Here is a 57671-nt window from a genome sequence, read left to right on the forward strand (position 1 = left end):
GAGGAGCCATTGCAACTTCGAAGGGAAAAAAGGACGCTCTTCCCTTTTTGAACAATCTCGAAGCAATGTGCGGAGCCATTGGCCTCTTTTGGACACACTCATAAATAAGAAGGACCGTTTATTTGGACAAGTTGTAATAGTGAATAGAGAAAGCGAAAGATTCTTCACGATACAATCTAAATTGTTCTGTTTTAGCTCTACATGTTATGCTATTATCAACATATTAAAAGTACAAGAAGGAGTTTGAATAATGAATCGAAGAGTAGCAAGACTAAGAGCAGCACAAGCGCTCTATCAAATAGATTTAACAACAGAAAGTGACAGTGAGGTTGCCATTCAAAGTGTTCTGGATGAAGGAGAAACTCCAAGTTCATTTATGCTTGACCTTGTTCGTGGAACACTCGATCGTAAAAGTACAATCGATCCTGTCATTTCATCTAGCCTTCAAGGGTGGACACTTGACCGTATGGGGCTTGTGGACAGAGCGATTGTTCGTATGACACTTTACGAGATGAAGTACATTGATGACATTCCTGTAAATGTCACTTTCAATGAAGGAATAGAGTTAGCAAAGGCTTTTGGTGGAGAAGAGTCAGGGAAATTTGTGAACGGTGTATTATCGAAAGCGATAGAAAAGTTACAAAACTAAACGAAATTAAAAGGAGTGGACAAGTTCATGACAGCTTTATTATTAAATGGAAAAGAATTAGCAGCTAAAAAAAGAGAACAATTGAAAAAAGACGTAGAGGTATTAGCCTCACAGAATATTGTGCCTGGCTTAGCCGTTATCCTTGTAGGGGAAGATCCGGCTTCGCAATCGTATGTTAAAGCAAAGCAAAAAGCATGTGAGCAAGCAGGCATTCATTCAGTATTAATCAAAAAGCCAAATACAATATCAGAAGAGGAATTACTATCTGAAATTGATCGTCTTAATCATGATGAAACAATTGATGGGATTTTAGTTCAATTGCCAATCCCAGATCATATTTCTGAACAGGCTGTAATTGAACGAATTGCTCCTAACAAAGATGTAGATGGGTTTCACCCAATTAATATTGGGAAAATGATGACGGGAGAAGAAACGTTTTTACCGTGTACTCCTTTTGGTGTTGTTGAGATGCTAAAAGAGGCAGAAATTGATCTTGTTGGAAAACACGTGGTAGTTGTTGGTAGAAGCAACATTGTCGGAAAGCCAGTTGGACAGCTCCTGTTAAATGAACATGCAACTGTTACATATACTCATTCTCGAACGAAGAATTTACGTGAAATGACCAATCTTGCTGATATTTTAATTGTTGCAATTGGAAAGCCAAAATTCATTGAGGCAGAGGATGTTAAAGAGGGTGCAGTTGTTGTTGATGTAGGTATTAATCGAGTTGATGGAAGACTTTGTGGTGATGTTGATTTTGATAGTGTCAAAGAAAAAGCGTCATACTTAACGCCTGTTCCTGGTGGGGTAGGTCCGATGACAATTACGATGCTCCTTGAAAATACAGTTCTGTCAGCAAGAAAGCGTTCGTAGAGGTTCATAATGGCTGCTAAGAGTGTATTAACGATTTCTGAAGTGACTCGTTATATAAAATCTCTAATGGAAGAAGATGTGTTGCTTCAAAGTGTTTGGATAAGAGGTGAGCTTTCAAACGTCAAGATGCATAGTCGTGGTCATTTGTATTTTACGGTAAAAGACGATAAATCAAGAATGCAAGCCGTTATGTTTGCGGGACATAATAGATATTTAGCGTTTAAGCCGGAGAATGGTATGAAAGTATTGCTTCGTGGAGAAGTCAATGTGTATGAACCGTATGGACAGTATCAATTTTATGCAAAAGAAATGCAACCAGACGGAGTTGGCAGTCTGTATCTTGCCTATGAAAAGCTCAAAGCACAACTTGAACGAGAAGGGTTGTTTGCACCTGAAAGAAAAAAGGCGCTTCCGCAATTTCCTTCTCGTATTGCGGTGATTACATCTCCAACGGGTGCTGCGATTCGTGATATTGTGACAACATTAAAGCGACGCTACCCGATTGCTCAGATTACGTTACTTCCTGTTCTTGTGCAAGGAGAGTTGGCGCCTGGTTCCATTATGCGTGCAATTGAACAAGCAGATCTTGCTAATTGTTTTGATTGTTTGATCGTGGGGCGTGGAGGCGGTTCAATTGAAGAATTATGGGCTTTTAACGATGAGGGTGTTGCAAGAGCAATTGCAACAGCGCATGTGCCTATTATTTCTGCGGTTGGACACGAGACAGATTTTACGATAAGCGATTTTGTTGCTGATTTACGTGCACCGACTCCTACGGGGGCAGCTGAGTTGGCTGTTCCTGACTATAAGGAAATTCATCGATCTTTATCTATGATGCGAAAGAGACTTCAGAAAGTCATGACTGATAAAATTACTACTGAAACTTCTAAGTTAGAAAGATTGAAGCGATCCTATGCATTCAGGTATCCAGAACAATTAATTCGTCAAAAGGAACAGCAACTTGATGGCTATATGGATCGGCTAAAGCGAGCCATTGTATCAACGGTGACACAGTCATCTACTCAATTAAAGCATCTAGATAAATCCTTAACTAGGCTTCATCCGCATGTGAGAGTAGGGCAAGCAAAGGATCATAAGAAGCAATTACAGCATTCACTTATCAAAGCGATGCAAGAACAACTTAAGTCAAAGCGATTGCCTTTTGAAAAAGCCATTGGTGAATTGAACCTTCTTAGTCCTCTGAGGTTGATGGATCGTGGTTACAGTTTAGCCTATGATCATGAAGAGAAATCACTAATTAAATCAACGAAACAGGTTAAGGTTGGTACGAAGGTAGATATACGTCTAAAAGACGGGACACTTCTATGTCTTGTTGAGGACACTGATCCATTGGAATAGGAGGAGAAAAAGATGACAGAGAAAAAGGAACTGAATTTTGAGGAAGCAATGCAGGAGCTTGAGCAGGTAGTTGAACGTCTTGAACAAGGTGATGTTCCACTAGAAAAAGCCATTTCAATGTTTCAAGAAGGAATGAGTCTATCGAAACAATGTCATGAAAAGCTTGAACAAGTTGAAAAACAAATGGATCAAATCCTTCATGAAGATGGAGAGTTGGAACTGTTACATTTTCAGGAGGATGAGTGATTGTGACTGAAGAACTTACTTCCTTTCTAAAGGAAATAAAAAATGGCGTTGAAGAACGATTACATAAACACCTAGAACAGTTAACAGCACCTAATACATTAAAAGACGCCATGATTTATTCATTAAATGCTGGTGGAAAAAGAATTAGACCGGCCCTTCTACTTGCAACAATAAAAAGTTTTGAAAAGCCGATAAGCAAAGGCTTGGACATGGCTTGTGCAATTGAGATGATTCACACGTATTCACTCATTCATGATGATTTACCTGCAATGGATGATGATGATTTACGACGAGGGAAACCTACGAATCATAAAGTTTTTGGTGAAGCGATGGCAATATTAGCTGGCGATGCACTGCTTACATATAGCTTTGAGCTCGTTGCAACGATGAATGAAAAGGAAATAACGGCGGTGCAAAAATTACAATTGATCCAAGAGTTGGCGAAAGCTGCTGGGCCAGAAGGAATGGTTGGTGGTCAAGTTGCTGATATTGAAGGAGAAAATCAAGATTTGACTTTAGAAGAACTTGTATACATTCATGAGCATAAGACAGGTGATCTTCTGACTTTGTCGATCGTGGCAGGGGCAATTATTGCTGGTGCTACATCAGATGACATAAAGAATTTAAGGTTGTTTGCCAAGGAACTAGGTCTCATGTTTCAAATCAAAGATGATATCCTTGATGTAGAAGGAGATACGGAGATAATTGGAAAACCAAGCGGTAGTGATGATGGAAATAATAAGAGTACATACCCTAACCTTTTAGGATTAAATGGGGCAAAAAAGAAACTTGATGAGCATATGTTACGTGCAAAAGAATATTTATATAATGTAAATATGAATCATAAGCTCCTTTTGACATTAACAACCTATGTAGCAGAGCGCGACCATTAATTCAAAGCATTTCCATTGAGGTTGTAAATGGCTCATGCTATAATAGCGAGACATGAGTGGTGCAGTATTCTAGTCAGTCCTCCGTTCTTGAAGGCGGGGCTAAAAATCCGCCAAAGGGCACATCGATGAAGCTCCTTGTCTTGGCTTGAGGCGCCCAGCCTTGGGTCTTGATTGGGAGAAAAGGTAGTAGGGCGATCCACAAAGGCATGTGGGCGTTGACCCTCCTACCGTGGAGGCCTTTTGCTCGGGCCATACACGAGTATGGTTTAAGGGCAAAGGGTATGAACCTGCAAAGGCAAGCTAGGGAGCTTGTCAGCAGCGTAGCCTGCCTTGAGTGGAGGGAGAGGGGATTATGGAAATGAGGTCATCTCTGTCGGCCAACAGATTTTGACTTTAACCCATATGAAATCTACTCTGCAAAAGAGGATAAAAGATCGGCAAGGGACTGCTGAGGAAATCTCCTAGACTGTTCAATAGACATTTAAAGAGGATTGCAGTGTAGACTAAGTGGTAATCCAGTCTGACGATTGGTGACAACGTCAAGTTTAGTATAAAGGGAAACCGCCTCTGCGGCGACGCGGAGGAGCTGAACTGGGAAATCCTACTGGACCTAAGCTACAGAGTTTACTCTTTAAATGACCACTCCCAATATATACATAGTACTTTTTAAAAAAAGGTGATCGATAGACTATTATGAAACCTCTTCAGAAATCAATACATTGGAGTTTGGGAATCGCCGTTATCACACTTGTGTTAGCGGCTATTTTTTCAGTTATTTCCACGTTTATTTTAAGTGGCGTTACTTGGGCAATCGGCATGATGATTGTCTTTGTTATTGTCTTTTTAGGTGTATTCTTTGATACAATAGGTGTAGCCGCAACCGCAGCGGATGAGAAACCATTCCATGCAATGGCATCTGAACGCTTACATGGAGCGAAACATGCAGTGTTAATAACTAGAAATGCTGATAAATTTGCTAACTTTTGTAATGATGTAATTGGTGATATTTCTGGTATTATTAGTGGAACCGCATCTGCATACGTCGTTTTGAAACTGTCTATTCAGTTAGGCTATGGAGATACATCGTTCCAGCAATTTGCAATTTCCATTCTTTTTACGAGCGTTGTCGCTGCTTTAACGGTAGGAGGCAAAGCCGTTGGGAAAACAATAGCGATTCATTACTCGACTCCAATCATCTATCAAGTCGGTAGATTATTATATTTTTTAGAGGTTAGATTAAAAATAAAAGTATTTTCAACAAATGGGAAAGCAAAGAAAAAAGACAAATTGTCTCGAAAGTGAGGGTTCCTTTATGAAACTAGAGGAATTTAAAGACCCAAGCGACCTTAAGAATTATTCAAAAGCACAACTCGAGGAGCTCGCTGAAGATATCAGGTATTTTCTAATTGAAAAATTATCCGTAACAGGAGGACATCTTGGACCGAACTTAGGAGTTGTTGAACTTACTCTCGCTTTACATCATTTATTTGAGAGTCCGAAGGATAAGTTTATTTGGGATGTAGGTCATCAAGCATATGTTCATAAGATTCTTACAGGCCGGGCGGATCAATTTGATAAACTACGTCAATACAAGGGACTATGTGGCTTTCCAAAGCGTAATGAAAGCGAGCATGATGTATGGGAAACCGGTCATAGCTCGACTTCTCTTTCAGCTGCAATGGGGATGGCTACGGCAAGAGATATTAAAGGTACAGATGATAATGTCGTAGCAATAATTGGTGATGGGGCTCTTACAGGAGGAATGGCTCTTGAGGCATTAAATCATATTGGGCATGAGCAAAAAGATTTGATTGTGATCTTAAATGATAATGAAATGTCGATTGCTCCGAATGTGGGTGCTTTGCATAATGTATTAGGGCGTTTGCGTACGGCAGGTAAATACCATAAGGCAAAAGAAGAGCTAGAACAATTAATTAAAAAGATCCCAGCATTTGGCGGGAAGCTAGCATCTACAGCTGAACGAGTAAAGGATAGCTTAAAATATTTACTTGTATCAGGGATCTTCTTTGAAGAATTAGGTTTCACTTATTTAGGTCCTGTTGATGGACATGACCTTGATGACTTAACAGAAAACTTGAAATATGCTAAGAAGACGAAAGGCCCAGTGCTTGTTCATGTTTTGACGAAAAAAGGAAAAGGGTATGAGCCTGCAGAAAACGATGCAAAAGGAACATGGCATGGTCTTGGACCGTACAAGATTGAGTCTGGTGAAGTTGTGAAAAAGCCAGGACCTCCTAGTTACAGTGGCGTTTTTGCTGAAACATTAAAGAAAATCGCACGCGAGGATAAGCGGATTGTTGCGTTAACCGCTGCGATGCCAGGCGGAACGAAGCTCGATGTATTTGCAAAAGAGTTCCCTAAGAGAATGTTTGATGTAGGGATAGCGGAACAACACGCTACGACGATGGCTGGTGGTTTAGCGACACAAGGGATGAAGCCAGTTTTTGCGGTCTATTCAACTTTCTTACAACGCGGATATGATCAAGTCGTTCATGATATTTGTAGACAAAATTTAAATGTTGTGTTTGCGATTGACCGAGCAGGACTTGTAGGAGCAGATGGTGAAACACACCAAGGTGTATTTGATATTGCCTACCTTCGTCATCTTCCGAATATGAAAATTTTAATGCCGAAAGATGAAAATGAATTACAGCATATGATCTTTACAGCGTGTCAATATGACGGCGGTCCGATAGCTGTTCGTTATCCTCGAGGAAACGGGTATGGTATAAAAATGGATGAACAGTTACAGCAACTTCCGATTGGGAAATGGGAAACGTTAACAGACGGAACAGATGCCTGTATTTTAACGTTTGGAACAATGATTCCTGTTGCAGAAGAGGTAGTAAGTCAGTTAACGAAACAAGGTATTTCTGTTAAATTAGTAAATGCAAATTCTGTCAAACCATTAGATGAGCAACTTTTGCTTGATTTAGCTAAATTAGAAATACCACTACTGACTCTAGAGGAAGCAGCTCTTCAAGGTGGCTTTGGCAGTGCTGTATTGGAATTTTTCCATGATCACGATTACCACAACGTCGAAGTGAAACGAATGGGGATTCCGGATAAATTTATCGAGCACGGTAGTGTATCTGAATTGCTTGAAGAAATTGGACTGACTTCAGCAAATGTTCTCGATCAACTTGTGACCATGCTACCGAAAAAAAGACAAAGGGCGTAACGAACATTGACTAAGAAGGAACGTATTGATGTTTTGCTAGTAGAACGTGGTCTTATTGAAACGAGAGAAAAGGCGAAACGTTCAATTATGGCTGGTCTTGTTTTTTCTGGAACAGAAAGAATAGATAAGCCAGGTATTAAGATTGATCGTGAAACCCCACTTGAGATTAAAGGAAATCCTCTTCCATATGTCAGCCGTGGAGGGTTGAAATTAGAAAAGGCAATTTCTCTTTTTAACCTTTCATTAGAGGATAAAATTGTGATTGATATAGGCGCATCAACGGGTGGATTTACCGATTGCTCATTGCAAAATGGGGCAAAAGCTGTTTATGCACTGGATGTAGGCTATAATCAACTAGCGTGGAAGTTAAGGCAGGACGTGCGTGTAACGGTGATGGAACGAACCAATTTTCGTTACGTAAAGCCAGAAGATTTAGTGGAAGGCTTACCTCAATTTGCAACGATTGACGTTTCCTTTATCTCTTTAAAGCTTATCCTACCTGTTCTTAAAACGGTTCTTGTTTCAAATAGTGATGTTATCGCACTAGTGAAACCCCAATTTGAAGCGGGACGAGAGCAAGTTGGGAAAAAAGGAATTGTTCGAGACAAACACGTTCATGAAGATGTGTTAAAACGAATGACGGAATTTGCAATTGCTGAAGGCTATGATGTAGTAGGCCTTAGTTTTTCTCCGATTAAAGGAGGAGAAGGCAATATTGAATTTTTGATGCATTTGCATTATGAGGCAACAAAAGAAATGGGTAAGATTGATGATGCGATTTCTGTAAAAGATGTCGTTGATGAGGCACACGAATCATTAAAAGCGAAACAAGTTGAAGCAAATAACTAATCACTAAGCCTTAGTTCAGCAATGGACTGAGGCTTTTTGAATAATTATGAAAATGGAAGTAAGGAATGTCTAAAAGAGTTTTTGTTGACTTCTAGCTTATATAACAACTGAACCCTCGACCTTCTTGGTTGTAAATAGGAGAAATAAAGAGAATTTCTTGTTTTTTTGCAATTTATGTCGTCTCTAATGTTGTATTGTAACAAAAATACGTGGATAATGAAGGTATGAGATAGCATAGAAATAGGTGGGAAAAGATGAATAAGGGACAAAGACATATAAAAATTCGAGACATTATCGCAAATAATGAGGTTGAAACACAAGATGATTTGGTAGCACAATTAAGACAAGCAGGGTTTAACGTTACTCAGGCAACGGTTTCAAGGGACATAAAGGAGTTGCACCTTGTTAAGGTGCCGATGCTAGATGGCCGTTATAAGTATAGCTTACCTGCTGATCAACGATTTAATCCGCTGCAGAAACTAAAGCGCGCGTTAATGGATAGTTTTGTCAGTATCGATCTTTCTGAAAATTTAATTGTGATGAAGACACTGCCGGGTAACGCCAACTCAATTGGGGCGTTAATTGATAACCTTGATTGGACCGAGATTATGGGCACGATTTGTGGTGACGATACGATTTTAATTATTTGTAAAAATAAAGAAGAATGCCCGGAGGTTTCCGGGCGGTTTTTAGATATGCTATAAGGGTGTGTGACGTACATGTTAATTGAATTATCAATTAGACATTTTGCGATTATTGAAGAATTAACAGTTCAATTCGATAAAGGATTAACTGTTTTGACAGGGGAAACGGGAGCAGGTAAATCGATTATTATTGATGCGATTGGATTGCTTCTTGGTGGAAGAGGTTCAGCAGAATATGTTCGGTACGGAGAAAAACGTGCAGAAATTGAGGGGTTGTTCATCGTAGAAGATAACCATCCTATCATACAGAAAGCGATGGAAGTTGGGATTGATGTTCAAGATTCCATGTTTATACTTAGAAGAAATATTAGCTCTCAAGGAAAAAGCATTTGCCGAGTAAATGGAAAGTTGGTTACTCTTGCTATTTTACGGGAAATTGGACAAGCTCTTGTCGATATTCATGGTCAACATGAACACCAAACGTTAATGCAACCGGAAGAGCATATTGTAATGTTGGATGGATTTATTCAAAAAAAACTTGCTCCAACCCTTGACGAGTATCAAAGTCTATATAAGCGGGCACTTCATCTCAAAAAACAAGTTTCGAGTTTAAGTAAAAATGAGCAGGAGATGGCGCAAAAGCTAGACTTACTTCAGTATCAACTAGACGAGATTGAACAAGCGAAATTGATACCGAATGAAGACGTTCAATTAATGGATGAACGACACAAGCTCGCTCATAGCGAAAAATTATTTTCCCTTCTCCAAGACAGTTACAGAAGTTTATATGGAGAAGGGAGAGGTCTGGATTTCCTAACTACTGTTTTGACACATCTTGAGGAGGCGGGGACGATTGATCAGGATCTTAAACCGTTAGTGGAGTCGGTGAGCAACAGTTTTTACTTGTTAGAAGAAGCTGCTTTTACATTAAGGGATCGTGTTGAACAAATTGAATTTGACCCAAACCGTCTTGAATTTATTGAAAGTCGTCTTCACGATATTCAACGATTGAAACGAAAATACGGAGAATCAGTCGATGATATTTTAGAATATGCATCTAGAGTAGAGGAAGAGCTTGATTCCATCATTCATAAAGATGACCGAATTATCAAATTGAAGGAAGAGTTAGATATCTTGTGGAGAGACCTTCTTGTTGAATCAAGAGCATTAACAACGATTAGAAAGCAAGGAGCAAAGGAGCTAACCGAAGCCATTCACAAGCAACTTCGCTCTTTATATATGGAAAAAACGATCTTTGATGTTCGTGTTTTTGAAAAGGCTCGAGGAAAACACTCGCCAGTTATTGATGATCAAACAGTTCCATTCAGTCATAATGGAATCGATGCAGTTGAATTTTATTTGTCAACGAATCCTGGAGAACCGATGAAGCCTCTTTCTAAAGTAGCTTCTGGTGGTGAAATTTCAAGAATTATGCTCGCCATTAAATCAATTTTTTCTAATCAACAAGGTGTAACGTCTGTTATCTTCGATGAAGTTGATACGGGAGTTAGTGGTCGTGTTGCTCAAGCAATAGCAGAAAAGATACATGCGATCTCAATTGGTTCACAAGTGTTGTGTATTACCCATTTGCCGCAAGTAGCTGCGATGGCTGATTCACATCTTTATATTCACAAGCAAGAAGAGAATGAACGGGTAACAACATCAGTGAAATTGCTTTCGACAGAAGAGAAAATAAATGAACTTGCTCGTATGATTTCTGGAGTAGAAATGACAGACTTAACGAAACAACATGCGAAGGAATTATTGGAGCTCGCTGAACTGCATAAACAACCTGCATGAAAAGCTAACCAAAAAAGGTTAGCTTTTTTCTTTTTGTTCCAGTTATAAATGTTCACATCGAAGGCAACATTAATAGTACAGCCAGTAACGGAGGTGTGGGCAAGGAGCTAGGAGAGTGAAGTGAGTGAGAGGCGATGTAATACGAAAAACAGTAGGTATCCTTGTTTTGTTATTTGTTGTAAGTCTAGGCTTTTCTGATGCAGTGCGTGAATGGGTTCAAATTCCTACAGCGATGACGGTTTTTGAGGGAGAGTTGTCTCCAGTAGAGGATGCAACGAAATCATTTAAAGCTGTAGCAGCAGCAACAGCACCATCAGCACTTACATTTCAAATGAATGGAGCAAGTGAATCAGAACAAACAGAAAACGTATCATTAGAAGTTGCAGGATTTCCTGTGAAAAGCATTGATGTTAATGTTCTTCCAAAAACAGAAGTTATACCGGGTGGACAATCGATTGGAGTTAAGTTAAATACTGAAGGAGTGCTCGTAGTTGGTCACCATCTAGTGGAAAGTGATGATGGGAATGCTTCGCCTGGAGAAGAAGCAGGAATAGAAGTGGGCGATATGATTACGAAGATTGATGACTATGAGATTCAGCGAATGAGTCAAGTTGGTGAGTATGTACAAACTGCAGGTGAAGATGGGCGTAGTCTAAAACTTGAAATAAAACGAGATAAACAAACGATTGAGAAAAAATTAACACCTTTAAAAGCCAAAGGAGAACATTCATACCGAATGGGTCTTTATATACGAGATTCAGCCGCAGGTGTAGGAACGTTAACCTTTTATGATCCAATTTCAAAAAAATACGGGGCATTGGGTCATGTAATATCTGATGTGGATACACAAAAACCAATTGTTGTCCATGATGGTCAAATTATTCGCTCGTCGGTCACATCAATTGAAAAAGGAAGCAATGGTGACCCAGGTGAGAAACTTGCAAGTTTATCAACACAACGAGATGTATTGGGTACAATTGAAAAAAATAGTTCATTTGGCATATTTGGAACGTTAAAAGAAGCAAATTTAAAAAATAAAGTCTATGACAAAAAAATGCCTATTTCGCTTTCAACCCATGTAAAAGAAGGACCGGCTAAGATTTTAACCGTTGTAGAAGGGGAAGATGTTGAAGAATATGACATCGAAATTGTGAGCTCAGTCCCACAAAAACAACCAGCCACTAAAGGAATGGTTATTAAAGTAACGGACCCTAAATTACTGGAAGCTACAGGCGGAATTGTACAAGGAATGAGTGGAAGTCCGATTATTCAAGATGGAAAACTGATTGGTGCAGTTACGCATGTCTTTGTAAACGATCCAACGAGTGGATACGGATGTCATATAAGTTGGATGCTAGAAGAAGCAGGAGTAACTGATCATTTTGCAAATAAACATGGAGCCAAAGCGAGTTAAATCGTTTTGGCTTCTTTTCAATTTAATAATTTGTGGTATGATAAAGGTACGCAAAGAAAATTCGACAAATAGATATCGGCGATTTTCAAAATGCGAATTAGGTCGAATGAGGGAGTATACTGGAGAAAAACTGAGGAAACCACAAGAAACTTAAATAAAATTAAAAAATAAAAGGATTTGAATGGTCACTGTCGAAAACCTATGTTAAGACAGAAAAACAGGAAACAGAGGAGGCTATTTTGTGCAAAAAATAAAAGTATGTATTGCAGATGATAACCGTGAGTTAGTCAACTTACTAAATGAATACATATCAACTCAAAATGACTTGCAAGTTGTCGGGACAGCATATAACGGTCAGGAATGTTTGAGTTTAATTGAGGAACAAGAACCAGATGTTCTTATTTTGGATATTATTATGCCTCATTTAGATGGTTTGGCTGTTCTTGAGCGAATTAATAAACTGAATTTGAAGAAAAAACCTAATATTATTATGCTAACAGCGTTCGGACAAGAGGATGTAACGAAAAAAGCAGTTGACCTAGGAGCGGCCTATTATGTATTAAAGCCTTTTGACATGGAAGTGTTAATTACTAATATCCGTGAAGTTAGTGGGCAAACAAGATCGTTTATCCAACAATCCTCAACGCATTCATATATTTCAAATCACCAAAAGGATCGTAGCTTTAACTTAGATGCGAGCATTACAAGTATTATACATGAAATTGGTGTGCCAGCTCATATAAAAGGATACATGTACTTACGTGAAGCTATTACGATGGTGTACAATGATATTGAACTTTTAGGATCAATTACAAAGGTTCTTTATCCGGATATTGCTAAGAAGTTTAATACAACTTCAAGTCGTGTAGAACGCGCGATTCGTCACGCGATTGAAGTTGCTTGGAGTCGTGGCAATATTGATTCTATTTCTAGTTTATTTGGTTATACAGTTAGTCATTCAAAGGCAAAGCCAACGAATTCTGAATTTATCGCAATGGTTGCAGATAAATTGCGAATTGAACATAAGGTTTCTTGAAAGAATCCAAAAGCAAATGAATCAGATCGAGAGGATTGATTCGTTAAACACTTCTATAACGAAATAGAAGTGTTTTTTTATGTCTGAGTCAGAAAAATGAAAAGGGTTTCAACTACCTATATAGTATTTAATGTAGAGAGGGGAGTGTTTTTTTGTTCAATGATAGTAGAGCGAATATTATCTTTGTTATTGGAGTAGCCATTATAATGAAATTTACAGTAGCATGTAGCCTATTATTGGTCTGGCGTCAGATAAAGAAAAAGAGAAAATAATAAGCATTGCCATGGGAAGTGCTTATTATTTACCTGGAAAATGGCTATGAAAATTGAATGGAAATGAAACAATCTATTTGTTACTTTCAAAACAAATAGAAGATCATGAGTGATTGATAAATAAATTTAAGAAAACTGCTCATATTATGACCAAACGGTGCAAAGAGGGTTTTCATATGAATAAGTTAATTAAAGGACCTATCTATGAACATAAGCAGACAAAGAAACTGCTCCATTATTTACCAAAACGTTCTATTGTGTTTTTATGGCATGAAGATTTAGACGGTGTGGCAGTAGATGGACTGATTGAAGCAAAGGTTAAGGCAGTAATAAATGGTAAGACTTCAATGAGTGGTCGTTATCCTCAACATCATGTAGAACATCTGCTACAAGCTGGGGTGCCTGTATTTGATGTGGTGTATTCTTCTAAACAAGAGGGGTGCTATCAAGGAGAAGAAGCCATCATTTTTCAAAATGAATTATATGTTGAACAAAAGAATGAACCAGTTTATGTAGCTAGTTTGCTCTCCTATACAGGAGACCTAATCGAGGAGAAAGTAAAATTAGCAAAGAATAATTATTCAAATCAATTTCAACATTTTGTTCAAAATACATTACAATATGCTGAACGTGAATATGACTGGTTTACACAAAATCCAGAGTTGCCAGCTTCTCTTTCTAAGTTAAAAGAGACAGAAGTTTTTGTTGTAGCAAGGAATACGAATTACGAAAAGGATATAAAAGCTGTTCGTCACGCTTTAGTAAAGTCGAAAACGCTGATTGTAGCAGTAGATGGAGCAGCTGATGGGCTATTAAAACACAAAGTCGTTCCTGATTTCATTATTGGCGATATGGATTCTATTAGTGAAAAAGCCATTCATTGTGGGGCGGTGCTTATTTGCCATGAGCATCCGAATGGACATTCCCCCGGAAAAGAACGCTTACAAGAGCTAGGATTAGATGTTGACACGATCCGATTTGTAGGAACAAGTGAAGATGTTGCGATTACAGCTTCCTATTGGGCAGGAGCAGACCGGTTGTTTTTAATCGGCTGTCGAACAGGAATGACAGAATTTCTTGAAAAAGGACGAGCTGGTATGGGATCAACTTGGCTGTGCCGAATTCAAGCAGGTGAGAAAATTACCGATTTAAAAGGAATTCATACGTTGGAGGGCAACAATAGTCTCGTGTTCAAATGGCAATGGAAAGATCACAAGAAACCATCGTTTGTTGAAGCGATTCAAACCCTTGTAAACGATCGTATCGTAGCATGGAAGAAAAAGGAGGTTCTTCGTCATGATTGACATCTCATTTATTATCCCAGCCTATAATGAAGAAAAGAGAATTGGGACAACGTTAGCAGCTATTAGGAAACATTTCCCTTCAGCTGAGGTAATTGTAATAGATGATGGCAGTCGTGATAAGACAAGAGAAATTGCTGAAATGTATGCGGACAAGGTTATTTCAAGTTCAATCAACAAAGGCAAGGGCTACGCAATGCAACAGGGGTGGCGTTTAGCAACGAGAACCTATATTGCTTGTTTAGATGCGGACTTAGAGGAATCGGCAAAAGACGTCTCCTCACTTATACAGCCACTTCAACAGGGAAGGGCAGATGTCACCATTTCAATAATTAAACCTGGAAAAAAAGCTGGAATGGGGTTTGTCAAACGAAGAGTTCAATCTATCGTTCTCAGGGAAACTGGTGTGAAATTACAAGCTCCACTATCAGGTCAACGAGTTTTTCATCGAAAGTGGTTACCTGTTTTACTAAGAAGGTCTTATCATGGTTTCGGAATTGAAACACAAATGACAATTGATTTATTGCAAGCGGGAGCAAAGTGTTTAGAAATCCCGACAACCATGCAACATAGAGAAATGGGGAGAGACATTAAAGGGTTTGTTCATCGCATGAAACAATGGGCAGACATCGAAAGGCAGCTTAGAGGAGTAAGACCATGATCGCATTTTTTATTTCAATGCCGGTTGTTGCCTACTTAAGTATGATCACGTTTCAAACGATGAATTTAGGTGTTCTAAATTATGAGAATAAGCAAGTTCCTTATAGCTTAGGTGTTGTTATTATTTATAGTTTTGCTTTTACTTACGCTTTTCCCCCTCAAATAAATGAAACGTTGTCCTTCTCTGCTTTTTTATATGTGTTTAGTATTTGGTTTCTTGGCCTGATTGATGACATATATGGAAAGCCTTATCCAAAAGGACTAAAAGGTCATATTATGCATGCAATTGGAAAAGGTATTTTCACAACAGGTTTAGTTAAAGCCGTAGGAACTGTTGCATTTGCAATTTTATTTCTGTGGATGAATCAACCTGACTCTATTGTTGCTTCGTTTGTTGCCTTATGTTTGTTAATCGGATTTCCCCATGTTATGAACTTATTTGATACACGCCCATTGAGAGTTTGGAAGGTGACGGTATGTATTGTTATATTTGTACTTATTACCAATCCGCTGCCGTCTTTTGTTTTCATCATGATTCTGCTTTCAGTCTTTTATGTTCTTTATGTGTTAGAAGGATATAAAAAAGCAATGCTGGGGGATAACGGAGCTACTGTTATAGGTGCTATTTTGGCCGTGGTTATTTTGAATCATCTAAGTTTACTACTTCAAATGTTGCTTCTGTTCATCGTGGTTTTGTTCATTGCACTAGCAGAGAAATATTCTTTTTCAAAAGTAATTGAGAGGTCATCATTATTAAGAAGGATCGATCAGCTTGGTGTAATGAGAAAATGAAAAGAGGGACTTAAAGGTTGCTTTTTACCTTTTGAGTCCCTCTCTGAAACGGCGTATTTGTCATTTGGGTTTTTGAAACCTAGGGGCAATTTTGCCATTCTTTCGATCGCGATAAAAGATAAAACCCCCAATAAAGCTTAACCCAGCTATAAAGGCTATCAAACCTACTAGGAATTGTAGCGATAAATTTGGATAAGGGAAATTGTGAAGCTGAAAAAAAGTATCCCTCATTAATTTTATTCCATAGCCAGCAAATAACCCTGGTATGATTAATATCATTAGCGCAAGAAAACGTCCCATCTAACATTCCTCTTTCTTTGTAAACTTTATGTTCGTGTTCAAACAGCGACTTCAATGGCTTTGCATGCTCTCCCTTATAGGCTGTGGTTGCAAGAACCAACACGAACGACTATAAGCATGATTCTAATTGCTTCAAGGATGATTATTGTATCAATTTCATCTAACTCTATTTTATCTAAAATTCTTTACTGTGTACATCTTAGTAGTTGCATTTTTGTGTCATTTGCGTAATAGTAAAAGGAGGAAAATTGATAGTAGAAGTTAAGACCAAGTCATAAAAAGGGGGATGTAGATGAAGCGAGCCATTATTATTGGTGCTGGTCAAGGTGGGACAGCCCTGTTACAGATGCTCATGAATATTGAACACATTCAAGTCGTAGCCATGTTTGATATTCAAACGTCAGCCCCGGGTATAGTAGAGGCGAAAAAACATCACATTCAGACGGGTACCGATTGGAAACTGATCTGCCACACTCAGATTGATTATGTTTTTGAGGTAACGGGAATACCGAGTGTTTTAATCGAACTACGAACAACGCTCGATCCGAAGACGATGATTGTTTCGTCTCAACTTGCCAGACTTTTCTACTCGTTAATGAAAGAAAAAGATCAGCTTATTCAACGTTTAAATGAACAAATGTCGATACAGGAAACGATTTTAAATTCTACACATGATGGCATGATTGCTATTGATACGAACGAGCATGTGTTGATTTTTAATAAAGCTGCTGAACGGATTTCGGGAACGACTGCTGTTTCTGCAATTGGACGTCTAATAAAAGATGTCTTTCGATCGAGTGGGTTGCCTCGAGTTATGAGAACTCAAGAGGCAGAGCACCATCGTAAACAGCAATTAGAAAACGGAACAAATGTTATTACAACAAGAGTACCGATGTTTGAAGAAGGTCGTTGTATTGGTGCTCTAGCTGTTTTTAAAGATATAACAGACATTGTTGAGATGTCGGATCAAGTAATAAACCTGAAAAACATTCAGACAATGCTCGAGGCGATCATTCATTCTTCAAATGATGCGATCTCTGTGGTAGATGAAAAGGGTATTGGCTTGATGATAAATCCTGCTTATACGAGGCTAACGGGTTTGCAGCCAGAGAACGTAATCGGTCATCCTGCCACAGCTGACATTTCAGAAGGAGAAAGCATGCATTTACAAGTTCTCGATACAGGTAAGGCGGTTCGAGGTGTTACGTTAAAGGTCGGGCCCAATAATAGAGATGTGATTGTAAACGTCGCACCGATTATTGTAGAAGGTGCAAAGCGTGGAAGTGTAGGGGTTATCCATGATGTATCAGAATTAAAAACATTACATACCCAACTCGAAAAAGCGAAGAAGAGAATCCAAACGCTTGAAGCGAAATATTCGTTTAACGAAATTGTTGGGACCTCAGATGAGATGAAAGTAGCGATTGACCAAGCAAAATTAGCAGCTTCCACTCCGGCAACGATTTTGTTAAGAGGCGAATCAGGGACAGGAAAAGAGCTATTTGCACATGCTATACATAACGAAAGTAAGAGGAGTCATCATTCATTTGTTCGAGTAAATTGTGCAGCGTTATCAGAACAACTACTTGAAAGTGAATTGTTTGGATACGAAGAAGGTGCTTTTTCTGGGGCGAAACGTGGAGGAAAGCGCGGGCTGTTTGAAGAAGCAGATAATGGGAGTATTTTTCTTGATGAAATAGGTGAAATATCCAGTGCGATGCAAGCGAAGCTACTCAGAGTTTTACAGGAACAAGAAATTGTAAGAGTTGGAGGAACGAAGCCAATCTCAATTGATGTTCGGATTATTGCAGCGACAAATGTAAATTTAGAAAAGGCAATTGCCGAGAATCGTTTTCGTGAAGACCTTTATTATCGTCTAGACAAGTTCCCTATCTACATCCCTCCTTTACGTGAGAGAATGAATGATCTCAGTCAGCTGGCTGGACATCTTTTAATGAAATTAAACAGAGATTATGGAAGATATGTTCAATCGATTTCCAAAGAGGCGATAAATAACTTAACGTCTTATCATTGGCCGGGAAATGTCCGAGAGCTAGAAAATGTTCTAGCTCGGACAATGATTTACATGGAGCCGTCTAGTCAAAGTGTTGAGCGACATCACTTACCAACTCTTCATCCTGTGACTGTCGCACCAGGTTTACTTGTTCAAAGTAATCAGAGCATAGAGGTAGAAGGTGACCTCCAAAAGGTAGTAAATGAATATGAAAAGAACGTTATTGTACAAACGTTAGACAAATGCCAAGGAAGTCGTACGAAGGCAGCAAAAGCGCTCGGAATTTCTATTCGTTCACTTTATTATAAATTGGAAAAATACAATATTGCATAATCTAGCATGCAGATGTTTGCATGATAATGAAAAAAGTTGCACGTTTAATTTTGGAATGTAATCGTTTTGTGAAGACTAGTAAAGATTCTTTCTAAGTTTCTTTCTAACTTTTTAAAAAACCTTTTCCTACCCGATTCATAGCTATGTAACAACAAAAAAGCGTTGACCTTCAGTTATGTCAGATGAAAGCGGGTTATGATAGCATGCAAGAGAAACTAAGTCTTCTGCCAGAACGCTGTCTCTAATAAAAAATGAGTAAGAGGATAAGTTGAATTTCTCTTGAAAAAGTTCTGTAGCAATCTGAGTCTTTCAAATGGCATGGAACTTGCAGTAAGAAGGCAAGGGGCTCATCTCAAAACGAGATGACATATTCAAGGAGGCAACAAAATGGAATTATTTTCATATATGGAAAATTACGATTATGAACAAGTCGTTGTCTGCCAAGATAAATTATCAGGATTGAAGGCGATTATTGCCATTCATGATACGACGCTTGGTCCGGCTCTTGGTGGAACCAGAATGTGGATGTATGACACAGAGGAAGATGCATTTGAGGATGCATTACGGTTAGCAAAAGGAATGACGTATAAAAACGCTGCGGCTGGATTGAACCTTGGTGGAGGAAAAACCGTTATTATTGGTGATCCACGTAAAGATAAAAATGAGGAAATGTTTCGCGCCTTTGGCAGGTACATTCAAGGCTTAAACGGGCGTTATATTACAGCAGAAGATGTCGGAACGACTGTTCAAGATATGGATACGATTTATGAAGAAACTGATTATGTAACAGGAATTTCGCCTGCTTTTGGATCATCTGGAAATCCATCTCCCATAACAGCTTATGGAGTTTACGTTGGTATGAAAGCTGCTGCAAAAGAAGCTTTTGGTACCGATGATTTAGCTGGAAAGACGATTGCCGTTCAAGGAGTGGGCAATGTTGCTTATAACTTATGTAAACATCTTCATCAAGAAGGAGCGTCTTTAATCGTTACAGATATCAATAAGGAATCTGTCCAACGTGCGGTTGCGGACTTTAATGCAAAGGCTGTAGACGTAAATGATATTTATGGAGTGGAATGTGATATATTTGCACCATGTGCTTTGGGTGCGATCATAAATGATAAAACGATTCCGCAGTTCAAAGCAAAAGTGATTGCGGGTGCTGCAAACAACCAATTAAAAGAAGAACGCCACGGTAGCTTAATTCACGAAATAGGTATTGTCTATGCACCTGATTATGTTATTAATGCAGGAGGCGTTATTAACGTTGCCGACGAATTAAATGGATACAATAGTGAACGTGCGTTAAAGAAAGTAGAAGGGATTTATCAAAACATTGAAAAAGTGATAGATATATCGAAGCGAGACCAAATCCCGACATTTAAAGCGGCAGATCGTATGGCAGAAGAACGAATTGAACGCATGAGACGATCAAGACGTCAATTCTTACAAAACGGACAACACATCCTATCTCGCCGCCGCTAGAGAGTTTGTATAAAAAGGTCGGTTTTTACCTTTTTATACAAACTCGAAGGACAAAAAATGACCGGAAAACAAAGAGCAAAGAACGGAAATAGTGACGGGAAGATCGGAAAAACTTTGCAGCGGTTTCGAGGGTCTAAGCTGTCTATTACTGGTTTTCTCCTATACGATATTAGTGAGAGAAGGCAGTGCCAAAATTCATAAAGTAAGTTGTACAAATAAAAGTCGTTTATTACCACCACTTACATAAGGAGCAAGGAGGGATCGATTGTATGGCTGAAGAATACGATCTTGTTATTTTAGGAGCAGGTACAGGAGGCTATGTTGCAGCGATACGTGCTGCGCAACATGGATTAAAAGTAGCTGTTGTCGAAAAAGAAAAACTTGGGGGAACATGTTTACACAAAGGGTGCATACCTAGTAAAGCACTGCTTCGGAGTGCTGAAGTGTTGGCGACTGCGAAACGATCGGATGAGTTTGGTGTGAGTACAAGTGATGTTAAACTTGATTTCGCGAAAGTTCAAAAAAGAAAAGAGTCTATTGTCGAGCAATTGTATCGTGGTGTTCAACATTTAATGAAAAAGGGAAAAATTGATGTTTTTGAAGGGAAAGGCCGAATACTCGGTCCATCGATTTTTTCACCGACACCTGGAACGATATCCATTGAGCGGTCGGATGGTCAAGAAAACACGATGCTTATTCCGAAAAATGTTATCATCGCAACAGGCTCTTCTTCTCGGGGATTGCCAGGCCTAGAAGCTGATGGAAAGTACATATTATATTCAGATCATGCCCTTGACTTAGAAGTATTACCATCCTCTATCATCATTGTAGGTGGAGGGGTTATCGGAGTGGAATGGGCGTCTATGCTGAATGATTTTGGTGTAGACGTCACGGTCATTGAATACAGTGAGCAGATTCTCCCAACAGAAGATGCTGATATAGCAAAAGAAGCTGCAAGAATTTTAAGGAATAAAGGCATCAAAATCGTGACAAGTGCGAAAGTGTTACCAGAAACGTTGGCGAAAGATCAAGGCGTTACGATTTGTGCTGAGCTAAACGGTCAAGAAGAAACGTATCAAGCGGATCAATTATTGCTTTCGGTTGGTCGTAGTCCAAATGTATCTGATATTGGCCTTGATAATACGGATATTCAAGTCGACAATGGTGCGATTACCGTGAATGAATACAATCAAACGAAAGAATCGAACATCTACGCGATTGGTGACGTCATTGGTGGGTTACAGCTTGCCCATGTTGCATCTCATGAAGGCATTGTGGCCGTTGATCATCTAACTGGTAAGAAATCAGCCCCAATTAATTACGATACAGTTGCAAAGTGTATTTATAGCTCACCAGAAATCGCAAGCGTGGGTCTAACAGAAAAGCAAGCAATTGAACAAGGTTTCAGTGTGAAAGTGGGAACCTTTCCGTTTAAGGCGATTGGGAAAGCTCTTGTTTATGGGCAATCGGATGGGTTTGTCAAAATCATTGCGAATAAAGACAATGATGATGTATTAGGTGTTCATATGATTGGACCTCATGTGACTGATCTTATTTCTGAAGCGGCATTAGCCAAAGTTGTTGATGCAGCGCATTTTGAAATAGCTGAAATGATCCATCCGCATCCTACATTATCTGAGGTTATTGGCGAGGCAGCCTTAGCTATAGATGGTCTTGCAATCCATTCTTAAATAGTTCTTGAAGGAGGAAGAAAGATGACTGAAAATCGACACCATGCATTAGGCCTATCTGACGAAACAGTACTTGAAATGTATAAAACGATGTTACTTGCAAGAAGAATAGATGAGCGCATGTGGCTTTTGAATCGAGCAGGGAAAATTCCGTTCGTTATTTCGTGTCAAGGTCAGGAGGCGGCTCAAGTTGGAGCTGCGTTTGCACTTGATAGAAACAAGGATTATATATTGCCTTACTACCGGGATATGGGAGTCGTTTTAACGTTTGGAATGACTGCTCAAGACTTAATGTTATCAGGGTTTGCGAAGGCCGAGGATCCAAACTCAGGAGGGCGGCAAATGCCTGGTCATTTTGGACAAAAGAAAAATAGGATTGTAACGGGTTCTTCTCCTGTTACGACTCAAGTTCCTCATGCGGTTGGAATTGCTCTTGGTGGTAAAATGCAAGGAAAGGACATTGTCACGTTTACTACGTTTGGTGAAGGGTCTTCCAATCAAGGAGATTTTCATGAGGGTGCTAACTTTGCAGGGGTTCATAAGCTACCTGTTATTTTCATGTGCGAAAATAACAAATATGCGATTTCAGTTCCGATTGAAAAACAGCTTGCTTGTGAAAAAGTATCAGATCGTGCGATAGGATATGGAATGCCTGGGGTTACTGTTGATGGCAATGATCCTCTTGCTGTCTATGAAGCAGTGAAAACAGCAGTGGATCGAGCACGAAAAGGAGAAGGCCCTTCGTTAATAGAAACCGTATCTTACCGGTTAACACCACACTCCAGTGATGACGATGATCGTGCTTATCGTTCACGTGAAGAGGTGGAGGAAGCGAAAAAACTAGATGCTATTTTTACATTTGCTGATTACTTAAAAGAAATAGGTATCTTAACAGATGAGATTTCTGCAGAATTGGAAAAAGAGATGGCAACGATTATTGATGAAGCGACTGACTATGCAGAACAAGCACCATATGCAGACCCTGAAAGTGCAATGAAGTACGTTTATAAAGAGGAATAGAGAGGAGGAGAAGTACGATGGCTGTCATTTCATATATTGAAGCTGTAACGCAAGCGTTAAAAGAGGAAATGGAACGAGATGAGAACGTGTTTGTTCTTGGAGAAGATGTCGGGGCTCGTGGTGGTGTATTCCGAGCAACAAATGGGCTTTATGAACAATTTGGTGAAGAGCGGGTCATTGATACACCACTTGCTGAATCGGCCATTGCTGGTGTCGGGATCGGTGCTGCTATGTACGGAATGAAACCAGTTGCTGAGATGCAATTCGCTGATTTTATTATGCCAGCTATTAATCAAATTATTTCTGAAGCAGCTAAAATCCGCTATCGCTCTAATAATGATTGGAGTTGCCCAATTACGATTCGCGCTCCATACGGGGGAGGAGTGCATGGTGCGCTTTATCACTCTCAATCAGTTGAAGCGATCTTTGCGAATGTACCGGGATTGAAAATTGTGATGCCTTCAACTCCTTATGATGTAAAAGGCTTATTGAAAGCAGCGATTCGCGATCCAGATCCTGTTTTGTTTTTTGAACATAAACGTGCGTATCGCCTCATTAAAGGAGAAGTACCTGAAGAGGACTACACACTTCCAATTGGAAAAGCCGATGTCAAACGAGTTGGGAAAGATATAACAGTTATAACATATGGTTTATCTGTTCACTTTGCTTTGCAAGCAGCAGAAAGGCTTGAAAAAGATGGAATTAGTGCACATATTCTTGACTTACGCACGGTGTATCCACTTGATAAAGAAGCGATTATCGAAGCCGCTACAAAAACAGGGAAAGTCCTTCTTGTCACAGAGGCTAACAAAGAAGGAAGCATAATGAGTGAGGTAGCAGCGATCATCGCTGAATATTGCTTATTTGATTTAGATGCTCCTATTCAGCGCTTAGCAGGTCCTGATATACCAGCAATGCCGTATGCACCAACGATGGAAAAATATTTTATGATCAATCCTGAAAAAGTCGAAAAAGCAATGCGTGAGCTAGCTGAATTTTAAGCGATAGGAGGGATACCGATTGGCGACAGAAATGAAGATGCCCCAACTTGGAGAGAGTGTGACAGAGGGAACCATTAGCAAATGGCTTGTCGGGCCAGGTCAATTTGTCAATAAGTACGACCCGATTGCCGAAGTAATGACTGATAAAGTAAATGCAGAAGTTCCATCGTCCTACACAGGAACGATTAAAGAGCTTCTCGTTCAAGAAGATGAAACCGTAGAAGTGGGAGTCGTGATTTGTACGATAGAAGTAGAAGGCGGGTCAAGTGATTCGAGCGACCATAAAGACATTCAACAACTAGATACCAAGACTAGTTCAACACCTGAACAGGAGGCGGATCAAACGCAGAAGCGTCGTTACTCACCAGCTGTTTTGCGCATGGCGCAAGAGCATGACATTGATCTCGAACAAGTAACTGGTTCCGGAAAGGGCGGCCGGATCACACGAAAAGACTTGCAACGTCTACTTGATAGTGGAAAACGACCAGTTGCTACTACACCATCAGAGCCGACTAACGGAAAACAAAAGCAAGAGAAGCAAACTACGGCACAGCCTATTGCTAAACCTTTAGATGATATGCCGAAAATGGATATTTCGGTAGCTCAAGGTGATATTGAAATACCTGTTTCGGGAGTAAGAAAAGCTATTGCTGCCAATATGGTCAAAAGCAAAAACGAGGTACCTCATGCTTGGACGATGGTTGAAGTTGATGTTACAAACCTAGTGCAATACCGTAATCAAATAAAGCAAAGCTTTAAAGAAAAAGAAGGATTCAACCTAACCTACCTTCCATTTTTCATTAAAGCAACGGTAGAAGCATTAAAAGAGTTCCCGCAACTAAATTCAATGTGGGCAGGGGAAAAAATCATTCAAAAGAAAGATGTTAATATCTCTCTTGCTGTAGCAACAGAAGATGCGTTATATGTTCCCGTTATTAAAAACGCTGATGAAAAGACCATTAAGGGAATTGGGCGTGAAGTTCAAGAGTTAGCCGGAAAAGTCCGTTCAGGAAAACTAAGCGGAGCAGACATGCAAGGTGGTACGTTTACCGTTAATAATACTGGCTCTTTCGGTTCGGTTCTTTCTGCACCAATTATTAATCATCCACAAGCTGCTATTCTTTCGATTGAATCGATTGTCAAGCGTCCTGTCGTCATTGAAAGTGATGCTGGTGATATGATTGCAATTCGCAGCATGGTCAATCTATGCTTATCGCTTGATCATCGCGTTCTAGACGGTCTTGTTTGTGGACGTTTCCTTGCACGGGTAAAGGAAATACTGGAAAATATGACTGCTGAAACGACGTCTATTTATTAAGAAATATAACTTGCAAAAGCTGTTCGACACTACGTCAACAGCTTTTTGTTTTATCTTAAAATGTAGGGAGAGTTAGTTGGTGAAAATAGCCTTATATCAGAGGTACTAACTGATGAAAAATTGCAGCTCTTTAATATATGGCAATCATTTTGACAAAGGCTAGGTTTTTCTAAATATTTTACATGAATTGGTTCATGTTGGTTACGTTAATACTAACAGAAAGGAAAGGGTGACCAATTCATGAAACGTTTTCACCAGTTGTTTCTTCTCGCACAGATTCTCTTAGTGGCTTCGATCGTTGTTACGTCATTGGCGCCTGTTCAAGCAGAAGTGTCGGGTGAAGAGGGCAATCAAGAGTGCTGTCAGCATGAGAAAGAAGTAGCGAAAGAATTAAAAGTTCATCTCGATTTTTACTATGAATTACTAGCTGAAAAATTTGCACCAAATGAATTAGAAAAATGGAAAGAAATAAGGTCTGAACGTGATTTACTTCAGAAGAAATTAAAAGAAGCAAAACAAAGAGGCGAACTTGAGAATGGAGAAGCTATAGATAAAGCTTGGCTTGATCGCCATAGCGAATTGCATGATTCATTTAATGTAGCTGTCAAAAAGCGTGATGAAGTGCAATTAGGCCAGCTCATCCCACAGATATTTGACCATTACGAAAGGTTAAACAATGTATATAAAGAACGCTTAAACCTAAATAATTGATCAGAAAGTAACTTAGCTAGATCTGTCTCCTAAAGTACTAATTCTACTAACTTGTTATGACTAGTAAAGTAAGGAGGCTGGTCTATTACACAAGTTGCATTTTTTTGAACATATTGTCTTTAACGTTATGGGTAATGCTCGCTAGAAGGCAGTACTTATAGAAAAGAGTTTTTGGACGTTCTGAAGAAAACAAGGGACCTTTGTCTATTTATTGTTTACAAATCGTAAGGCTTACGATATAATTCATAACTGTGATAAAGCGTAATCGTTACGAAAGGGGATTGTTATGAAAAGGTTATCAAGTATGTTTGCTTTTATCCTTATCTTTTCTTCATTTCTAGCAGCATGTGGTGGTGCAGAGCAAACAGAAGAAGAACAACCAGGACAGGGAGAGCCTACTGAAGAAGTTGAGGCATTGGAGTTATATACAACGATTTTTCCACTTGAAGATTTTGCAAATAAAATTGGTGGGGATTTAGTGAATGTAATCAATCTCGTACCAGTTGGTGCAGATGCTCATACATTTGAACCAACTGCCCGCGAAATGATTAGTGTGGCAGAAGGCGATGCATTTATTTATAACGGAGCTGGACTTGAAGGGTTTGTTGATGCTCTTATTGAGACACTTGAGGACGAAGGCGTTGCCATTGTAAAAGCATCAGAAGGAATTGAATTCATCGGCTACGATGATGAACATAGCCATGAGCACGAGGAAGAGAATGAGCATGATGACCATGCACACGAGGAAGAACATGATCATGAGCATGAGCATGAAGAACAAGGACATGAAGAACAAGGACATGAAGAAGATGATGACCACAAGCATGAACAAGATGATCATCACGATCATGATGAGGATCCACATGTGTGGTTAGATCCAATACATTCCATAACTCTTGCAGAAAACATTAAGGATATATTAATTGATTTGATGCCAGAACAAGAAGAGTTTTTTACCGCTAATTTTGAAGAACTAAAAACAGAATTAGAAACAATTGATTCAGAGTTTCAAGCGATGGTGGACGGGGCTGAGAAGGATACATTCCTTGTTTCACATGCAGGGTATGGTTATTGGGAAGAAAGATACGGATTACACCAAATTGCTATTGCAGGTATTTCCCCTACACATGAACCATCTCAACGCCAATTACAAGAAATCATTCAATTGGCAAATGAAAATGAATTAGAATATGTACTGTTTGAACAAAACATTCCAACGAAAGTAGCAGACATCGTGAAAGATGAAGTAGGTGCAGAAGCGCTATACCTTCATAATCTTGAAGCACTTGTTGCAGAAGATGTCGGAAATGGTGAAGATTATTTTAGCTTAATGAGAAGAAATATTGAAGCTTTACAAACGGCTCTTCAGTAAGAACGAGGGGTCCCAAAAAAGATCATACTGCAAATAAGTTGTAGCCCATCGTGAATTAGTATGTATTTCATTCATGGTGGACTTTTCTAGACACTTGCTCAGTGCATTGAGGAAGGATCAAAAGGTAGACTCTTACCTTTTGATCCTTCTTTTTGATGTCTTCTGAATCAGCACTATGCTGCATATAGTTAGTTATGTGAGTAGCGATTAAGACGTGGAGGTGCGCAGCATGAATGAACATACCCAAAGAAAGTATTTTTACCCATACGCAAGTCCATTTGATCCTTGTCCTCCTATAAAGGTTAAATCCTATGAAACCCCACCTAATCTGTACCTCGGGTATCAACCCTATGGATTGCCGCAGTTTCAACCGCGTGAAGCTTTATTCTGTGGAACATTGTGGCCTGCTTTGTATTCCCCATATGAAAACCCGTATAAGTCCGGAAGGGAGTGATGGTAATGAGTCAGAAACAACTTCCGAAAGAGTTTTATCCATTGATGGAGCAACTTCAGGCAGTTGATTTTGTATTGGTTGAATTAACCCTTTATCTAGATACACATCCAAATGATACAAATGCTATTCAACAATTTAATGAAACAGCTCAATATCGTCACCAATTAAGACAACAAGTTGAGCAATATTACGGTCCGTTGCAGCAGTATGGGAACAGTTATAGTGGATATCCATGGAATTGGAATGAGTCACCGTGGCCTTGGCAATTGTAAGTGAGAGAGTGGGGGGATTGATTAATATGTGGATTTATGAAAAAAAACTTCAATATCCAGTGAAAGTAAGTACGTGTAATCCGACGCTAGCTAAATACTTGATAGAACAATACGGTGGTGCGGACGGAGAGCTTGCAGCTGCTCTGCGCTATTTAAATCAACGCTATACGATACCTGATAAAGTGATTGGTTTGTTAACCGATATCGGAACGGAGGAGTTTGCCCATTTAGAAATGATTGCAACGATGATCTATAAATTAACGAAAGATGCGACACCTGATATGTTAAAAGAGGCTGGCCTCGGAGATCACTACGTTAACCATGGGGAAGCTCTGTTTTACCAAAATGCTAGTGGTGTGCCATGGACAGCTTCGTATATTCAAGCGAAAAGTGATCCAATTGCTGATTTATATGAAGATATTGCAGCTGAGGAGAAAGCGAGAGCAACGTATCAATGGATCATTAATATGTCCGATGATCCTGATTTGAATGATGGGTTAAAATTCTTACGAGAGCGAGAGGTTGTGCATTCCCAACGCTTTAGAGAAGCGGTCGAAATGTTGAAGGAGGATAGGGACACGAAGAAAACTTTTTAGTTACGAATAAAGAAAAAATGACCAGACCCCAACGATTGATATCCTTCTAACTTGAACTAGTAGGACGAATCTTGGAGTCAGTCACTATTTTTTTATAATGTACAAGCTTTTTGCTGCAAATAGAGGATGTACAAGAGGGGAGTTGCACGTTGCGCGCTTTCTAGGAGAACCCCACTCCTAGAAAGTTTAAAGTACGGCATCGGCTCCATTCATCGCTTAGAGTTAGTTCAAAAAAGGTCAAAGACCTGACCTTTTTGAACTAACTTTTCAACGCATATTAATTGGATTTCTTAAGGAAACAGGGTACAATAAAAAGAAGAATGCCTGAGAGGTGGAGAGATAATGCAATTTAATTTTTATATGAATGACGTTGTGAACATTGCACGACAAGAAATGGTTGAGGCAGGTTATGAGCAATTACAAACTTCTGAAGAAGTCGATGAAGTATTGAAAAAAGAAGGAACAACCCTTGTGATGATCAACTCTGTATGTGGATGTGCTGGAGGAATCGCTCGTCCAGCAGCTGCGTACATGAAAAATTACGAAACAAAACCAGACCGCTTCGTTACTGTTTTTGCAGGTCAAGATAAGGAAGCTACGGCAAGAGCGAGAGAGTACTTCACAGGTTATGCTCCATCGTCACCTTCATTTGCTCTTTTAAAAGACGGCGAAATTAAAACAATGGTTGAACGTTTTGAAATTGAAGGGCACGAACCGATTCAAGTTGTACAAAAGCTTGAGAAAGCATTTGATGATTACTGCAAAGAATAGGTGATTAAGTTCATGGGAAAAGCTTGAAGGTAAAAACCTTTGATCTTTTCCCTTTTCATGTTGCAGGTAAGCTCAGGAACAATAATTGATTATCTAGACGTGAAAGGTATATATGGTATAATAAACTATAAGTTAAATAAGGAGTGTGCAACAAATGCAAGCTTTGTATGAGCAAATTCAAGTGTATTTAAATATGGAAGAGGAAATTCCTTTTAAGGAATTTGGCGACTATTATCGTAAAGTTCTTGCTGAATTAGGTGAAGTTCAAGACTCATTAGATGAAGAAATGGTTTGGAAAAGCCTATTTATTGTTGAGAATGTAATGTCTAATGCAGAAGGACGTGCTAATTCTGCAAAGGGCTCTGAATCGAAGAAATATGCAAAAATGGCACAACGTCTTCAGTTATGGGCGAAGAACCTCGCTTCACGTTTAGGCGAAGCTGGCTATACGGAAGAGGATATTAGCGAACGCTTTAACCAAATGCTTGAAGAAGGTACACCTGCTACTGAAGCGAAATAGTAAGCAACTGTAAGAGAGAAAGGTGGTTGACATCTGTTCTCTCTTACGTTACATTAGAATATGTCGCTTTGTTATTTGTGCGCCTATGGTGAAAGGGATATCATTCAAGATTCCGGTTCTTGCGTTGTAGGTTCGAGTCCTACTAGGCGCGCCATTAAATAACTTATCTCAGACTACTCTTTTACTTGTTCTAATTTTCTTACCTGAAGAGACTGGCATGACCTATAAGAGACCATCTTTTTGATAGAGATGATTATTTATTTGGTTGAACTATCTTGTTTTTTTATATCATATACGTCTCACAACAATCATAGATCTATTAATTGCAAACTTAACAATCCCCCTTACTATAGAGATTCTGTAGTTGAGGGGGATTGTTTATTAGTTCAATAGATCGTTAGTTGGTTTGTGTTTGAATCATAGCTTTTGCTTCTTTGCGACGTCGATGTAAGATTGGTTCTGTGTAACCACTTGGCTGTTCCTTGCCTTTAAAAACTAGTTCCATAGCAGCTTGGAATGCAACTGAATGATCATAGTCAGTTGCCATTGGGCGATAGCTAGGGTCCGAAACATTTTGCTCATCAACAACTTTTGCCATCCGTTTTAAAGTTTCAAGCACCTGCTCGTTCGTACATACACCATGATGCAGCCAATTTGCCATATGCTGACTGGAAATACGAAGAGTAGCTCGGTCTTCCATTAAAGCTACGTTATTAATATCAGGTACTTTTGAGCAACCGATCCCTTGATCAATCCAGCGAACGACATACCCAAGAATTCCTTGAGCGTTGTTGTCTAATTCTTGCTGAATGTGTTCAGAGCTCCATTCAGGATTTTCGGCAATTGGAAATTGCAAAATAGAATCTGTTAAATCATTCGAGCTTTTCATTAACTCGTTTTGGACAGTCGGTAGATCAATCTCATGATAATGCAATGCATGCAATACAGCAGCAGTGGGAGAAGGAACCCAAGCCGTGTTTGCACCTGCTTTTAAATGATCACTCTTTTGCTGTAACATATCAGCCATCAAATCTGGCATAGCCCACATTCCTTTACCAATTTGAGCACGTCCCTTGAAGCCAGCAGCTAAACCTACGTTTACATTAGATGTTTCATAAGCATGTAGCCATGTTGACAATTTTATTTCATTTTTTCGAACCATAGGACCTACTTCCATAGACGTATGTATTTCATCACCAGTTCTGTCTAAGAAGCCCGTATTAATGAAGACAACTCTTTCTTTTACTTGACTAATACACGCTCTCAAGTTCAAGCTAGTACGTCGTTCCTCATCCATCACACCAATTTTAAGCGTGTTTCGGTCTAAACCTAGCATATCTTCAACGCGCGTAAAGAGTAGATTCACAAATGCCACCTCTTTTGAACCATGCATTTTCGGTTTAACAATATAGACAGATCCTTTTTCTGAATTTTTCATTTGGCCCCGGCCAAGTAATTCTTGCTTAGCTAGTAAGCTAGTCACGACACAATCTAAAATGCCCTCAGGAATTTCTTCTCGAGTTTGGTCGAGTACAGCGTCAGTTGTCATTAAATGTCCAACATTTCGAACGAACATAAGGGAGCGTCCTTTTAATTTAAATACTTCACTAGCAGGTGACATGTATTCACGATCTTCATTCAGCTTTCGTGTAATAGCCTTCGTACCTTTTATGAAAGTAGTCGTTAAGTTGCCTTTCATTAACCCTAACCAATTACGATACACTTCAATTTTATCATTAGCATCTACAGCGGCTACGGAATCCTCACAATCCATGATCGTTGTAAGGGCGGCTTCCATAAAGACGTCTTTTACTCCGGCTAGATCCGTTTGCCCAATTGGATGGCTAGAATCAATTTGAATTTCAAAATGTAAGCCATTATTTTTAAATAAGATGGCAGATGGAGCATCAGCTGGCCCTTGAAACCCGACTAACTTTGAAGTATCTTCTAGGCTAGTAGTTTCTCCTGTAGAAAGGGAAACGGTGAGCTGCCCATCATGTATTGTATAATTCTCAACCTCTTTATGTGAGCCCTTTTCTAGGCGGATCGTTTGATCTAGAAACTCCTTTGCATATTCAATAACTTTCTGTCCGCGTACCTCATTGTATGTTGCTCCCCGATGGGCTCCGCCTTCTTCACTAATCGCATCCGTTCCGTACAGAGCGTCATATAAACTGCCCCAACGCGCATTGGCCGCATTAATAGCATAGCGAGCATTGTTTACTGGCACGACTAACTGAGGACCAGCTTGAGATGTAATTTCATGGTCTACTCTTTGAGTTGTTATTTCAAACTCTTCTACTTCTGGTTCAAGATAGCCAATCTCTTTCAAGAATAACTTATAGTTACCAAAGTCAAAGTTTTTTTTATTTGCTTGATGCCAATTACTTATTTCCTTTTGTAGTTCTTCTCGCTTCGATAATAGTGCTTTATTTTCGGGGATTAAGTCATGAACTAGAGATTCAAAATCAGCCCAAAATTGTTCGGCGGTAAGTCCGCTACCTGGAAGAGCTTCGGAAAGAATGAATTCATAAAAATTTGGATTGACTTGAAGATTACCTATTGTTCTGAAATTTGTCATCATATTCCCTCCTCGTTTTAGATCGTTCTTTATCTACCTTTATTATATAGACAACAAGTGTCATAACGAAAATACATATTTGGAATAATCAATATGCCCTTTAGTTATATTTATGAACTGATAGATAAGATTCAAATTGAGAAGGGAGGAGCTATCATTGATGTCCTTAATATATGATCAGAAAATATCTCTTTTTTTCTAAATCTATGCTAAGTAATGTTGCAAACTATAAAAGAGAGAATTTGTTTTTAATGCATGTATTACTATTCTTTTTGGATGAAATTGTATTGACAGTTAAAGATACATCGTGTATATTAATAAATGTCGCTACACTATTAACAACATGATCCGTTAGCTCAGCTGGGAGAGCGCCACCTTGACAGGGTGGAGGTCACTGGTTCGAACCCAGTACGGGTCATTTCCTAAAAAGCTAGTCATAACGCGCCTTCTCAGGTTTTGAGAGGCGTGTTTTTAGTTGTTGGAAACTGAAAGAAGAGGGTTTTGATCACAATTTGATCACATTATTTTGCGTTTCGTTTTTTGTGTGGTTTTTTCTGATAGAAGGTAGAGCCAAAGTCTGCTGCAATTTCTTCTTGAATATTTGGCATGATGTGAGCGTACGTTTCCATGAGTGTTCGAACATCATGTCCAAGTCTCTCAGAAACAGCTTTCGGGTTTGCTCCATTTTGAAGCAACATGGATGCGTGTGTATGACGCATATCATGAAAATCAATTTGTCTAACTCCGGCTTTTTTCATATATCGGTAAAATGTTCGAAGGATGTTTCTTTGGTTAATAGGTGTCCCTTTTGACGTAGGAATAACTAAGTCAAAGTCGTTATACTCTTCACCTAAAAACATTTTTTCTTTAGTGATCCGTCGTTTTTGCTTGATTAACTCTTGCATCGTTTCATGATCAATACGAATGCTATGTTGACTGTTTTTTGATTTAACTTTAGGGTCGAGTGCGCTTGTTCCACGCTCAAGTGTTTGGTCGACTGAAATTGTGTTTCTTTCAAAGTAAACATGTTTCCAGGTTAATGCTAAGATCTCACTTTGTCGCATACCAGTTGTTAAAGCAAGGAGGAAAGCGACATATTCCCGATGCTCTTTCACGTGATCAAGGAACTTTCTACATTCATCGTATGTCCATATCTGAATTTGTTTTTTGTTTAGTCTAGGTGCTTCTACGATAGAAGCAACATTCTCAACGATAAATTTCTTTTTTACTGCATAAGAAAGGATTTGTTTACAAAGTTTATGAACATCATTGATGGTTGTACTAGAGAGACCTTTTTCTGTTTTTAGTTGTTCGTAGAAGATGTTTAAATGTTCATCTGTTAGCTTTGAAACTTGAATATACCCAAGAGCTGGAACTATGTGATTTTTTAGTAGTCGTTGGTATTTGGTTAATGTCACATCACGTATCTTCTTTTTACTTAAGATCCACTTATCAATTAACTCATGTAAAAGTAGTTTTTTAGGTGGAGCGATTGCGCCCCGACTAAATTGGTTGATCAACTTCGCGCAGTCGGCTTCCGCATCCTTTTTCGTATCAAATCCTCTTTTTAACTTTTGTAGTCTCTTACCTGTTGCTGGATCTATTCCTAAATCAACCTGATACATCCACTTATAACCCTTTGAATTGCTTTTTACTGAGTACTTTTTAAAAGTAGCTATTTTTCTCACCTCCTTTCAAGTACAGAAAGAGCAAGGTTATTTTATAGTGGTTCAAAAATAACCTGTACAACTTTTCCGTAAATCTTGGCATTATTATCCTTAATCAAAAGAGGTTCGTACTTGGCGTTATCAGGATATAGAAACACATCTCCAGTTTCTGTTTTTCTGACACGTCTTAGGCTTGCATCTTCTCCTTTAATAGCAACAACAGCAATTTCTCCGGACTCCACATCATCTTGTCGTTGAACGAGTACGCGGTCGCCTTTGCAAATTCGACTTCTTCCTTCCATAGAATCACCTTGGACTTCTAGAATGAATACTTCACCTTCTCGATATTTGCCGTCATCGGGAATATAGGTGTATTCAATAATGTTCTCTTCTGAATCGATCGGATCATCGATTGTAATTTTTCCAATGACTGGCACGCGTATCACCCCATGAATCTTTTTGATTTCTGGAGCTGAAGAATGGTGGCCTAAAAGCGCATTTGGTGAGAGGTTAAACAACGATGAGATTTCTTTGAGGCGATTGGGACGAGGAATTTTTTCATCACGCTCATAAGATGCAATAGAAGCTTGAGTGACCCCCAACAATTCTCCAAGTTTAGCTTGAGTGAGGTTACGCTTCTTACGTTCCTCTTTTAGGAGTTTTCCAAATGTTCGCACAATTACTCAGCTGCCTTCCTCTATTAATAATATAAAATGTCTAATTTTGTCAATGACTTTGGGTCATCTTTTTATTTATTATATCACTTTAAGTAATAGTTTCAATAAAATTATAACTTTTCATTGTTTAGATAGTGAAGATGTTTACTTAAACTAAAATGGAGGGGATAGATAAAATAATTTTTAAAAATTTTAGATTGAAAGGCTTTACCTTCTATGTTAATATAAACGTAACCGGTTACGTAATTAGGAAGAAGGATATAATTATGACCTACACAATCAAAGATGTAGCCAAAAAAGCAAATGTATCAACAGCAACAGTTTCTAGGATATTGAACGACCAAGGTGGTTATTCAGAAAAGACAAAAAGAAAAGTACTTAATATTATTCAAGAATTAGATTACTATCCTAGTGGGATAGCAAGAGGATTGACTAATAAAAGAACAGATACTATTGGTGTATTAGTCCCTAACTTAACAAGTTCTTTAATTACTGAATTTTTGAATGGAATTGAGTCAGTCGCACACAAGATAGGATCGAGCGTTATCGTATGTCACACAGAGTCGCATGGTGTCAAAACTATGAAATATCTGCAACTATTACATGAAAAACGAATCGATGGTCTTATTTTAGCTAGTACAGTACTGAAAAAAGAGTATTATGATTATATCGTAAAGATGAGAGTTCCAGTTGTTCTGTTGTCTGCTTATTCAGAATTTCCCGTCCCTTACATTACAGCAAATGACTACGAAGCTGCGTACACAGGGACCAAGTATTTAATACAAAAAGGTCATAAGGATATTGGGATGATTAGTGGAAATAAAGAAGAATTGATTGCCGGTAACCTTATTCCCAGAGTAGAGGGTTTCAAAAGCGCTCTTTTTGACTACAACATACCTTTTAATGAAAGTTATATTGAGTATGGGAAGTTTTCTATCGATGATGGAGTAACTGGCCTCAAACATTTGTTAAATCGAGTACCCGATCTTACAGCTATTTTTACAGAGAATGATGAAATTGGTATGGGTGTCTTATCTGCAGCTTATAATTTAGGTATTAAAGTTCCTGAAAAATTATCCGTTATTGGCATGGACGATATAAGTTTATGTAAGTTTATGTCTCCACCGCTGACATCCGTTTCTCTATCTCATAATGAAATGGCAGAAAAAGCTGCAAATCTGATGTTTAAAATGATTAATTCGGACACAGAAGTAAGTAATTGCATCCTTGATCATCAAATTATTGAGAGACAGAGTGTACGCTCGCAATAGTCTTTCTTTCAGAAATACGTAACCGGTTACGTAACATTTACTGACTCAAAGTATAAAGAGAGTTAGGGTTTTAGTGTATTGGGTTAATTTTATTTTTTTAGTTTTACGTAACCGGTTACGTAAAACTAAAACAAATTTAATTTAAAGGGTTAAAAACTTAATTACTTAGTTAATCCCTGTAACTGAAGATGAAACTATTTAAAATCAGGAGTGTAATATTTATGCAGAAAAAATGGTGGAAAGAAAGTGTAGCTTATCAGGTCTATCCAAGAAGTTTTAAAGATAGTAATGGAGACGGAATTGGTGATCTGCAAGGAATGATTCAAAAACTTGATTATATTAAAAGTTTAGGTGTAGATGTGATATGGATATGCCCAATGTATAAGTCGCCTAACGATGATAATGGTTACGATATATCTGATTATCAAGATATTATGGATGAATTTGGTACGATGAAAGATTTTAACCAATTGCTAGAAGAAGTTCATGATCGCGATATGAAATTAATTATTGATTTAGTAATAAACCATACTAGTGATGAACATGATTGGTTTATTGAGTCCCGATCTTCTAAAGAGAACCCGAAACGTGATTGGTATATTTGGCGAAAAGGGAGAGAAGATGGGAAACCGCCTAACAACTGGGAGTCAATTTTTAGTGGTTCGATTTGGGAATATGATAAACAGACTAACGAATACTTTATGCACTTATTTTCTAAACGACAACCTGATTTAAATTGGGAGAATCCAGAAGTGCGTCAGACATTGTACGATACAGTGAATTGGTGGCTGGATATGGGGATAGATGGTTTCCGTATTGATGCTATTTCACATATTAAAAGAGAGCATGGATTCCCTGATTTGCCTAATCCAAAAAAGCTAGATTTTGTACCTGCTGCAAAATATACCACCAATGTGAAAGGGATCGAGAAATTTTTAAGTGAGTTCTCAGAAAAGACAGTCAAAAACTATGATGTAATGACTGTTGGTGAAGCTGGTGGTGTAACTGTCAAAGATGCAGATTCTTGGGTAGGAGAAGATAATGGTTATTTTAATATGATCTTTCAGTTTGACCATGTAGCGTTATGGGATAAGGGGAAAGAAAATACAAAAGATTTATTAGGCTTAAAAAAAGCATTAAGTAAATGGCAAGTTGGACTAGAGGGAAAGGGATGGAATGCTTTATTTTTAGAAAATCATGATTTGCCTAGAAGTGTTTCATGCTGGGGTGATGATGAACGCTATTGGAAAGAAAGCGCAAAGATGCTTGCAACAACTTACTTCTTAATGCAAGGTACTCCTTTTATCTATCAAGGACAAGAAATTGGAATGACAAATGTCCAGTTTAAGAGCATCGAAGATTACAATGATGTAGGAATGCTAAATTTTTATCATAAAAAACGTGAACTAGGTGAATCTCACGAAGATTTAATGAAAATAATTTGGGCTCAATGTCGAGATAATTCCCGGACACCAATGCAATGGAATGCGGACAAAAACTCTGGTTTCTCTACCACGAGCAATACATGGTTAAAGATGAATCCAAATTATATTTCTATTAATGTCGCAGACCAATTGGAAGATGAGGATTCGATTTTAAATTTCTATAAAGATCTTATAAAACTAAGAAAAGATAATGAAGTTTTTGTTTACGGGTCTTATCAGTTATTACTACCTGATCACCCTGAAATATTCGCTTATTTACGTATTTTAGACGACAAAAAGGCATTGATTATCTGTAATATGACCGAAAAGGTAATTACGGTTGAGCTACCAGATGACCTAAAATACGATGAGTCTTCACTTATTTTAAAAAATTATAAAAAGCAAAAAGGTAGTTTATCAAAAGAATTAAAGTTTAGACCTTATGAAGCTTGTGTGTACTCACTAATTTAAAACAACTTAGGGGGAAATAAAATGTTAAAGACCAAATTAATAACATATGGTTTTGTAGTGATGTTAGTACTATCAATAATTTTGACAGCTTGCGGACCGCAACGTGACACAACGGAGATCGAACAGGAAACAAGTAATGGCGAAGCTCCAGACAAGCCAGAAGAACTGACTTTTTGGGCATGGGATGATGTTATATCTACATTTCAAGTTATCGGAGATAGATATACAGAAGAAACAGGCATTAAGGTGAACGTGATAGATGCTCAAAATGCGGACCTATCCCTAGATGCACCTGCAGGGAAAGGACCTGATTTATATTACGAAACACATGACCGCATAGGTGATTCATATTTACAAGGTGTAGCATCGGAATTGACATTAACAGAAGAACAACGAAGCGGTTATGAAGAGTCTGCACTAGAAGCGTTTACGTACGACGGTAAATTATTAGGAATCCCCTCATCAGTTGAAACAATTGGTTTGTTCTATAATAAAGAACTTGTCCCTGATGCTCCTAAGACAATAGAAGATATTACAAATATTGCAGCAAGTTTAACTAATACTGAGAAAGATGAGTATGGATTTTTAAATGTCACATCAGATTTTTATCCAATGTTCCCTTTTTTAACTGCAGCAGGTGGATATGTTTTTGGAGAGAATGAAGAAGGTGGATTTGATACGAGTGATATTGGATTAGCATCTGATGAAGTAGTAGAGGGAGCAAATTTAATTCGTTCTTGGCATGAAAGTAATTATATTCCCAAAAGTGTTACTTACGATGTTATGAATGGATTATTCCGTGATGGTAAAGTAGGAGCTATTATTTCAGGTCCTTGGGGAATCCCTGATTTTAGTTCTGGTTTAGGTGATAACTTAGCAATTGCCCCACTCCCAACATTTAACGGCAATCAATTACAATCGTTTTTAGGAGTAAAAGGAATGGCTATCTCAGAATATAGCGAAAACAAATATTGGGCGACAGATTTTGCATTATTTATGTCCAATCCTGAAAACTCTAAGTTTCTGTTCGATGAACTTAAACGCATTCCGGCACGGGGGGATGTAACAGTAGACGATGAGCTATATCAAGGAATTCAAGAACAGATACAATATGCTGTCCCAATGCCTAATATACCTGAAATGGCCCAAGTTTGGGACCCAATGGGTGACGCATTAGTGTTCATTTCTCAAGGGGAAGATCCAAAGGAAGTATTAGAAGAAGCTGTAGCTAACATAAAAGAACAAATCTCACTTTTAGATGGAAGTAACTAATTTTTTAGAGAGTACGGTGAAAGAATGCATTAAGCATTCTTTCACTTTAGATTGCCAAAGGCAGGTGTAAGTATATGAATAAGGAAAAACATAATCCAACGGTAGCAACTACGTTATCAATCATTCCTGGATTAGGGCAAATGTATAACCGTCGTTTCTTGAAAGGAACAATCTTTTTTCTGTTATTTATCGCGTTTACAATGACCTTTTATCAATTTTTAAATATAGGATATTGGGGCCTTTTTACTCTTGGTGAAGTTCCTAGATTAGATGATTCGCGTGTCTTACTCGCTCAAGGGATTATTTCACTTATCATTACAGGTTTTGCATTGACTTTTTATATATTAAATTTAATGGATGCGTATAAAGATGCTGTGCAACTTCAGAAAGGTTATCGTCCTAATAGTTTAAGAGAAGGTTTTAAAGATGGTTGGGATAAGAGTTTTCCATATTTACTTGTAGGTCCTGGACTATTCTTATTAGTATTTGTTGTTGTATTTCCATTACTATTCATGGTCTTTTTAGCTTTTACGGATTATAACTTATATAATTCTCCACCGAGAAACTTATTGAATTGGGTAGGGTTTGATAACTTTACTTCTTTACTGACAGTACCAATTTGGCGTAGTACATTTTTGAGTGTTCTCTCTTGGACAATTATTTGGACATTAGTGGCTACTACCTTACAAATTGCATTGGCTCTAATATTAGCAATTTTTGTTAATGATCCAAGAATCAAGTTTAAAAAATTTATAAGAACTGTATTGATTTTACCATGGGCTGTCCCAGGGTTTGTTACTATTTTAATTTTCGCTGCACTGTTTAATAATGACTTTGGTGCAATCAATCGTGAGATTCTAATACCACTTTTTGGCCAAGCTATTCCATGGATGACGGATCCATTCTGGGCGAAAATGGCACTTATAGGTATACAAGTTTGGTTAGGTTTTCCTTTTGTATTTGCTATCTTCACGGGGATATTACAAAGTATTTCCAAGGATTGGTACGAAGCGGCGGATATGGATGGAGCTTCTAGTTGGCAAAAATTTAGAACCATAACATTTCCTCATGTAATGTTTGCAACAGCGCCATTACTAATCATGCAGTATGCGGGGAATTTTAATAACTTTAATATAATTTATCTCTTTAATCAAGGTGGACCTGCTGTGCGAGGACAGAATGCTGGTGGTACGGATATTTTGATTTCATGGGTTTATAATTTAACCTTTGAAACTCAAAATTACAATATGGCCGCTGCAATTTCAATCATTATCGGGTTGGTTATTGCTACATTTGCATTTTATCAATTCCGACGCACGCGTTCCTTCAAGGAGGAAATGTAAATGTCTAGAAAAACCAAAAGCAATTTACAAGTAGCAGGAATTTATGCATTTATTGGGATCGTCTTTGTAGTAATATTATATCCATTAATGTGGACAATCGGTCTATCGTTAAATCCAGGAACAAGCTTATACGGGTCTTCTATGATTCCTGAAAACTTTTCATTTGTTCATTATCAGTGGCTCTTTTTTAATCCCGCTAGTGACTATTTACTTTGGTACAAAAATACATTAATTGTTGCAGTAATTACATCTATTAGCGCTGTAGTAATTGTTTCTCTTATTGCATATGCTTTTTCAAGATATCAATTTATAGGAAGAAAGAATGGTATATACACCTTCTTGCTATTACAAATGTTTCCAGTACTTATGGCGATGGTTGCCTTATACATTCTTTTAAACATGGTCAACTTGCTAGATTCATTAACTGGTTTAATTTTGATTTATATAGGTGGAGCAATTCCAATGAATGTTTTCTTGGTAAAAGGGTATTTTGACACGATCCCTAAAGAATTAGATGAGTCAGCGAAAATTGATGGAGCTGGGCATCTTAGGATTTTCTTTACCATTATGTTACCATTAGCAAAACCAATTTTAGCAGTAGTTGCTCTTTTTAACTTTATGACCCCATTTATGGACTTTATTCTTCCAAGTATCATTTTGCGAAGTCCAGAAAATTATACATTAGCCTTAGGTTTATTTAATTTTATTAATGAACAATTTGGTAATAACTTTACTCGTTTTGCTGCTGGGGCGGTTCTAATTGCAATACCTATCGCAACTGTCTTTTTGTTCCTGCAACGATATCTAATTTCAGGACTAACATCTGGTGCTACGAAGGGGTAGTCAGGGAATAAGGATTTTTATAAATTGTTTTATTTCGTTTAAAGGAAGACATTCCAATTGTCAGTGAACAGAAGGTTTATAACAGTTTATTTTTAGAAAAAGTGCTAATAAGCAACTTAAATAATTAAAGGCAAGGGGAAAAATCCTTGCCTTTTTTAATAGAAAAATTCTAAGGCAGATTATATTATACTATCAGGTAAACTGTTTGTAGTTTCTGTTGAATGTTTTAGATAAAACATTTGATAATCTAGGAACTAAAAAGTGAAGTAGCTTCAAGCATTTTGATGGCAAGTTAGATCGGCACAATAAGTTATTTCAAATTGTTATCAAAAGTAAATTTAGAGCATTTATAGCTGAAGACTTACTAGTGCGGAAGTAGTATTTAAAGAAAATACAGATAAAAGTAAGTACACGTTAAAGATTACGATTGTATCTAGGGGTGTTATTAGTGAATTATATAATGAATTTGTGCATGAGATAATAAAAAATTATAGTCAATTCATAATAATGGCTAAGAGTTTTTTTATTTCCTGTTATAATATAATAAACTTACTTTCATTTTAGGAGAACATACATGGTTACTATAGCAGATATTGCAAAAATGGCAGGAGTCGCAAAAAGTACTGTTTCACGGTATTTAAATGGTGGATACGTGAGTCAGGCTACTAAACAAAAAATAGAGAAGATCATTGAAAAGACAGATTATGTGCCAAATTCTTTTGCGCAAAGTCTTAAAGCGAGAGTGACAAATTTAATCGGAGTAGTTGTTCCGCGGCTTGATTCATACTCAGCTTCAAGGACTATGATAGGAATTGATGATCAACTAAGAGAGTTAAACTTAAAGATGGTTGTCGCCAATTCAAGCTTAAGTGTCGAGAGAGAAATAGAAAACATATATAGCCTAGCTCATCAAAAAGTTGCAGGGTTAATATTATTGGCGACAGAGATTACAGATGCTCATTTAGAGGTATTTAAAAAAATCAACATTCCTGTATTAATCGTTGGCCAAAAACATACGGATGTCTATTGCTTAATTCATAATGATGAGCAGGGAGCGTATGAATTAGGAAAGTATGTGGTTTCAAAAGGGCACAAAAGAATTGCTTTTTTAGGGGTGACAGAGAAGGATATCGCAGTTGGTCTTAATAGAAAAGAAGGTTTTAAAAAAGCTGTAACGGAAGGAGAGTATAGTAGCATTCAATTTTACCAAACAACATTTAATAGTGATGATGCCAGTGAAATGGCCGAGGATATTATTGATGACTATAATCCATCTATTATTGTGTGTTCAACGGATAATATGGCGCTTGGCGTAATGAAAGCAGCCCGTCGTAAAGGACTAAGAATACCTGAAGATTTATCCATTACAGGTTTTGGAGGGTATAGCATTTCAGAGTACACATATCCAGGGTTAACCACAGTCAAATTTCACTATAAGACGGCAGGGCGAATGGCCGCTCGAAAAATACATAATTTAATTAATAACCAGGATATCGAAGTGTGTACAATCATAGACTTTGAGATTTTAAAACGAGAAAGTGTTGACAAGATATAATAGTGGAAAGTACAATACAAATACAGAACCGGTTCTATATTATGCAAAAGAACTATTTGTATAATTTAGATTTCTTTTTATCTTTTGGGGAACCGATACCATGTGTACTGTAGATGTTTTACAGGCTGAATATATTAAAGTGAAGCTACATGTAATTTCTTGCGATAATACGGAACTGCTCTATATTATGCAAAAGAATTATTTATTTGACTTAGAGTTATTTTTTATCTTCTTCAGGAACCGATACCACATGTATTGTAGATGTTTTACGGCCTGAAATACATTAATGGTGAAGTGTAAACCATACATGTTTTTTTAGTAAATACGGAATCGGTTCCATGAGTACAGCACTTGATCATCTAAGATGGAGACACTATTGGAGGGAATAATATGATGAAAAAATGGTGGCAAAAAGAAGTTATTTATCAAATCTATCCTAAAAGTTTCTATGACTCGAATAATGATGGGATTGGCGATATAAAAGGAATTACACAAAAATTAGATTACTTACAGTCTTTGGGAATTACAATGGTTTGGATATGTCCAATTTATCAATCTCCAATGGCTGATAATGGGTATGATATCTCAGATTATTATCAATTAAACCCAGAGTTCGGAGAAATGAAAGATCTAGATGAGTTAATTGATAAGGCAAAAGAAAAAGGAATTAAGATTGTCCTTGATCTTGTCATTAACCATACATCGGATGAACATCCATGGTTCCAAGATTTACTTGCGAACCCAGAGACTAGTCAATATAGAGACTATTACATTTTGAAATCTGGTAAAAACGGCCAACCACCTACTAATTGGCGCTCTGTTTTCGGCGGTAGTGTTTGGGAGCCTTTGAAAAATACAGATCAGTACTACTTTCATTCTTTTGATATTAAACAGCCTGACTTAAATTGGGAAAACAAGCAAGTTCGTGAAGATTTATATGAAATGGTGAATTACTGGTTAGATAAAGGCATTGCTGGGTTTAGAGTGGATGCAATCACGTTTATAAAGAAAGATCAAAACTATGATAACCTCCCTGCTGATGGAGTAGATGGACTTGTAAAGTGTACAAAGAAGGCTCGGAATCAAGCGGGTATTGAAGATTTCTTACATGAATTACAAGATGAAACATTTTCTAAATATGATTGTGTGACAATTGGTGAAGCTCCTGGAGTACCTTATGAGCAGTACGGTGATTACATTGGTGACAATGGCTATTTTTCAATGATTTTTGATTTTAGATATGCAGACCTTGATGTAGCTTCTGGTAGTGAGTGGTTTAGGAGAATTGATTGGAATGTACTAGATTTAAAGAAATTAATCTTCACTAGTCAAACGGAAATTCAAAAAGTTGGCTGGGGAGCAAACTTTTTAGAGAATCATGATCAGAATCGCTCAATAAGCAAGTATATAAAAGAAGAAGAGAATCGAAATTTCTATTCTGCGACTATGCTAGGAGCAATGTTTTTTTATCTTCGAGGAACGCCTTTTATCTATCAAGGCCAAGAAATTGGAATGACTAATTTTAAACGCAAAAGTATTGAGGAATTTGATGATATTTCAAGTATCGATCAGTACTATCGTTCCATGAAAGAAGGCTTTAGCGCAGAAGAAGCATTACACTTTATAAACTTACGAAGCCGTGATAATTCAAGAACGCCATTTCATTGGAATGCCAACGACTATGGTGGTTTCTCAGAAGTTAAACCTTGGTTAGGAATGAACGAGAATTACACAACGGTCAATGTAGAGCAACAAGAGCAAGATCCAGATTCCATCCTACAATTTTATAAAAAAATTATTCAAGTTAGACAATCGAGTGAGGCAAGTGATTGCTTAACTTATGGAGAAATTGAGCCTATTCTAGACGAGCATCAAACGATTGTTGCGTATAAACGTAAATGGAATAATGAAGAAGTTGTTTGCTATTTCAATTTTTCATCTGAGATTCAAAAAGTTACATTAGATAACCTTAAATATGATGTTCTATTAGATAACTACAAAGAAAAAGAAACGTTTTCTGAGAGAGAATGTACTTTAAATCCATATCAAGCACTAGTTCTCCTAAAGAAAGAGGCGAGCGATCATGAGTGAAAATAAATATGAACGTATAGGAAAAGAAATTATTAATGTCATTGGTGAGGATAATATTGAATCGTATGTTCATTGTGCAACAAGACTGCGATTCTCTATTAAAGATCGCGAAAAGGTTGACGATGAGGCAATAGAAAAGATTGATGAAGTCAAAGGCGTATTCTTTAATGCTGGTCAATATCAGGTCATTTTAGGTACAGGAACGGTCAATAAAGTCTACACCGCTTTAAGAGGGGGGCAACCGGATCAAGAGGATGAGCAAGCGAAAAAGGAATCCTCATCTAGTAATAAGGAAAAGGGAATCAGAAAAGCTGTACGCACGTTAGCCGATATCTTTATTCCTATTATCCCAATCATTGCGGCAACAGGTTTATTCCTTGGTTTGAAGGGTGTTTTGTTCAGTGATGCGTTCTTAGGCTTAATCGGCATGAGCATTGCTGATATTCCTGAATATCTACAGACACTTATATCCGTTTTGACAGACACAGCTTTTGCATTTCTACCAGCCTTAATATGTTGGTCTGCATTTAGGAATTTTGGCGGTATGCCTATAATTGGTTTTGTACTTGGATTAATGTTGGTTTCTCCTGCCCTTCCTAATGCGTATGCGGTGGCAGATATCAATAGTGGAGTAGAACCAATTATGGCTTTCGGTTTTATTCCGATTGTTGGTTACCAAGGTAGTGTGTTAACAGCGCTAGTTGTTGGATTCCTTGGGGCAAAACTAGAGAAAAAGTTACGGGCTGTGATGCCGAATGCATTAGATTTAATCTTTACTCCGTTCTTTGTTTTATTATCAATGATGATTACAGGTTTACTTATTTTAGGACCTTTATTGCATTTTGTAGAAATGGGATTGGTAACGGTTGTTACTCAACTTATTGATACTCCTCTTGGTTTTGGAGGACTGTTAATTGGCTTTATTTATCCGTTAGCCGTGATGACAGGAATGCATCATTTATTTATCATGATTGAAACAACGTTATTGGCAAATACAGGGTTTAACCCTCTAATTGCTCTATGTGCGATGTACGGATTTGCGAATGCTGCAACGTGTTTAGCGATTACGATAAAAGCGAAAAAAAGCACGGTAAAAGTTACAGGGACAAGTGCAACTCTTACACAAATACTAGGTGTTAGTGAACCGGCCTTGTTTGGTGTCGTTATGAGGTATAGTGTGAAACCGCTTTATGTCATGATTGCTTGTTCGGCTGTTGGAGGTGCGATTATATCCTTATTAAATATTCAAGCAAATTCATATGGGTTAGCTGTGATTCTTTCTCCTTTAATGTACATTTATGAGTGGAGTCAGCTTCTCGCTTATCTTGTAGTTTCCGTAATTATATTTGTTGCTGCATTTATTATCACCTACTTATTTGCAGTACCAAAAGAAGTTATGGTAGAAGACCAAGAGCAGAAACTAGACCGTGCGAGTTAGTTAGCTACTAACTCGAATGAATATTCGCTAAGAACGAGTTGCTTATGTCAACTCGTTTTTAGCATTTAAAATGGTTTTCGGAGGGAATGTAAATATGGAATGGATCCCGCTGATGAAATGAATGTGAGAGTATTTGCAGATAAGAGCATGGATAAAATTTTCATTAACTATGGGGAATTAGCCTTATCCGCAAGAGTGTTTCCACAACGTGAATCAAGACTCATCAATTTTTTTTGATCATTCGGTTGAATAAAGTATCATTAAGTATGATTTAGAAAGAGAAGCAATTAAGTAACTATTTAATAGTTATTTAAGTTGTTTAGCGTTGCAGAATATGAAAAAGAGTACTATGATAGACATTTATCATAATGTATTCAAAAGGTAAGAGTTGGATTAGCTATCTCTAAATTCAAAGAGGAACATAGCCTAGCTGTTTGAGTAGCTAAATATCATGTTGATTTAGAAGATGAAAAAGGGAGGACTAAATGGTAAAAAAAAGAATAATCTTTCTTCTTATACTTTTAGCTTTTTCTGCCATCTTAACTGTTTTTATCTCTAAACTATTTATAAACGAAAAACCTACAATAGTTGTTGTGTTAAAAGACTTAGATACACAATATTGGAAAATTGTTAAAGCTGGAGCTGAGAAGGGGTTTCGTGATTTTGGTATAGATGGTAAAGTAATGGCGCCCAGTTATGAATCAGAAGAAGATGGACAAGAGTATCTGCTAAAAAAAGTCCTTAAAGAAAATCCTGATGCATTAATTGTCTCTCCGAACGACTCTTCTATTATTCCTTTTTTAAAGGAGTTTTACGAAAAGGATATCCCTGTATTGCTAATAGATACAGATGCCCCTTGGGAAAATAAAACCTCTTATATTGGGACGGATAATTTCGATTTAGGTAGAATGGGTGGGATGTTATTAGCTTCGCAACTTCAGCCAGGAAGTAAAGTGGCCCTGATTGCAGGAGATATCAACCATCCAATTTCAGGTGATCGAATCAAAGGGGCTAAACATAGTTTACAGGCAGCAGGAGTCAAAATAGCGACAGAAAAATTCGATTTACCAAATGAAACAGAACAGATAAAAGAAGTAATGGAAACGGTTTTGCAAGATCATCCTGATGTTAAAGGTGTTTTTGCCGAGACGGATATTAAGGCATTAGCTGCTTATGAGGTGATTGAGGAATATGGTCTTACTATCCCAGTTATAGGGGCAGATGGAATTAACGAAATGATTGATTTGATAGAGGAGGGAGCGTTACCTGGAACAGTAGCGCAGAACCCTTATGATATGGGATATTTAAGCGTTGAAAGCGCACTGAAAGTGATAAAGGGAGAGAATGTCTGGAAAAATGTTGACACAGGAGTTGATATTATTATTAAAGGTAATGCAAAGCAGAGGTTAGATTTCCAGAAAAGAATATTCAAGTAAGGATTCGCAATTATTTCTTTCTTATGGTCAAAAAATCTGGCTTTAGTAACTTAAAGCTTAAGAATTACTTTGAATCATATCCAGAGGAGGTCGAGACTATCAATGTCTGGAACAGAAAGGGAGAACCAGCTGAACGACTGTATGTTCTCTTTTTCTTATTTGAGGTTGCTCAAAAAGGATAAAAACCGACCTTTTTGAACAACCTCTTTACCTATTTTACTTCTGTTGATTCACAATATAATCAGCCGTTCTAATAGATAGAGCAACTGTTGTTAGTGTAGGGTTAGCTGCTCCCATAGAAGGAAAAACACTATTATCAGCAACATAAAGCCCTGCTACACCATGAACTTGACCATACCGATTCGTAACAGAAGTGTGTGGATCATCGCCCATTCTGCATGTTCCTACTTCATGATAATCACTCCCAGGAGGCATTAGACAAATAGCTTGCTGGCTATTTGGTACAATTAAGGGAGCTTTCATTGCAGAAGAAACTTGATTTAAAGCATCAGCCATTTGGTGAATAATCTCTGTATCTTGTTGACTATAGGAAAAGTTGACGTTTATTTTAGGTACTCCATACGCATCCTGTTTATATGGGTCTAGTGTGACATAGTTTTCAAAACGAGACTCAACTTTACCGAATGCGCTGATCCCGATTAATATTTCATCTAGCAAGGGCTTCTCTTCATACTGTGGATACCACAGATACCATTGATCGTCGCCTCCAGGACCACCCATTTGAATTTGATAGAGACGTTTTTTTGTTTGTGGAATAAAAATGCTAAGTGTACCCAGAACCTCTGGAAATTCTTGTCGGCTTACTTTTGCCGTAGCTAAGAGAAATGAATGATTCGTTAAATAATGGCCGACTGCTCTGCCTTTTATTCCTGAATGGAGCAAAAGACGAGGAGTTTCAAATGTACTTCCTGATAATACAATCGTTTGGGCTTTAAGAACATAAGTTCTTTTAGTAGGAGACATCACCTTTACACCGACTACTTGATTTTGTTCGACCATCACTTTTACCGCACGGGCGTTTACAGCTAGATCAAAAGGCATGCGATTTAGAGCATAAGCGAGCGCGGAGATAGAACTCCAAAATACGTCTGAATGAATTTGCCCATATTTTGTAACTTCAAGATCGGCTGGCGTAGGAACATCTCTTGCTTCGGGGAAACCATTTTCATGAAGGCGTTTTAATAGGATTTCTTGAATCGAAGAGCCCTCCATATATGCAGTGGATACTCTCATCACTTTTTCGGCGATGTTATAGTAATACTTCATTTCTTTCAAGGGGATAGGCCAATCGGAAAATTCAGAATCATCCATTCTAGGAGCAGACATTCCCCAAAATAACGTTCTTCCTCCTAAGGCAAATAGCTGTCGAGCACCTGGGAAATCAGGAAGATATTTACCGGTCCATTTGGATATGGTATGAAAATATTGACTGAAGCGTGTATCGTTAATCGTAGGGATATTCCGTACATGAGTCGGAAGCAAGAGGCTTCCTGCTTCAATCATCCCAACCTTTTTTTCGCTATTTCTCCACTGTTCAGCTAATCTCCGAAGGACAGCTCCTCCTCCTGCACCAGAACCGATAATGAGTACATCGTAATCCGTTTCAGCCATTTGTTCTAAAGATGTAAGTGGAATCCAAGAGGAGAGAAGGTCTGAAGGGGAAGGCAAGGGACATTCGGCAATAGGTGTCTCGAGTGTATCCGGAGTAGGTGGGGAAGGAAGATACACTTTATAACCAGTTATATTCATCATGGGACTTGAAATGTGAGGATTAAATATGAGTAGTTTGTTAAGTTCAATCTTGTGCGTTTCAGATATTTTTAAAAGGCTATCACCATTTTTAGCGACATAAATTCTCATGTGGACACATCCTTTTGTTTATTCTTGTAAACACACTCTAATCTTCATATTTATATGTCTGGCTATTCTTCTGTATGTAATCACGGTATTTTCATTTCAACTTAATTTGATGTAGCTCATTAAATTGGGTTTGTACTGTGTTGCAATTTCCCATCTTCTTAAGTAAGATATATATGAAACTGGTTTCATATATGTTGTTTGACTATGGAGTGATGAGCAGTGCCAACAATAACAGATGTAGCAAAATTAGCAGGGTTGTCGAAAACAACTGTTTCACGTGTATTAAATAATCATCCGTATGTCTCAAAAGAGAACAAAGTACTTGTTCAAAAGGCTATGGAACAGCTAGGGTATTCCCCGAATCCCTCTGCAAGAAGGCTTAGAGGCCAATTAACTTGTACGATCGGTGTTATTGTACCTAGAATCGTAAATCCGTTTTTCTCATATTTAGTCAATTCGATTGAAAAAGTCGCTTATAAAAACAATTATCAAGTGCTCATATTTCAAAGTGACGAAAACAAAGAAAAGGAATTAAATTTTTTAAATTTATTAAAGATCAAGCAAGTAGACGGAATTATTATGACTTCGATTGAAAATGAATGGGATTCAATCGAGCAATATACTAAGTACGGTCCTATAATGTTATGTAATGAATATGTCAATAATGCTAAAGTACCAATGGTTCGTTTGGACCAATCTGAAGGGACTTACATTGGTATTAAGCATTTAATTGAAAGAGGTCATAAAAAAATAGGTTACTGTACAGGAGGATTGTTTGCTGAGGATGGAAAAGATAAGGATCGCAATCAAGGTTATCAAAAAGCATTAAAAGAAGCAGGAATTGCGATAAATCCTAATTGGATTTTTGTAAATCAACATAGCATTGAAGATGGGAAACAGGTTATGAATCAAATTTTAACTCTGAACGACCGTCCGACGGCTATCTTTACTGGTAGTGATGAAATTGCCGGTGGAGTTATGATTGAAGCGAAAAAGCATGGTTTGAAAATTCCTGATGATATTGCTATTATTGGTTTCGATGATCAACCTATAGCTGAATTGCTTGAACCTGCACTAACGACAATACGTCAGCCTATCGATCAAATGGGGGAAAAAGCTGTAGAGGGATTAATTGCGATGTTAAACAATCAAGAAGTGCAGATTAAAAAGATTGATTTGCCAATACAGTTAGTTATTCGAAAGTCCACATAAGTGAAAAATATAAGTGAGACTAGCTTTGATAGCTCTTACTTATATTTTAATTATCAATAAATGTAGAAAACTATTGAAACCGATACCATAGAGATGTATAATACAAATAAAGTTAGAAAGGAGGAGACAATCAAGAAAGTAAAAAGATATGGATGTAATATTTTTTTACTTTCTTGAGGAACCGATACCGCAAATAGGTGAGTGTCTTGTTGTCTGCATATTTTGATGAAAGTTCATTTGTATTACTATTTTATTTTTGAGGTTGGTTTTTTATTCAGGTATGAAAGCGATATCATACTTAATGTTTAATTAAGGAAATTATCAAGTGAATATTTACCTTAAGGAATGTTGATAGTAAAAAGGTGATTATTTTCCTTTGATTTTGATATTAAAAATTAGGAGTGAAATGAAATGAAAAAAATTTTTTCAAAGGTAGTTTCTGCACTGCTTGTATCTAGTATTGTATTAGCTGGATGCGCTTCATCTGATGAAGGAGAATCCGGTGCTAAGTCAGATAGTCAAATAACAATAAATATTTTCCAAGGTAAAGTGGAATTTAAAGATCAGTTTGAAAGTCTTGCGCAAAGGTATGAAGAAGAAAATCCAGATGTGAATATTAATATTACTACAGTGGGTGGAGGGTCAGACTACTTCAGCTCACTAAGGTCACAATTTTCTGCAGGTGATGATCCGGAAATTTTTAGTCTTTCAGGGCCATCTGAAGCTGCTGTTTACCAAGAATATTTAACTGATTTATCAGATACAGCTGCAGCAGCTGCTGCTCTTGAAGGAAGCCTTTCCGCAATGAGTGATGAAGATAACGTTTATGGATTACCTTTTAACCAGGAAGGATATGGATTTATATATAATAAAAAAATCTTTGAGCAAGCTGGAATTAATCCAGATGAAATTCTATCTTATAATGATTTGGAAAAAGCTGTTAAAACAATAGACAGCAAGAAAGAAGAATTAGGAATTGAAGCGGTATTTGCGCTGGCTGCTAACGAGAAATGGGTTATTGGTAGTCATCTAGCCAACGTATATCTAGCACCAGAATTCAATCATGACGTTTTAGAAACTTTCGATGCTGAAACAGTTGGTTTTGAAAAAGATAGTGAATTGCAGAGAATGCTTGATCTTCAAAATGATTATTCAATCCAACCATCATTGAGTCTTGATTATTCACAGCAAGTAGAACAGTATTTCTCATTGGAACGTGTTGCGATGATTCAACAAGGAAACTGGATTTATCCTTCAGTTTATGAAATGGATCCAGAATTTGCTGAGAATAATATCGGTATTTTACCAATTCCTGTAGAAGGATTTGAGGGCAGTCTTCCTGTAGGCATTCCGAATTACTGGGTAGTGAATAACAACAAAGATGAAGAAGTTATTCAAGCATCAAAAGACTTCTTAGACTGGATGTATACATCTGAAGTAGGTAAAGAAGCGGTTTTAAATGATTTTAAATTTATTCCTGCATACGAAGGGTATGATACATCACAAATCGCAGACCCTCTTTCTCAGAAAATTTACGAATATGCTTCAGAAGGAAATACGATTGGATGGGTATTTTTGGGGTATCCGACTGGCCCATGGGGAGATGTACTCGGAGCAAACATGCAAAAGTATTTAGATGGACAAATGACTTGGGAAGACGTAGTCACTGAATCACGTAGCGAATGGGAACGCATAAGAAAGTAGCTCTTTTTAAATAGAAAAACAGCTAACGAAGAGGGCACTGAAAAAGATTGATTTTTATCTTTTTCAGTGCCCTCGAAGCAATGAGCGTAGCCGTTGCCTGGTTTTAAAGCCCGCTATGAGTGGGTTTCTCATAGCGGGCGCGCAACGTGCGGAGCCATTGCCACATCCTCGATGGACTTTTTCAGTGGCTTCCTAACGAATTCTGTTTTGTTAGCTGTTTTTTGCAAAAAGAACTAGGTACAAATAGAGATACTTATCTCAGTCGATAAATTCTAAAAAGATTTTAGTGTGAAATATAACGGAGGGTTTTTAATGAGAAATCGGGATCTATCATTCTGGATATTTTTAACACCAGTTCTATTAGGTTTAGTCCTTGTTGTCATTGTTCCATTTATCTATGGATTTATCTATTCATTCACAAACTGGAATGGATTAACGGCTACAAGCTTTCTAGGATTTGAAAATTATAGTAAGGTATTACAGGATAAAGGCTTTTTAGATTCTATATGGTTTACGATTAAATTTTCGGTGGCATCCGTACTTTTACTGAACTTTTTAGGTTTAGGCTTAGCTATACTTGTGACACGGAAAATCAAATCGAACAATTTTTTAAGAACGATCTTTTTTATGCCAAACTTAATTGGTGGTTTAATATTAGGATTTATTTGGCAGTTTATCTTTATAAGCGTTTTTGCTGATATTGGAAATTTACTGGCGGTTGAAGGTTTAAAGGGTTGGTTATCTACAACGACTACTGGTTTTTGGGGACTCGTGATTTTGACCTGCTGGCAAATGGCTGGATACATTATGATCATTTATATTGCTTATTTGCAAAATATTCCTGGTGAGTTACTTGAGGCAGCTGAAATGGACGGGGCAAATAGCTTTCAAAAATTTCGCAGTGTTACCTTTCCGCTAGTAGCACCGGCTTTTACAATTAGTATGTTTTTGACGTTATCTACTTCATTTAAAATTTACGACCAAAACTTATCACTAACTAATGGTGGTCCTTATAATTCAACTGAGATGGTCGCGATGAATATTGTAAAAACGGCTTTTACTAGTAATGAGATGGCCTATGGGCAGGCGAAAGCCGTTATCTTTTTCATTCTCGTTGCAGCAATTGCAGTAACGCAAGTTTATTACAATAAAAAACGGGAGGTTGATTTGTAATGAAGAGCGATAAACGTAGGTTATATTTATTAGAGATTTTCGGCATATTGCTCGGATTGCTTTGGTTATCTCCTTTTTACTTAATGGTTGTAAATGCATTCAAGTCTAAGAGGGAAATCTTTACGGATGTACTTGGACTACCTGAAGAAATAACAACAGATAACTTTGTTCAGTCATTTATTGACTTGAATTTCGTTAATTCACTATTTAATTCAGTGTTGATAACGGTTGTCAGTGTTGGGATTATTATTTTCTTTTCTTCAATGGCAGGGTATGCCCTAGCAAGAAATAAAAGCAAATTAAGTGGAGTACTCTTGTTAATCTTTGTTGCGGCAATGCTGATTCCTTTCCAATCGGTTATGATTCCACTTATTTCACTATTCGGGAGTGTAGATATGCTTAATCGAACAGGTCTTATCTTTATGTACTTGGGATTTGGCTCTAGTCTATCTATTTTTCTATATCATGGAGCTATGACTGGGATATCAAAAACTCTGGATGAGGCTGCTACTATTGATGGAGCAAATAAATTACAAGTGTTTTGGCGTATTATCTTCCCTTTATTAAAACCTATATCTGTTACAGTAGGTATTTTAAATGTTATTTGGATTTGGAATGACTTTTTATTACCTTCTCTAATACTAGATGGTTCAAGTGCAACGATTCCTTTAAGAATGTTTTACTTCTTTGGTCAATATACAAAACAGTGGCACTTAGCTTTAGCGGGATTAACGATCGCGATTATTCCAGTAATTATCTTTTACTTTTTTGCACAAAAGCAAATTATTAAAGGTGTTGCTGAAGGTGCAGTTAAATAATGAACCATTTATCTAAATTGAAATTAGGAACTCACTATAATTTTGCTAACAAGTAAAAAATTTAGAATGGATTAAGGAGGAGTCATCATGAAAGGGTTAATTGGTGGGTTTTATCATGTGAGTGAATGGATCATGAAGTTCTCAGCAGTTAATTTGCTTTGGCTCCTCTTTAACCTTCCTATCGTTCTAATCGTAATGAACATGATATTCGTAGATCGCCCAAGAAACTTGTTCATTTTAGTAGCTCTTCTTGGGATAATGGCACCTTTTATATTATTTCCGGCTACTGCAGCTATGTTTGCATCTGTAAGAGACTGGGTTTTAAAAACAGATACTAGTAGCATTTTTAGATCTTTCTGGAATTATTATAAAGAAAATTATAAAAGGAGTTTACTTGGAGGTCTCATTTTAACTGGAGCATGGATCGTTTGGGGAGTGGACTATTACTATTTCAATAAGTTGAATGTCATGCTAATGTTCACCTTTCTTCTACTGGGCATTCTGTTATATGTTTATACACTTAACTTTTTCTCTTTAATGGCACATTATGACTTGAAATTGCGATCTTTGTTAAAAAAGTCTTTTTTATTTACTTTTGGAAGTCCTATTTTATCCGGGGCGGTGTTTCTAGGAAGCGGCCTCATAATTTACGTTAGTATTAATGGTCTTCTATTTTTAATTCCTTTTTTTACAGGGTCCCTAATCGCTTTTATATCATTTTCGGCATTTTATAGAGTGTATTTAAATCTAACAAATAGGTCTTGAAGAATATAAAGTAGTTATATCAAATTATTAAGGTGATCAACAGAATTAAAAGAGTTAACAGTATGGCCTTATGAATCGGTTGTTTCTGAAACAGATGAAAGACTTTGGTTTGACAATCTCGGAGAAATCGAAAAGAAAAATTGATTGGAGAGAATTATGAACAAAAAATGGTGGAAAGAAGCAGTCGTGTATCAAATTTATCCGCGTAGTTTTATGGATACAAACGGTGATGGAATCGGTGATCTACAAGGTATAATTTCTAAACTAGATTACATAAAAGATTTAGGAATTGATGTTATTTGGATTTGTCCTATGTATAAATCACCAAATGATGATAACGGCTATGATATTAGTGACTATCAAAATATTATGGACGAATTTGGAACAATGGACGATTTCGATCAGTTATTAGAGGAAGTTCATAATCGAGGAATGAAGCTAATAATAGATTTAGTTATTAATCATACAAGTGATGAACATCCATGGTTTATTGAATCTCGCTCCTCTAGAGGTAATGCTAAACGTGATTGGTATATTTGGAGAGATGGAAAAGATGGGGGTCCTCCAAATAACTGGGAAAGTATTTTTAGTGGGTCTGTATGGGAATTTGATGAAAATACAGACCAGTATTATATGCACATCTTTTCAACAAAACAACCAGACCTTAACTGGAAAAACCCAGAAGTGCGTAGAGCTTTGTACGATATGGTAAATTGGTGGCTTGATAAAGGCATTGATGGCTTCCGAGTGGATGCAATTAGTCATATCAATAAAGAATATGGATTAAAGGATATGCCTAATCCAAAAGGGTTAAAATATGTTCATTCATTTGATAAACATTTGAATGTGAAAGGCATACACAAATATCTTCAAGAATTAAAAGAAGAAACATTTTCAAAGTACGACATCATGACTGTTGGAGAAGCAAATGGTGTTAAGGTAGAGAATAAAGAAGATCTAGAAGAATGGATAGGGGAAGAAAAAGGGAAATTCAATATGGTTTTTCAGTTTGAGCATTTAGGTTTGTGGGAAGCAGGGAAGAACGAAAAGCTAGATATAGTGGCATTAAAGGCTACCTTATCAAAATGGCAGAAAGCACTAGAAAATAAAGGATGGAACGCTTTATTCATTGAAAATCATGACCAGCCCCGCAGAGTATCAACGTGGGGAGATGACAAAAAGTATTGGTATGAGAGCGCAACAGCACTAGCATCTATGTACTTTCTGATGCAAGGAACTCCTTTCATTTATCAAGGTCAAGAAATTGGTATGACAAATGTTAAGTTCAATTCAATCGAAGAGTATAATGACGTCGCAGATAAGAATATGTATCGCTATAAGCGTGAAGAAGGTGTCTCACATAAAGAGATAATGGAACTGATATGGGCGTCAAGCCGTGATAATTCGAGAACACCAATGCAATGGACTAAAGAGCAGAATGCTGGATTTACAATAGGAACACCATGGTTAGGTGTTAATGAAAATTATAAAAGCATAAATGTTGAGAAGCAACTTCAAGATGAGAGATCAATTCTTCACTTCTATAAGAAAATGATAACGTTGAAAAAGAAAAATGAAGTATTTACTTATGGGACATATCATCTTATTCTCGATGATCATCCACAGGTTTCTGCTTATACGCGTACGTTAGATAATGATAAAGTAGTTGTCTTTTCAAATCTTACAGATGAAGTTGCAACATGGAAGAAAGGACTAAATTTCTCTGTTAATAGTAATCAATTGTTGTTAGCCAATTATGATGTCTCAAATCATGTTTCTACAAACAGGTTAATATTAGAACCATTTGAAACAAGAGTCTACCGTGTCAACTCAAAGTAGTATAATACAGACTGGTAAGGAAGTTAATCTTCTATATCGGTCTAGTTTTTTAAGTGAGTGGACTCCTAGAGCGTGTTCAAACAGGTTTGTGGGCACTTGCATGTCTATTGTTGTGAACAGGAGTCTTTCGTCTGAAGGTTATATTGAAAAAAAAATCACTTGTAATAGTATTATGGTATTATGTCATTAGCACTTGTGATGGATTGTTGAAGACTTGAAAGACCATACAAAAAAGGTAAGAAAACTTAATTCTCCATCATCTTAAGTCTAAGAGGAACATAGTGTCAGTTTTAGTTATTTGCGTAGTGTAGCTGAGCAACTTAGATGAAAAAGGGAATGATTGAATGTTGAAAAAAAGATCA

Annotated in this window: 50 protein-coding genes and 2 tRNA genes (1 of these 52 running past the window's edge); 47 read left to right on the forward strand and 5 right to left on the reverse strand. The window is 37.5% G+C overall.

The genetic code is table 11. The annotated features are described in order from the left end of the window. The first annotated feature begins 250 nt into the window (after positions 1–250). The 15 genes from nusB to SAZ04_RS13365 all read left to right on the forward strand — a co-directional run bounded on the left by nusB (position 251) and on the right by SAZ04_RS13365 (position 15990). A complete protein-coding gene (nusB, locus tag SAZ04_RS13295; RefSeq protein WP_332695881.1) occupies positions 251–649 on the forward strand; it encodes a transcription antitermination factor NusB in 399 nt (132 codons plus the stop codon). 27 nt (positions 650–676) lie between these two features. After that, positions 677–1522: a bifunctional methylenetetrahydrofolate dehydrogenase/methenyltetrahydrofolate cyclohydrolase FolD gene (folD, locus tag SAZ04_RS13300; protein WP_332695884.1), complete on the forward strand. Its 846-nt coding sequence runs from the start codon at positions 677–679 to the stop codon at positions 1520–1522. A gap of 9 nt (positions 1523–1531) precedes the next feature. Then, positions 1532–2881, forward strand: a complete 1350-nt coding sequence (gene xseA / locus SAZ04_RS13305; RefSeq protein WP_332695886.1) for an exodeoxyribonuclease VII large subunit — start codon at positions 1532–1534, stop codon at positions 2879–2881. A 12-nt stretch (positions 2882–2893) separates the two neighbouring features. Beyond that, positions 2894–3127, forward strand: coding sequence for an exodeoxyribonuclease VII small subunit (locus tag SAZ04_RS13310; RefSeq protein WP_332695888.1), 234 nt, complete (start codon positions 2894–2896; stop codon positions 3125–3127). A gap of 2 nt (positions 3128–3129) precedes the next feature. Further along, the gene (locus tag SAZ04_RS13315) at positions 3130–4020 is read left to right on the forward strand and encodes a polyprenyl synthetase family protein (RefSeq protein ID WP_332695890.1); all 891 of its coding nucleotides are present in this window, start codon (positions 3130–3132) and stop codon (positions 4018–4020) included. Positions 4021–4713: 693 nt separating this feature from the next. Beyond that, complete coding sequence (locus tag SAZ04_RS13320) at positions 4714–5322, forward strand: hypothetical protein (protein ID WP_332695892.1); 609 nt, start codon at positions 4714–4716, stop codon at positions 5320–5322. 10 nt (positions 5323–5332) lie between these two features. After that, positions 5333–7222, forward strand: coding sequence for a 1-deoxy-D-xylulose-5-phosphate synthase (gene dxs, locus SAZ04_RS13325; RefSeq protein ID WP_332695894.1), 1890 nt, complete (start codon positions 5333–5335; stop codon positions 7220–7222). 6 nt (positions 7223–7228) lie between these two features. Next, complete coding sequence (locus tag SAZ04_RS13330; RefSeq protein ID WP_332695896.1) at positions 7229–8071, forward strand: TlyA family RNA methyltransferase; 843 nt, start codon at positions 7229–7231, stop codon at positions 8069–8071. 254 nt (positions 8072–8325) lie between these two features. Further along, positions 8326–8775, forward strand: a complete 450-nt coding sequence (ahrC, locus tag SAZ04_RS13335) for a transcriptional regulator AhrC/ArgR (protein ID WP_332695898.1) — start codon at positions 8326–8328, stop codon at positions 8773–8775. A gap of 15 nt (positions 8776–8790) precedes the next feature. Continuing rightward, entirely contained in the window at positions 8791–10515 is a 1725-nt protein-coding gene (recN, locus tag SAZ04_RS13340) for a DNA repair protein RecN (RefSeq protein ID WP_332695900.1), read from the forward strand. Between the two features lie 124 nt (positions 10516–10639). Next, positions 10640–11929 (forward strand): SpoIVB peptidase, encoded by a 1290-nt coding sequence (gene spoIVB, locus SAZ04_RS13345; protein WP_332695902.1) that lies wholly within the window; start codon positions 10640–10642, stop codon positions 11927–11929. Positions 11930–12170: 241 nt separating this feature from the next. Next, positions 12171–12965 (forward strand): sporulation transcription factor Spo0A, encoded by a 795-nt coding sequence (gene spo0A / locus SAZ04_RS13350; RefSeq protein WP_332695904.1) that lies wholly within the window; start codon positions 12171–12173, stop codon positions 12963–12965. Between the two features lie 448 nt (positions 12966–13413). Next, positions 13414–14541 carry a putative cytokinetic ring protein SteA gene (steA, locus tag SAZ04_RS13355; RefSeq protein WP_332695906.1) on the forward strand — a complete coding sequence of 376 codons (1128 nt, stop codon included), beginning with the start codon at positions 13414–13416 and terminating at the stop codon, positions 14539–14541. Beyond that, a complete protein-coding gene (locus SAZ04_RS13360; protein ID WP_332695908.1) occupies positions 14534–15199 on the forward strand; it encodes a glycosyltransferase family 2 protein in 666 nt (221 codons plus the stop codon). Before steA ends, SAZ04_RS13360 begins: the two co-directional genes overlap by 8 nt. After that, entirely contained in the window at positions 15196–15990 is a 795-nt protein-coding gene (locus SAZ04_RS13365; protein WP_332695910.1) for a hypothetical protein, read from the forward strand. Before SAZ04_RS13360 ends, SAZ04_RS13365 begins: the two co-directional genes overlap by 4 nt. Positions 15991–16050: 60 nt before the next feature. Here the strand turns inward: SAZ04_RS13365 and SAZ04_RS13370 are convergent, their stop codons facing one another. Beyond that, the gene (locus tag SAZ04_RS13370) at positions 16051–16290 is read right to left on the reverse strand and encodes a DUF2627 domain-containing protein (RefSeq protein ID WP_332695912.1); all 240 of its coding nucleotides are present in this window, start codon (positions 16288–16290) and stop codon (positions 16051–16053) included. A gap of 292 nt (positions 16291–16582) precedes the next feature. Here SAZ04_RS13370 and SAZ04_RS13375 point away from each other — a divergent pair, with 292 nt between their 5' ends. From SAZ04_RS13375 to SAZ04_RS13440, 14 genes are all read left to right on the forward strand, one after another. Further along, positions 16583–18637 carry a sigma-54-dependent Fis family transcriptional regulator gene (locus SAZ04_RS13375; RefSeq protein ID WP_332695914.1) on the forward strand — a complete coding sequence of 685 codons (2055 nt, stop codon included), beginning with the start codon at positions 16583–16585 and terminating at the stop codon, positions 18635–18637. Between the two features lie 387 nt (positions 18638–19024). Further along, positions 19025–20122, forward strand: coding sequence for a branched-chain amino acid dehydrogenase (bcd, locus tag SAZ04_RS13380; protein WP_332695916.1), 1098 nt, complete (start codon positions 19025–19027; stop codon positions 20120–20122). Positions 20123–20391: 269 nt separating this feature from the next. Then, positions 20392–21813, forward strand: coding sequence for a dihydrolipoyl dehydrogenase (lpdA, locus tag SAZ04_RS13385; RefSeq protein ID WP_332695918.1), 1422 nt, complete (start codon positions 20392–20394; stop codon positions 21811–21813). Between the two features lie 24 nt (positions 21814–21837). After that, positions 21838–22833 (forward strand): thiamine pyrophosphate-dependent dehydrogenase E1 component subunit alpha, encoded by a 996-nt coding sequence (locus SAZ04_RS13390; protein ID WP_332695920.1) that lies wholly within the window; start codon positions 21838–21840, stop codon positions 22831–22833. Between the two features lie 17 nt (positions 22834–22850). After that, positions 22851–23834: an alpha-ketoacid dehydrogenase subunit beta gene (locus SAZ04_RS13395; RefSeq protein ID WP_332695923.1), complete on the forward strand. Its 984-nt coding sequence runs from the start codon at positions 22851–22853 to the stop codon at positions 23832–23834. A 19-nt stretch (positions 23835–23853) separates the two neighbouring features. After that, positions 23854–25152: a dihydrolipoamide acetyltransferase family protein gene (locus SAZ04_RS13400; RefSeq protein WP_332695925.1), complete on the forward strand. Its 1299-nt coding sequence runs from the start codon at positions 23854–23856 to the stop codon at positions 25150–25152. Between the two features lie 240 nt (positions 25153–25392). Then, positions 25393–25863, forward strand: coding sequence for a hypothetical protein (locus tag SAZ04_RS13405; protein WP_332695927.1), 471 nt, complete (start codon positions 25393–25395; stop codon positions 25861–25863). 286 nt (positions 25864–26149) lie between these two features. After that, positions 26150–27235: a metal ABC transporter solute-binding protein, Zn/Mn family gene (locus SAZ04_RS13410; RefSeq protein ID WP_332695929.1), complete on the forward strand. Its 1086-nt coding sequence runs from the start codon at positions 26150–26152 to the stop codon at positions 27233–27235. A gap of 229 nt (positions 27236–27464) precedes the next feature. Continuing rightward, positions 27465–27689, forward strand: a complete 225-nt coding sequence (locus SAZ04_RS13415; RefSeq protein WP_332695931.1) for a spore coat associated protein CotJA — start codon at positions 27465–27467, stop codon at positions 27687–27689. A gap of 5 nt (positions 27690–27694) precedes the next feature. Then, a complete protein-coding gene (locus SAZ04_RS13420) occupies positions 27695–27961 on the forward strand; it encodes a spore coat protein CotJB (RefSeq protein WP_332695933.1) in 267 nt (88 codons plus the stop codon). A 26-nt stretch (positions 27962–27987) separates the two neighbouring features. Then, positions 27988–28557, forward strand: coding sequence for a manganese catalase family protein (locus SAZ04_RS13425; protein ID WP_332695935.1), 570 nt, complete (start codon positions 27988–27990; stop codon positions 28555–28557). A 342-nt stretch (positions 28558–28899) separates the two neighbouring features. Next, entirely contained in the window at positions 28900–29328 is a 429-nt protein-coding gene (locus SAZ04_RS13430) for a BrxA/BrxB family bacilliredoxin (protein WP_332695937.1), read from the forward strand. A gap of 154 nt (positions 29329–29482) precedes the next feature. Then, a complete protein-coding gene (locus tag SAZ04_RS13435) occupies positions 29483–29848 on the forward strand; it encodes a hypothetical protein (RefSeq protein WP_332695939.1) in 366 nt (121 codons plus the stop codon). Positions 29849–29927: 79 nt separating this feature from the next. Beyond that, positions 29928–30002 (forward strand) — tRNA-Arg (locus SAZ04_RS13440). A gap of 243 nt (positions 30003–30245) precedes the next feature. Here the strand turns inward: SAZ04_RS13440 and SAZ04_RS13445 are convergent. Then, positions 30246–32429 carry a malate synthase G gene (locus tag SAZ04_RS13445; protein ID WP_332696022.1) on the reverse strand — a complete coding sequence of 728 codons (2184 nt, stop codon included), beginning with the start codon at positions 32427–32429 and terminating at the stop codon, positions 30246–30248. 345 nt (positions 32430–32774) lie between these two features. Here SAZ04_RS13445 and SAZ04_RS13450 point away from each other — a divergent pair. Then, a tRNA-Val gene (locus SAZ04_RS13450) sits at positions 32775–32847 on the forward strand. 103 nt (positions 32848–32950) lie between these two features. Here SAZ04_RS13450 and SAZ04_RS13455 read toward each other — a convergent pair. Both SAZ04_RS13455 and SAZ04_RS13460 read right to left on the reverse strand, forming a co-directional pair. Beyond that, positions 32951–34117 carry a site-specific integrase gene (locus SAZ04_RS13455; protein ID WP_488803347.1) on the reverse strand — a complete coding sequence of 389 codons (1167 nt, stop codon included), beginning with the start codon at positions 34115–34117 and terminating at the stop codon, positions 32951–32953. A gap of 32 nt (positions 34118–34149) precedes the next feature. Beyond that, entirely contained in the window at positions 34150–34773 is a 624-nt protein-coding gene (locus SAZ04_RS13460) for a LexA family protein (RefSeq protein WP_332695943.1), read from the reverse strand. 266 nt (positions 34774–35039) lie between these two features. On the opposite strand from SAZ04_RS13460, the gene SAZ04_RS13465 reads away from it, so the two are divergent. From SAZ04_RS13465 to SAZ04_RS13505, 10 genes are all read left to right on the forward strand, one after another. Continuing rightward, complete coding sequence (locus SAZ04_RS13465; protein WP_332695945.1) at positions 35040–36044, forward strand: LacI family DNA-binding transcriptional regulator; 1005 nt, start codon at positions 35040–35042, stop codon at positions 36042–36044. 221 nt (positions 36045–36265) lie between these two features. Next, positions 36266–37939 carry a glycoside hydrolase family 13 protein gene (locus SAZ04_RS13470; RefSeq protein ID WP_332695947.1) on the forward strand — a complete coding sequence of 558 codons (1674 nt, stop codon included), beginning with the start codon at positions 36266–36268 and terminating at the stop codon, positions 37937–37939. Between the two features lie 21 nt (positions 37940–37960). Continuing rightward, positions 37961–39211 carry a sugar ABC transporter substrate-binding protein gene (locus SAZ04_RS13475; RefSeq protein WP_332695949.1) on the forward strand — a complete coding sequence of 417 codons (1251 nt, stop codon included), beginning with the start codon at positions 37961–37963 and terminating at the stop codon, positions 39209–39211. Positions 39212–39285: 74 nt separating this feature from the next. Next, entirely contained in the window at positions 39286–40554 is a 1269-nt protein-coding gene (locus SAZ04_RS13480) for a sugar ABC transporter permease (RefSeq protein WP_332695951.1), read from the forward strand. Further along, complete coding sequence (locus SAZ04_RS13485; protein WP_332695953.1) at positions 40555–41397, forward strand: sugar ABC transporter permease; 843 nt, start codon at positions 40555–40557, stop codon at positions 41395–41397. It abuts the gene before it with no gap. 574 nt (positions 41398–41971) lie between these two features. Continuing rightward, positions 41972–42952 (forward strand): LacI family DNA-binding transcriptional regulator, encoded by a 981-nt coding sequence (locus SAZ04_RS13490; protein WP_332695955.1) that lies wholly within the window; start codon positions 41972–41974, stop codon positions 42950–42952. 390 nt (positions 42953–43342) lie between these two features. After that, positions 43343–45043: a glycoside hydrolase family 13 protein gene (locus SAZ04_RS13495; protein ID WP_332695957.1), complete on the forward strand. Its 1701-nt coding sequence runs from the start codon at positions 43343–43345 to the stop codon at positions 45041–45043. Continuing rightward, positions 45036–46481 carry a PTS transporter subunit EIIC gene (locus tag SAZ04_RS13500; protein ID WP_332695959.1) on the forward strand — a complete coding sequence of 482 codons (1446 nt, stop codon included), beginning with the start codon at positions 45036–45038 and terminating at the stop codon, positions 46479–46481. The genes SAZ04_RS13495 and SAZ04_RS13500 overlap by 8 nt, the downstream gene beginning before the upstream one ends. A gap of 117 nt (positions 46482–46598) precedes the next feature. Beyond that, positions 46599–46718 carry a GH32 C-terminal domain-containing protein gene (locus tag SAZ04_RS23470; protein ID WP_431309007.1) on the forward strand — a complete coding sequence of 40 codons (120 nt, stop codon included), beginning with the start codon at positions 46599–46601 and terminating at the stop codon, positions 46716–46718. 248 nt (positions 46719–46966) lie between these two features. After that, positions 46967–47917, forward strand: a complete 951-nt coding sequence (locus tag SAZ04_RS13505) for a sugar ABC transporter substrate-binding protein (protein WP_332695961.1) — start codon at positions 46967–46969, stop codon at positions 47915–47917. Positions 47918–48133: 216 nt separating this feature from the next. Here the strand turns inward: SAZ04_RS13505 and SAZ04_RS13510 are convergent, their stop codons facing one another. Continuing rightward, a complete protein-coding gene (locus SAZ04_RS13510) occupies positions 48134–49798 on the reverse strand; it encodes a GMC family oxidoreductase (RefSeq protein ID WP_332695963.1) in 1665 nt (554 codons plus the stop codon). 219 nt (positions 49799–50017) lie between these two features. Here SAZ04_RS13510 and SAZ04_RS13515 point away from each other — a divergent pair, with 219 nt between their 5' ends. From SAZ04_RS13515 to SAZ04_RS13545, 7 genes are all read left to right on the forward strand, one after another. Further along, entirely contained in the window at positions 50018–51010 is a 993-nt protein-coding gene (locus SAZ04_RS13515) for a LacI family DNA-binding transcriptional regulator (RefSeq protein ID WP_332695965.1), read from the forward strand. Between the two features lie 411 nt (positions 51011–51421). After that, positions 51422–52714, forward strand: coding sequence for an ABC transporter substrate-binding protein (locus SAZ04_RS13520; protein ID WP_332695967.1), 1293 nt, complete (start codon positions 51422–51424; stop codon positions 52712–52714). A gap of 312 nt (positions 52715–53026) precedes the next feature. Beyond that, the gene (locus tag SAZ04_RS13525; protein ID WP_332695969.1) at positions 53027–53887 is read left to right on the forward strand and encodes a carbohydrate ABC transporter permease; all 861 of its coding nucleotides are present in this window, start codon (positions 53027–53029) and stop codon (positions 53885–53887) included. Continuing rightward, positions 53887–54705, forward strand: coding sequence for a carbohydrate ABC transporter permease (locus tag SAZ04_RS13530; protein WP_332695971.1), 819 nt, complete (start codon positions 53887–53889; stop codon positions 54703–54705). Before SAZ04_RS13525 ends, SAZ04_RS13530 begins: the two co-directional genes overlap by 1 nt. Before the next feature lie 87 nt (positions 54706–54792). Next, positions 54793–55470 carry a YesL family protein gene (locus tag SAZ04_RS13535; protein ID WP_332695973.1) on the forward strand — a complete coding sequence of 226 codons (678 nt, stop codon included), beginning with the start codon at positions 54793–54795 and terminating at the stop codon, positions 55468–55470. 156 nt (positions 55471–55626) lie between these two features. Then, on the forward strand, positions 55627–57309 hold the full coding sequence (locus tag SAZ04_RS13540) for a glycoside hydrolase family 13 protein (protein ID WP_332695974.1): 1683 nt from the start codon (positions 55627–55629) through the stop codon (positions 57307–57309). Positions 57310–57653: 344 nt separating this feature from the next. Then, on the forward strand, positions 57654–57671 hold the beginning of the coding sequence (locus SAZ04_RS13545) for a sugar ABC transporter substrate-binding protein (RefSeq protein WP_332695976.1). It continues 936 nt past the right edge of the window; the window shows 18 of its 954 coding nt (coding positions 1–18); its start codon is at positions 57654–57656; the stop codon falls past the right edge of the window.

This window comes from Halalkalibacter lacteus (genome assembly GCF_036663595.1).
GTDB lineage: Bacteria > Bacillota > Bacilli > Bacillales > Bacillaceae_D > Halalkalibacter > Halalkalibacter lacteus.

What these genes read in the sequence shown, in the direction of transcription:
- nusB (WP_332695881.1), top strand. Translation starts at nt 251, where the DNA reads ATGAATCGAAGAGTAGCAAGACTAAGAGCAGCACAAGCGCTCTATCAA.
- folD (WP_332695884.1), top strand. Translation starts at nt 677, where the DNA reads ATGACAGCTTTATTATTAAATGGAAAAGAATTAGCAGCTAAAAAAAGA.
- xseA (WP_332695886.1), top strand. Translation starts at nt 1,532, where the DNA reads ATGGCTGCTAAGAGTGTATTAACGATTTCTGAAGTGACTCGTTATATA.
- SAZ04_RS13310 (WP_332695888.1), top strand. Translation starts at nt 2,894, where the DNA reads ATGACAGAGAAAAAGGAACTGAATTTTGAGGAAGCAATGCAGGAGCTT.
- SAZ04_RS13320 (WP_332695892.1), top strand. Translation starts at nt 4,714, where the DNA reads ATGAAACCTCTTCAGAAATCAATACATTGGAGTTTGGGAATCGCCGTT.
- dxs (WP_332695894.1), top strand. Translation starts at nt 5,333, where the DNA reads ATGAAACTAGAGGAATTTAAAGACCCAAGCGACCTTAAGAATTATTCA.
- ahrC (WP_332695898.1), top strand. Translation starts at nt 8,326, where the DNA reads ATGAATAAGGGACAAAGACATATAAAAATTCGAGACATTATCGCAAAT.
- recN (WP_332695900.1), top strand. Translation starts at nt 8,791, where the DNA reads ATGTTAATTGAATTATCAATTAGACATTTTGCGATTATTGAAGAATTA.
- steA (WP_332695906.1), top strand. Translation starts at nt 13,414, where the DNA reads ATGAATAAGTTAATTAAAGGACCTATCTATGAACATAAGCAGACAAAG.
- SAZ04_RS13360 (WP_332695908.1), top strand. Translation starts at nt 14,534, where the DNA reads ATGATTGACATCTCATTTATTATCCCAGCCTATAATGAAGAAAAGAGA.
- SAZ04_RS13365 (WP_332695910.1), top strand. Translation starts at nt 15,196, where the DNA reads ATGATCGCATTTTTTATTTCAATGCCGGTTGTTGCCTACTTAAGTATG.
- SAZ04_RS13370 (WP_332695912.1), bottom strand. Translation starts at nt 16,290, where the DNA reads ATGGGACGTTTTCTTGCGCTAATGATATTAATCATACCAGGGTTATTT.
- SAZ04_RS13375 (WP_332695914.1), top strand. Translation starts at nt 16,583, where the DNA reads ATGAAGCGAGCCATTATTATTGGTGCTGGTCAAGGTGGGACAGCCCTG.
- bcd (WP_332695916.1), top strand. Translation starts at nt 19,025, where the DNA reads ATGGAATTATTTTCATATATGGAAAATTACGATTATGAACAAGTCGTT.
- lpdA (WP_332695918.1), top strand. Translation starts at nt 20,392, where the DNA reads ATGGCTGAAGAATACGATCTTGTTATTTTAGGAGCAGGTACAGGAGGC.
- SAZ04_RS13390 (WP_332695920.1), top strand. Translation starts at nt 21,838, where the DNA reads ATGACTGAAAATCGACACCATGCATTAGGCCTATCTGACGAAACAGTA.
- SAZ04_RS13395 (WP_332695923.1), top strand. Translation starts at nt 22,851, where the DNA reads ATGGCTGTCATTTCATATATTGAAGCTGTAACGCAAGCGTTAAAAGAG.
- SAZ04_RS13405 (WP_332695927.1), top strand. Translation starts at nt 25,393, where the DNA reads ATGAAACGTTTTCACCAGTTGTTTCTTCTCGCACAGATTCTCTTAGTG.
- SAZ04_RS13410 (WP_332695929.1), top strand. Translation starts at nt 26,150, where the DNA reads ATGAAAAGGTTATCAAGTATGTTTGCTTTTATCCTTATCTTTTCTTCA.
- SAZ04_RS13415 (WP_332695931.1), top strand. Translation starts at nt 27,465, where the DNA reads ATGAATGAACATACCCAAAGAAAGTATTTTTACCCATACGCAAGTCCA.
- SAZ04_RS13420 (WP_332695933.1), top strand. Translation starts at nt 27,695, where the DNA reads ATGAGTCAGAAACAACTTCCGAAAGAGTTTTATCCATTGATGGAGCAA.
- SAZ04_RS13425 (WP_332695935.1), top strand. Translation starts at nt 27,988, where the DNA reads ATGTGGATTTATGAAAAAAAACTTCAATATCCAGTGAAAGTAAGTACG.
- SAZ04_RS13430 (WP_332695937.1), top strand. Translation starts at nt 28,900, where the DNA reads ATGCAATTTAATTTTTATATGAATGACGTTGTGAACATTGCACGACAA.
- SAZ04_RS13435 (WP_332695939.1), top strand. Translation starts at nt 29,483, where the DNA reads ATGCAAGCTTTGTATGAGCAAATTCAAGTGTATTTAAATATGGAAGAG.
- SAZ04_RS13445 (WP_332696022.1), bottom strand. Translation starts at nt 32,429, where the DNA reads ATGACAAATTTCAGAACAATAGGTAATCTTCAAGTCAATCCAAATTTT.
- SAZ04_RS13465 (WP_332695945.1), top strand. Translation starts at nt 35,040, where the DNA reads ATGACCTACACAATCAAAGATGTAGCCAAAAAAGCAAATGTATCAACA.
- SAZ04_RS13470 (WP_332695947.1), top strand. Translation starts at nt 36,266, where the DNA reads ATGCAGAAAAAATGGTGGAAAGAAAGTGTAGCTTATCAGGTCTATCCA.
- SAZ04_RS13475 (WP_332695949.1), top strand. Translation starts at nt 37,961, where the DNA reads ATGTTAAAGACCAAATTAATAACATATGGTTTTGTAGTGATGTTAGTA.
- SAZ04_RS13480 (WP_332695951.1), top strand. Translation starts at nt 39,286, where the DNA reads ATGAATAAGGAAAAACATAATCCAACGGTAGCAACTACGTTATCAATC.
- SAZ04_RS13485 (WP_332695953.1), top strand. Translation starts at nt 40,555, where the DNA reads ATGTCTAGAAAAACCAAAAGCAATTTACAAGTAGCAGGAATTTATGCA.
- SAZ04_RS13490 (WP_332695955.1), top strand. Translation starts at nt 41,972, where the DNA reads ATGGTTACTATAGCAGATATTGCAAAAATGGCAGGAGTCGCAAAAAGT.
- SAZ04_RS13495 (WP_332695957.1), top strand. Translation starts at nt 43,343, where the DNA reads ATGATGAAAAAATGGTGGCAAAAAGAAGTTATTTATCAAATCTATCCT.
- SAZ04_RS13500 (WP_332695959.1), top strand. Translation starts at nt 45,036, where the DNA reads ATGAGTGAAAATAAATATGAACGTATAGGAAAAGAAATTATTAATGTC.
- SAZ04_RS23470 (WP_431309007.1), top strand. Translation starts at nt 46,599, where the DNA reads ATGAATGTGAGAGTATTTGCAGATAAGAGCATGGATAAAATTTTCATT.
- SAZ04_RS13505 (WP_332695961.1), top strand. Translation starts at nt 46,967, where the DNA reads ATGGTAAAAAAAAGAATAATCTTTCTTCTTATACTTTTAGCTTTTTCT.
- SAZ04_RS13510 (WP_332695963.1), bottom strand. Translation starts at nt 49,798, where the DNA reads ATGAGAATTTATGTCGCTAAAAATGGTGATAGCCTTTTAAAAATATCT.
- SAZ04_RS13520 (WP_332695967.1), top strand. Translation starts at nt 51,422, where the DNA reads ATGAAAAAAATTTTTTCAAAGGTAGTTTCTGCACTGCTTGTATCTAGT.
- SAZ04_RS13525 (WP_332695969.1), top strand. Translation starts at nt 53,027, where the DNA reads ATGAGAAATCGGGATCTATCATTCTGGATATTTTTAACACCAGTTCTA.
- SAZ04_RS13530 (WP_332695971.1), top strand. Translation starts at nt 53,887, where the DNA reads ATGAAGAGCGATAAACGTAGGTTATATTTATTAGAGATTTTCGGCATA.
- SAZ04_RS13535 (WP_332695973.1), top strand. Translation starts at nt 54,793, where the DNA reads ATGAAAGGGTTAATTGGTGGGTTTTATCATGTGAGTGAATGGATCATG.
- SAZ04_RS13540 (WP_332695974.1), top strand. Translation starts at nt 55,627, where the DNA reads ATGAACAAAAAATGGTGGAAAGAAGCAGTCGTGTATCAAATTTATCCG.